Below are 57,671 nucleotides of genomic sequence, written 5' to 3' on the forward strand. Positions count from 1 at the left end.
CAGATCGCGATCGGCCGAGCCGCCGCGCACCCAGCTGCCGATCACCGCGATCGCACGGTCCGGATCGCCCTCGCTGTTGAGGATATCCACCAACAGCGTCTGCTGGCTCGCGTCGAGCGGATGCCGCTGGCGAATCCGGTTCAGGGCATCGAGCACCGCATTGGTATCGTGCAGGTCGGCCGCCAGATCGATGATCTGATTGTCGTATTCGTCGCTCGAGGCCCCGCGCGCTAGGCGCTCGTAGTTGGCCAGCGCCGCCTGCGGCTGGCCGGCCCATATCTGTACCTGAGCGAGCTTGGCGCGCAGCTCGCGGTTGTCCGGATTGCGTTCGACCAATTGCTCAAGCCCGGTAAGCGCTTCTCCGAGCCGGTTCATGGCCAGCGCGATACGGGTATCGCGTTCGAGCCCCGCGTCGTCATCGGGGCGCAGCGCCAAGTATTGTTTCGACCAGTGCTGGGCGCGTTCCATTCGGTTATCGGCCAGCGCCAGCTCGATGCCGATATCCAGAAATGTCGGATCGTCCGGATAGGCTTCGATGAATTCGCCGGCCAGCGCCAGAGCGCCGCCCTGATTCTGCTGGCGTGCCGCGTCGAGCGCGGACAGGGCCGCGTCCCGGCGCCGCTTGGCATCGTCGGTGTTCTCGAAGGCCGCCCGCCATGCCTGGGCACTGCGCTGTGGCTTGTCGGCCGCCAGCCACCAGCGGCCGGCCAGTGCATACCACGAGTAGGCGTGATCTCTATCCTGCGCAGCCAGACGTTCGTAGTCGGTCGCAGCACGCGCAGGCTCACCCAGTTGCAGCCAACGCTCGGCCAGTATCTTGAGTCGTTCGCTGGAAATGACCGGCCGTTCGGTCGACTCTTCTTCCTCTTCCTCCGCCTCGACACCCCCGATTGCGCGCATGCGCGATTCCAGCTCGTCGCGCCGCTCGGCGCGGGCCGGGCCGTCTTCGGGCGCGTTGTTATAAGCCTGCCAGGCCGCCTCGAAGCGCAGCCATCGAATATCGGCGTTCTCGCTGTCCGGCAACGGTTCCAGGGTACGGTTGGCGGCCGCCACCTGCCCCGCCTTGAGCTGCTGCTCGGCGAGATTCAGACGCAGTTCCTGGTCCTCGGGCTTGGCCTTGAGCAGCGCCTGCAGATACGTGATCGAGATGCTGCTCGGATCTTCCTTGCTCTGCGGCTTCTGGCTCAGCGACGCGAATCGGCGCGCGGGGAAAAGCAGAATGAGTGCGATAACCAGAACGCCGGTGATGATCAGCAGCGTCAGTGGCCGCACGAGGCGGCTGCGTTGTTGCGGCTTGTGCCGCTTTGCCTCGGCTTTGTTGTCAGCCACAGTCGATACTCACCGAACCGGAATCCGTGCCCTGGTAGCGCAGCGTCACCGCATCCCCACCGCCGCTGCGCGCCGCACCGGGTGCGCGCACGCTGCAGCCGCTCGTGCCACCGAGTTCCATCTGCAGCGGCACCGCTTCGGATTGCAACCGCAGCTGCACCGAACGTCCGCTCTGCTGCCACTCGGTGACCCGCCCGTTCGCGCGCCGAAGATACGGCGTGGTCGGCTGGCGCTGCTGCAACACAAGCGTGGCGCGCGGCGCACCGGAGAGCGCCACATACCGTCCCTGGGACTGATCGCGCACGCCCACCACGTCGCGCGACGCGTTCATATCCGGCCAGCCCATCGCCGCCGGCAGACGCAGCGTACGCATCTGCGTTGCACCCGTAATCTGCCAGTCGCCATCGAGCGTTCGTGCCACGCCGGCGTCGTACCAGTTACGTGCAATGCCACTGTAGGTGCTGGTATACAGCGGCAGCGTCTGCTGCGTGCCCACGTAGTCGTAGACTTCCTTGAGCGCGTTCAGCGAGGCCGGCCGGCCCGCGGAATAGAAATGGTAATAGATGTCGATCGGCTTGAGCCGCCGCGGGCTGTCGGTGATCTTGTAGGTCTCGATCACGCGCCGGAAACCCCAGTAGGGTCCGGTCATGTCGTTGGTGTAGACGTTTTCGTTGATCTGCGGCGAAAACACCTGCACCTGCGCGCCGATCGGACGCAGCATCGGCGACACCTCCGTCAGGGACGGGTTGTCCCGGGTTACGTGGGTGTCGCCGCCGTTGAGATTGGCCAGCCCGATTCGGTCGGCGATCGCGAGCGCTTTTTCGGGCGGCAGCGAATCGCCGCTCCAGAGAATGATCTTGACCTTCTTGCCCGGCGGGGCGAGATTTTCGTTGATGTATTCGGTCGACCCGGCGACTTCCTTCTCCAGCGAATAACGATAGTTCTTGATCGGCAGGTTGAAATTGAAGCCCGCCGCTGTTTTGCCCTGGCCGGCAAGTTCGCCTTCCTTGAGGCTGAGCCAGTCGAACGGGTGGCTATAGGTATGCGTACCGATCTCCACCCAGGGCAGCCGGAATATCTCGCGCGCTATCGGCTCCAGGGTGCGGGTGAGTTTCGGATACAGGCCGTCGGGTGCGAGTTCGCCTTCGATGACCGACACGGTCGTGGGCACCCGGTAACGACGCAGAATCTCCTTGAGCATGACTTCGCCGGTATACGGACTGCCCGGGAAATCGGCGCGGTTGACGAAGGCATCGCCGTCGATCTCGTTCATCCAGTAACGCGAGCCGTTCTCGGTGGTCGCATCCGGCACCGGCATCTGCGGCAGATCGAGTGCCTGCTGAAGAAACCGGAACGGATCGACGACCCAGCGCGCCTGTTCGGCGACAGCCTGTTGCAGCACCCACGGCGACAGCGCCACACCGCCCCAGTCGCCGGTGAACACCGGCACGAACTGGGTACCGGCACCGTCTTTCATGGTCAGATGCGCGACGGCATTGTCACCCACCACCTTGTAGCCGCTTTCGTTGATCGGCGGCCGGCCCGGCATGCCTTCGAAACCGATTACGTCGTCATGACCGATCACGGCCAGGCCGTCGTCCTTGATCGACGGCACCACCTGCACGCCCATGCGTTGGGCGAGCGTTCCGGACACAGAAAATCCGGGCTCACCGAAAATCGCGACACGCACGCCGTCGTTCATCTGCCGCGCCAACCACTGGCGATATTCGTTGGTCTGGGTCAGACGCGACTGAAACCAGGTCACGATGCCGGCGTAACGGCCGGCGAGCGTGTCGGTCGGCAGCGACGAGTTCACATCGCGGTACACCGCGCCGTAACCCAGATATTCGAGCGGTACCGCCGCGTAGAGATGGGCGTTGGAAAACGCCAGCTCGCCGTGGTCGGCCGCAGACTTGTCGTAGAGCACCAGCACTTTGCGCGGCATCGGTTCGATCGACCCCACGCCGACCTGATCGAGCGCACCGTCGGTCACCCAGGGCACGAAACCGGCGTTGGCGATCTTTCGGGCCGTCGCACGCGCCTGATCACGATCGGCCGGGGCGACGTAGTCGATCGCGATCGCCGGCAGATGAAACGTGTTGCGGACCCGCAGCAACTGCTTGAGCAGGTAATCGCTGTCCTGCGCCGTGACATCGCGATAGATCTGGCTGGCCGGATCCCACGACTTGTACAGTGACTCGGCGGCCACGCCGACGATATCGTCCTGGACCTGGTCGAGCACTTCGAAGCCGCGGTTGAGCAGCAGCTTGATACCCGGAAATTCGCTGCGAATCCGCTTGATGAGCCGCACCAGCGCCTGCTGCTGGACGGCCGCGGACGCATCATCCTTGGCAAACAGGCGGTAGCTGTCGAGCGTATCCAGGAACAGCGCGCGATAGCCCTGCTTCCAGAGCGGTCGAATACGCTGGTTTATGAGGTAGTCGCCCCACTCGGCGCTGGTCAGATCGGCCGCCTGACTGTTCCAGTTGTCGTTGCAGGCCTTCAACGCCGCCGCCGGCACCTGGGCGTCATCGCCCCGCCAGTGCTCGGCCTCGCCCAGGCTGACATAAGCAAAGGCGGTGGTGCCGTATTGCTCAAGCGTGTCGCGTTGACCGGGGGTCATGTGTTCCGCTTCGACGACCGCCCAGTCGAACTGCGCCAGCATATGCACGGGCACGTCGTTGCCGTAGTAGAACGAAACGCTCGGCTGCGGATCACCCGCGGCGTGCGCGGGCATCGTCACGAGAGCGCCGAGGCAAATCGCCAGCGCGAGAACACTCAGGCACCGGAAGAAAAGCAACGGGAGGATCAGCACACAAGTCGCGCGGTCGTATATCGCCTGGAACATGCTAGCGGGACGCCGCCGCGAGAGCCTGCAGGCCGGCGGCCAGCGTCCATTCCGGCTCGAAACCGAGCCATGACTTCAACCGCGATGCATCGCCACAGGAGTGTCGAATATCGTCCGAGCGTCCGTCCACATGCTTCGCCTGCGCGTCGCTGTCCAGCACATCGCGCAACGTATCCAGCAACTCGAGCAGATTGATGGTCGCGCCGGTAGCCACATTGCATACGCCGACGTGATCGCTGAACAACGCGGCCACATTGGCGCGGGCCACGTCTTTCACATAAACGAAATCGCGCGTCTGGCCGCCGTCACCGAACACCGTCGGCGCCTCGTTCTTCGATAGCAGATCGACGAATTTCGAGATCACCCCGGCATACGGTGATGCCGGATCCTGACGTGGACCATAGACGTTGAAATAACGCATCCCGAGCGATTTCACACCATGCAGCGACGCAAAAAGCGCGGCGTATTGCTCGTCGACCTGTTTTTCCAGACCGTAGGGCGACAGCGGAGCCAATCGCGCCGTTTCCGCAAGCGGCAACGACTCCGGATCCCCATAGACCGCGGCGGAAGAGGCATAGACGAATTTCTCGAGGCCCTGCTCTTTGGCTGCCTGCAGCAACGTCACCGGCCCCAGGATATTCTGGCTGGCCGAATGAACCGGATCCTCGACCGACCGAATCACCGACACCTGAGCCGCCAGGTGCAGGCAATGGGTCACGTCGCGCATGGCGACTTCGACAACACGCCGGTCGGTGATGTCACCTTCGATCAATTCCAGGCTGGTCTCGCCCAGTGGCAGATTGGATTCCTTGCCCGACGAGAGATTATCCAGCACTCGCACCTGCGCACCGTCGGCCAGCAGTGCCTCGACGGTATGCGAGCCGATAAAGCCGGCGCCTCCCGTGACCAGCACGCGAGCGCCTGAAGTCTGCGTCATTCCGAATCCCCTGAAACCCGAAAAGCACGAGTTTTCGGCAACGTCGTTGGTCTTATTTTCCCTAGTGACGGATAATTTAACACGTTGCGAGCCAAACTCATTATAAATATTCAGCCGCTTGTTTTAATAACGAAATTTTGCGTTGAAGCTCGCCATAATCGGGATTTCGCGCGCACCAACTGACGCTGTAGGACACGCCACGCCCCATGCGCGGCGCAATACGACATTTATTGTCACTGTTTCGGCACGGTCTCTAAGGCCCGCAATTCCCAGCGGGCGGCGTTAGCGGCCGGCTGCGGATATATCCGCGCCGGTGGCCCAAGTGGCAGCGCCGTAGGCCTGATCGAGTGCTTGCACCGTAATCCGACCGGCGAGCCACGGAGCCGGCAGGCCAAGCATCGGCTTACGCGCTACGCGCCAAGCCGACCTCGGGGTCACAAGCTCAGCCTGTTCGCGTCCACTGTCGCGGCAGCCATCAGCGCCGCTGACGGCGCACACTCAGCGTCAGACGTCGTAATACCCGCGATACCAGTCAACGAAATTTTTCACGCCGTCGTGCACGGTGACTTCGGGGCGATAACCGACCGCATCGAACAGGCCCGTCACATCGGCGCTGGTGGCCTCGATGTCGCCCGCCTGCATCGGCAGGAACTCTTTCTCGGCTTCTATGCCCAGGCATTCCTCGAGCCGCGAAATATAGTCCATCAACGGCACGGGCTTGCCGTTACCGATGTTGTATATGCGCCACGGCGCACAGCTCGTCCCCAGGGTCGGGGCATCGCTCGACCATGCCGGGTCGGGCTCGGCCGGCTTGTAGAGAATACGGACCACGCCTTCGGCGATATCGTCCACATAGGTGAAATCACGCCGGTGCTTGCCGTGGTTGAACACCGGGATCGGCTCGCCGGCGAGCATCTTCTTCGTAAACAGGAACAGCGCCATGTCGGGCCGACCCCACGGCCCGTACACGGTAAAAAACCGCAGGCCGGTCGTGGGCAGTCCGTAAAGATGCGAATAGGAATGCGCCATCAACTCGGTAGCGCGCTTGGAGGCCGCGTAGATCGCGGCCGGATGATCTGCCGTGCCCTGCGGCGAAAACGGCATGTCGGTCGACAAGCCATACGCCGAACTGGTGGACGCATAGACCAGATGGCCAACCCTGTTATGACGACAGCCTTCCAGCACGTTGAGCGTGCCGGTCACGTTGCTGTCGATATAGTCGTGCGGATGGGTCAGCGAGTGACGCACACCGGCCTGGGCCGCCAGATGAACCACGCCATCGAAGCGCTCACGCTCGAACAGCGCCGGCATCGCCTCGCGGTCGGCGATGTTCATGTATACCGAGGTAAATCCGTCACGCTCGGTCAAGCGCGCGAGCCGCGCCTCCTTGAGCGATACATCGTAGTAGGGGTCGAGATTGTCGACCCCGACCACCGTTTCTCCGCGGTCCAGCAACAGATGAGCGACGTGCGACCCGATAAAACCGGCCGCGCCCGTGACAAGTACCTTCATATCGATCCTTACAGCCGACCGTCGGTATCCGACGCCGGGAACGCGTATTTGACATCGTAAACCACGTGCTCGGGCTTGCAGTACGCCCGAATAGCGGCGATGCCCGCCTGCTGGAACTCCCGGTGCCCGACCGCGATGATTGCCGCGTCGTAGGCACCCTGCTCCGGCGTTTCCACCAGCGGCAGGCCGTATTCCCGTTCGACCTCTTCAGCATCGGCCCACGGATCATAAATATCGACTTCGACATCCATGGTCATCAGCTCACGCGCAATATCGACGACACGCGTATTACGAATATCGGGGCAGTTCTCCTTGAACGTGACGCCCATCAACAGCACCCGCGCACCGTTGACCTGCAGGCGCCGCTGCAGCATCAGAAGAACCAGTTCGTGGGTGATATACCGGCCCATGCCATCGTTGATACGGCGCCCGGCCAGAATCATTTCAGGGTGATATCCCACGGACTGTGCCTTGTAGGTGAGATAGTAAGGGTCCACGCCGATGCAATGGCCGCCGACCAGGCCGGGGCGAAACGGCAAGAAGTTCCATTTCGTGCCCGCCGCCTGCAGCACCTCTTCAGTATCGATATGCAGGCGCGAGAATATCTTCGACAGCTCGTTGACCAGCGCGACATTGATATCGCGCTGGATGTTCTCGATCACCTTGGCCGCCTCGGCCACCTTGATGCTCGAGGCGCGGTGAATACCCGCAGGCACGATCTCGCCGTACAGTTCGGCCAGGAAGTCGCCGATTTCAATGGTCGACCCGGCCACCACCTTGGTAATGGTCGCCAGCCGGTGTTCCTTGTCGCCAGGGTTGGCGCGCTCCGGGCTATAACCCAGATAGAAATCCTCGTTGAAGCGCAGACCCGAGATCTCCTCCAGCAGCGGCCGGCACACTTCTTCCGTGGCACCCGGATAGACCGTGGATTCGTAGACAACGATATCGCCGGCTCGCAGGTGCGGGGCCAGCGTCCTGGTTGCCGCAATGACGGGGCCGAAATCCGGCACCCGCGATTCCGTCACCGGCGTCGGCACGGCGACGACATATACGTTGCAAGCCTCGAGCTGCGACGTATCCGACGAGAACCGCAGATGCGACGCGGCAGTCAACTCCTCGGGCGAGACCTCGCGGGTGAAATCGTGCCCGGCATTCAATTCCTCGATACGCCGCTCGTTGATATCGAAGCCAAGCGTTTCTCTAAGTCCGCCGAATGCCACAGCCAGTGGCAAGCCAACATAGCCCAGCCCCATTACCGCAACGCGGGTATCGTCGTTCACCACTGTTCTGCCTCTCGAATCGATTGTCGAAAATCACGGGACGGCGAACCGGGTTATACCCGGCCGCACATCTGTTATGTGTTTGAATAGCGATACCAGTATCGCCGAGGACTGCCCCTACTGAAGCGAAACCACGTTCGGCCGAACGTGCTCATCCGGCACAAATGCTTCGGACTCGTCGGCGTTGCTGATCGCATCGTGATCGTCCGCCGCCGGACTGTACTCCGATACGACCCGTTGCAATAACTGCTTCACGCGCCCGCGGCGCTGGCTTGTGGCGGCAGCGTCCATCTGCTTGAGCAACGGTACCAGTTCATCCCACGGCAGATAGGATTCCTGCGCACAACCGATCTTGGAATGTTCGGTGCACAGCGAGGATTCACAGATCAGCAGCTCCTCATAGAGCTTTTCCCCGGGCCGAAGCCCAGTGAACACAATCTCGATGTCGCCGTCCGGATTATGTTCATCGCGATGCGTGAAGCCAGCAAGATGAATCATTCGCTTGGCCAGATCGAGGATGCGGATCGGCTCGCCCATATCGAGCACGAACACTTCCCCGCCCCGCGCCATCGCACCGGCCTGGATGACCAACTGCGAAGCTTCGGGGATAGTCATGAAGAACCGCGTAATGTCCGGATGGGTCACCGTGATGGGACCACCATCGCCGATCTGTTGGCGAAAATGCGGCACCACCGAACCGGACGACCCGAGCACGTTGCCGAATCGAACCATGGAAAATATACAGCCCGACTCACCCGCCAACGCCGCCTTGGCCGCCATCGCCTGAATCACCAGCTCCGATGCGCGTTTGGTCGCCCCCATCACGTTGGTCGGTCGTACCGCCTTGTCCGTCGAGATCAGGATGAATCTCTCCACGCCGGCCGCCGCGGCCGCTTCCGCTACTCTCCGCGTACCCAGAACATTATTACGCAACCCCGCGCCCACATTCTGCTCGACCAGCGGCACGTGCTTGTAGGCGGCCGCATGGTAAAGCGTCTGGACGTGAAAACGCCGAACAGCCATGGAAACCAGTTCGGCATCCAGCACGCTTCCAAGAATCGCAGTGACGCGCATCTCCGAATTAGCGCCCGCGGCGCTGCGAATTTCGCGTTCTATGTGAAACAGCGAGGATTCATTGACCTCGAACAGAACCAGATGCTCCGGCTCGAGGCACGCAATCTGTCGGCACAGCTCGCTGCCAATCGAACCGCCCGCGCCGGTCACCATCACGGTGCGCCCGGTTATGGACTTCGATAAAAGCGCCTTATCCGGCGCGACCGGATCCCGCCCCAGCAGATCCTCGATTTCGATATCGCGAATATCGCTGATCCGTGCCTTGCCAGACAGAATCTCGTGGAGAGCGGGCACGGTCTTCACCGTAACCGGGAAAGGCTCGAGCCAGTCGATCAGTTCCTTTTTACGACGTCGCGACGCCGACGGCACGGCCAACAAGACGCTGGCAATTCGCCTCGACTCGATGAGCCCAGGCAACTCGTCCGTGGTAAACACGGGGAAGTCCGCCACCATGGCACCCGCCAGGCCCGGCTTGTCGTCGACGAACCCGAGAACGCGACGGCGCCGATCCGGCGCAAGGCTCTGCGCAACCTGCACACCTGCATCACCCGCGCCAAAGATCACCAGCCGTTCCGCATCGCGATCCGACCCGGTGCCCAGGAAATGGCGCGCGGTCAAACGCCCGGCGCCCAGGGCCAATGCCAACAGGAACCCGAAGTTAACGACCACGAGCGGCTGGAAAAGCGGCGCGGATACAAACAGGCCACCAAGCAGCAACAAGCCCACAACCAGCAGCGCCACCTTGGCAATGTTGTATGCCGCCCGGATCGCGATATAGCGAATAACAGCGCTGTATAATCCGATGCGTACCGCACAAATCTGCGTGAGCAAAAGCACCAGGGGCAGTTGCCACCACGGGTCGATGATCGAAGGCAACGAAGTCGAATGCAGCAAGATTGCGACACAAGCCGCAGCAATAATATTCAACGCATCCGTCACAGCCATCAGCAGCCGCTTGACGGGCCTGGGTAACGCGATCAGTTGTTCTCGTAATTTCTTCAATTGGCGCCCAACATATGGCTAGCCCCCGGTTCGAACGACACGCGAACGCCTCCGCCAAGCCCCTCCTCAAGGTCAATGCATTCTAACGCTGTTGAACGTTTATGGGAATCTGCTCGAAAAACTACAGGATAGATCACAAGGCTAGAGAATAACCTGAGCCATGCTTTATCAATGCACTCAAGTCGTGTTCACAGACGCGGATCATGGCCCACAGACACGCCTATCGATCTTAAACCGTCTCTTTTAACGAAGCTTCCCGCATCACGGCTTTAATCGCATCACAGGTGTGACGGATATTTTCATCACTCAGAGTCGGGTGCACCAGGAACATGAGACTCGTCTCCCCCAATTCCCGAGCATTGGCCAAAGCCGTTTCTGGGCGCCAGCCGGTTTGGTCGAATGCTCTCTCTCGATAGACCTCGGAACAGGATCCAGAGAAACAGGGAACTCCCCGATCCACGATCGCGTTGAGCACACGATCCCGGTCCCATCCCTCGGCCAATGCCTCCGGCCTGACGAACACATAGCACTTATAAGCAGCGTGCCCTACTTCGTTGGGCACATGAGGGACACGCAAGGCGGAACACTCCGCAGCTGCTTGCCAGATACAGCGCGCATTCGCCTCGCGCGACTCGTGCCATTCAGGCATCCGCTGCAACTGTATGCGCCCAATAGCTGATTGCATTTCGGTCAATCGCCAATTCGTGCCGAATGACTCATGCAGCCACCGAAACCCCGGAGGATGTTCGCGCGCGTACACCGCGTCCCAACTCTTACCGTGGTCTTTATAGGCCCACATGCGTTTCCACAGGGCACTATCGCTTGTTGTCACCATGCCGCCTTCGCCACCGGTCGTCATGATTTTATCCTGGCAAAACGACCAACAGCCGACGTGACCCAACCCGCCGACCGATCGCCCGCGCCACGTCCCGCCGTGAGCTTGGGCGCAGTCTTCGATGACATAAAGCCCGTGTTTCTGGGCCAAGACGTTGATGGCGTCCATATCACAAGGCCAGCCGGCCAGATGCACGCAGATGATGGCCTTTGTTCGGGACGTCACAGCGGCGGCAACGGTATCGGCTGTAATATTCTGACTGTCGCGGTCTACGTCTGCGAAAACCGGAATAGCACCCGCCGTCACCACCGCCGAGATTGACGCTATAAAAGTTCGTGGAGTAACCACCACTTCGTCGCCGGGGCCTATACCAAGCCCTATCAACGCCAAATCCAGAGCCACAGTCCCATTCGCCACAGCGATGGCATGTCGTGTCCCGGAAAACGCAGCGAACTCCCGCTCGAAAGCGCGACCCTCTTGGCCCGTCCAATAGCTAACGCGACCCGATAAAAGCACACTTCGGGCGGCGTCGGCTTCTTCCTCACTGAAATCTGGCCAAGGGGCAAAAGGGCCATCAAGCATGCGTGCACTCAGTCAAAAAGGGTTTGCCAGATGTAGCGCAAGTCGTCACGAAAGCGCCAGTTACGGATATATTCAAGATTGATCCGAACCTTGTCCGGGTAAATGATCTCGTCATTGTAGCGCTCCGGGCAGTCCTGCTCGGCGAGGATCGCTTCCTCGTCTCGGTAGGCCAGCGTTGCGGGTCCGGTGATGCCCGGGCGCACACTCAGCAGCAACTTTTCGTCGCCTTTCAGCTTGTCGGCATATCCCGGCACATCCGGCCGTGGGCCGACAAAGCTCATGTCGCCCTTGAGCACGTTCCAGAGCTGAGGCAGCTCGTCGAGCTTCGTCCGGCGCAGGAAACGCCCGACGCGCGTGATGCGCGGATCTCCGGCCCGGGTGATCGTGGTGCCCCGTTCCGGCGTGGGCCGCATCGTACGCAACTTGACCACCGTGAAACGCCGTCCGCCGCGCCCTACCCGCTGCTGGGTGAAAAAACCGTTGGCGCCACTGTCCAGCGTCGCGGCCAACCATGCCGCGCCGATGAGCCAGAACGTCAACGTCAGCCCCAAGGCAGCCACAACCATATCGAATCCGCGCTTGCCGACAGCCTGCGTCCGCGACAGGCCGCCAGTCGGCGTGTCTCCTGATCCGGTCACGGCCTCAGAGATAGCCATAGCGGCGCTGCGTGTCACCGACAAGCGTTTCGAGCTGGCGGATAGTGGCGTCGTCGAGCGCTGCACGCCCTTTGCCGATGCTCGTGCTCCGCACGTTCTCGACAACCGCGCGCTGGCGCTCTTTCGGGACGTCCCGGTCCAGAAAGCCCAGAATACGCTCGAGTGCCTGTTCGGGATGCCGTACGAAGTCCTCGTAGCCGATCTCCAGCCAACGCTGTTCCGGCATCCCGGCAAAAGCCGCTGCAGCCGAATCCACGCAGCGCTGCCATTGGATGGCGCAGACCTCTGCCAGCGAATACTCGCGCTGCAACGCCTCCATATCGTCCAGCCGCGGCCCCCAGAAGGCGACGCGCTGCTCGCTGGAGAACAGGCGATACAACCGGCTCCAGATATACCGCCCACCGTAGTAAGGCAAATCCATCGCGGGCACAAAGCGTGCCTTCTCGGCTAGATAACCAATATCCAGCGACGCCTTCCAGCGGCTCATGGCCGACCCCACGGCGTCGACACCGTCCCGGCGGATGAACAGGTACCGCGCCTGCGGCATCACCGCATCCACGAATGGAACGCGTAGCGAGTTGGCACACGTCTTTTCCACGACCACCTCAGCATCGTGGCGCCGCGCTACCCAGTCGAACCGCCGCGCGACATACGCCCGCACTGCCGGTGTAGCACGCTCCACGGGCAAAGCGTCCGAGGGATAACGCACGTTGCGGTGGCGCCAGATGTAATTGATTTCGTCGCAGGGCCATGTCGACACGCCGTCAAGCGCGGTCAACACATCGCGCAGCATGTTGGTGCCGGAACGCGGCGCGCCGATGATGATCAGAGGTTGGTAACGCATCAAAACCTATTCTGCAGCAATATCCACGCCGAGCTCCCGATACAAAGCGAGATGCTGCGCCTGGATAGAACGAATATCGAATTCGGCTTCCGCGAGACGTCGTGCTGCGGCGCCCATGCGTTCACGAAGCGGTTTATCGGCCAGCAAGCGCTCCACCGCCTCCGTCAGCGCATCCACACCTCGGTCAGGCACCAGCAAGCCGGTTTCTTCATGGCGGACCGCCTCACGCACACCAGGCACGTCAAAGGCAACAACGGGCACGCCGCTAGCGGCGGCCTCCATAACTGCGCGCGGCACACCCTCTCTATACGATGGGAACAACATAAGATACGCATTTTGCAGCCGATCCGGAACGTCTGAGACGCGCCCGACATACTCGAACGCCGTTTGTTCATCCAGCCAACTCTGCGGCACCGCATCCGGATGTCCCGGATCTATTTCTCCCGCCCAGACAAACCGCACCTGCGGATACCGCTGGCACATACTTCGCGCCACTGAAGCGAATTCATGTACACCCTTTTGCCAAATGAGGCGGCCCAGCATTATTACCGTCAATCTATTTGCTGCAGGCTGTGGCATAGGTAACACAAACCGCCCCATGTCGACCCCGGATCCTACGACCAGCCGACAATTGCTTTCTGACAACCACCCGCGCTTAAGAAACAAGGCTCGGTCGTCTCGGTTCTGAAAAATCGTTGCATCCGCACGGGGAAGCGCGAGGCCGTATCCCGCCCCTGCCAACCGGGCCACAAATCCACCGCGCACGAACGCATGACCAAGGCCCGTGATGGTGTTAAGTACGACAACACTGCTGCCGAGCGCCCGCCGGGCTGCTAGCGAGCCAAGAATCACCGGCTTAGCATTAAAATGATGCACCACGCATGGTTGCCATTCGCTGTAAATTTTGAGCAGTCGCCTATACGCAATTACATCCGCGGCCACTGATGCCCCACCCCGATTGAACAGCACACGCTCAATGCGAACACCAGCGTCCACCAGAGCTAGACTCTCCTTATCCTCAGATGTCGCTATGACGACACTCCATCCTGAGTCGATGAAATGCTTTATAAGCGAAGCACGTGAACTAGTTAATGCGTAACCCCTATTCGCGACGAAAACGATACAGGGCTCATTAGCAGACCGAATCACGCAGTCACCCTTGCCGTATCCCGCGATACTTTTGCGTGACACTATGGCCTCTCCCATAGCGAAGTGAAAAATACGGAATACTCCAATTCCGGAGCAATTGGGTCCCGGCCGGACACGATTTCTCCAATACACGGCGGCCAGCTACTGACAACACTTGGCCACTTGTTTGGGAATATCATAGTTCTGCCCAACCCTATCGAAGAAAAATATAAAAAGCGTAGTCTACAATTACGGTGCTAGTTAGGCGCTAATAACATTGGCAGATAATTCAGCAAACTGAAAGCAACTCGGCGCCAACGGGTCAAGCTTTACGCACCTCCTGGGCAAGAAGACTTAAATACAGACCCGTGTACTTCTCGACGACGCCCCCCAGCGAATAAAATTTTTCTATTCGACATCGCGCCCGCTGACCCATCGCCCTGCGATCACTCCCTGTCATGGCCAGCATCGATTGCAAACAATTTAGAAAATCCGACGAATCGTTCGCTTTGGCCAAAAGTCCCTCGTCACCAATAATAATCGCACTATCACCGACGTTTGTTGAAACGCAGGGAATACCGGTTGCCATCGCCTCAGCAAGCACATTAGGAAAAGCTTCGGAAAATGAACTCACGCAAAGCAAATCCATCGCGCACATCAACCGTGGAACATCGCTTCTTTCTCCTAAGAAATAGACACGGTCACGAACCGCCTTCGGTAGCAAATTCACTAATTTATCGTTGCCCGAATCAACACCTCGCCCCGCGAGGATCACGTGCACGTCTTTCCTGTCGCCAATGATCTCAGCGACAGCTCGAAGAAATCCCTCATGGTTTTTAACGGGATGATATCGACCGACGTGACCAACAACTAGAGCCGAGTGGGGAATCGACAGCTCATCTCGAACATTAAAGTTATTTGCAGCGGAAGAAAAATGCACAGACATGTCGAACCCATTAGGAATAACAACCCCAGATTCAGGACGAAATCCAAATTTTTCGTGCTGGACATTGGATAACCGAGAATTATAGATAATTGTGGAAACCTCAGGCGACCAATATCGATTTGCACGGATCACCTGTCGCGTAAACAATTTCTCGTCCGCCAAATCATAAAGACTGTGCCGTACGTTCCATACCAGATGCGATTGATCGCGGGTCATTCGCCACGCTATTCGAGCAACAAAATTTCCGTGATACATCCAGCCTTGAATAATATCTGGAGAAAATTCTTGCACGATATCGTAAAGGTCTTTTATAGCAAAAAAACTAGCAATCGGGTGACCCGCACCGAGAGCATCTACCTGAACACCGACTTCCCGAATCTTCTCGCTGAATGCCCCATGGCTCTTTAACGAGACAACCCTGTTATCAAAAGAAGTCGCCAACCCGCCTTTCAATACCCTATACAGGGCCTGCTCTGCGCCGCCTACCGCAAGGCTGCTAATTATATGTAGCACCTTAGGTCTCACGCTAACCATATTTATCCACTTTCTGCGACCGGCCCGCTCCGCTGAAACTCTTCGCTAATAGCCAAATCATCAAATAGGGCCAAACGATATTACGAATAAACCCGGCAGTTACCGCCACGGAATTGCGATACGAATAAAACGCAACCAGAGCCGCAACTACCGCGATAACAGGCGTTAAATTCCACCGACTTCTCTGCATTAACGCGGCCAACGTAATCAGCGAAACGCCCATCACAACCACAAAAAAGAATACGCCAAGCAACCCCGCTCCGGCATAGAACTCACCGATAGAGTTATAAGCCATGCCTGACGCACGTCCCGGAAACAGCGCAGATTGAAAGAGGTCATTAAACTCGCTGCTCGGCGTAGTGTACAAAGTCCTAGGAATGGGCAATACGCTAAGGGGCCCGCGAAATATATGCCCCCCGGTCGTAGTAAAGTTCTTCAGCACAATCTCGTTGAATATATATTGCGTACCTAGAAACTCTGACCCCTTTTGTGCCAATTGGATTAAACCATAGCTCGTAAAAAGATCACCGATTGAAGCGATACCTCCAGCCTTGAACGAAGCGTAAAGGGGCTTCAGCAGCGCCACCGAGAAAATGGCGGCAACGAGGCCAACCGGGGCGAAAAGCGGAAATCTGCGCACCAAAGAAATCTCCGGCCATGACTTGCCATAAAGCAACATCAAGGAGACGCCGGCAAGCGCGATAGAGGATCGATGACCGATAATTAGACTTACAAGCAAAATGCCGACAGCAAACGCTTTCCCTCGCAGCCCAGAGAAAAAGAACCACCATACGCTGACAAGTGATGTGATGGATATGAATGCACTATGCATCCACGTCGCGGAGTCGACGATCTCCCGCTTAGACTCACCAAACAAAAGTCCACTACCATTTTTGTACAGCAATATACTGAAGACAAAAAACCATATAAGCGCTAGCAGCCCACTCATCAGTCTTCGTTCGGCAAATGAGCGCCTGGCGACTTCACGCGAATTTTTCGTTGTCGCTCGGCCCGAAGAATCCCAACAAAGCGCAGCCACGAAAATAGCTAGGATTAAGAAAACAAAAGAAATATAAAGCGTTGGCTGGACCACTCGATCCGGCAGCCCCGCCGAGCCTGGGAGCGTTCCAACCGCAAGTGGCAGCGAAAACAAAATCGCCGAGACTCCACCGATAAGAAACACGTCCATCTTTCGCTTTGCGTAGAGCAAGTAGCTTAACAGCGCACCCGCTGAAACAATGTATATCGCCTGCTCAACCTGGATAGTCATATAGTTCTAGCTCTGAGTCTAAATATCCAGCGGAAACCAAATAGCGGGCTGCAACGAAGCTAACCATGCGCTTATGTCATGGCATCAACGCATCTATGCGAGGTTCAGTTAAAATTTTATTTTTCAGAGAAATCGCAAAACTTCATGTGGCTAAGAGAATTAGTCAAATACTGGGCTCCAGACCTAGTCAAATGATGACGGTCCTTGAAAAAGGACCATTGACCATTGTGAATCGTTGGCTCAGGCTCACCCCAAATCTCAATTGGATTAAGCGCACAGACTCCTTCCGTAGAAGCAATCTCCGTGAAGAACGGCAGGCTCGCTTTTAAGTATTTGTCGTTGGCCAACCGAAGCGTAGCCAAGCCATTACGATAATCGGAGCGGGTCAAAAATAATTGCGGTGCGAGACGTTTAGTCCCCTGTATCTCAGGATGCGCGCCAATAATAATAACTTTACTACCTTGCCTCCGAAATTCGTCAATCGTCGCTTTTATAAACGGCAACCATTTATATAAAGGACTATCTTCGCTAGGCTCCCGCATGTTCGTCACTTGGCCATCGTACAACGCCCAAGCCTGAGAGAAAACAACGTATCGATAATGTTTTTTTTGTGAAAATAGCTCTTTTCTTAACGAATCGCAAGAAATATCTGAAAATTTATCTCGAAATTCCGCGCCCTTTAATAGAACGCACCCGCCACGCGTGATCGTATCGACCCGGCCCAAGGGAACGCCGAGCGCTTTTGAAATCGGTATAACGTACTGCTGGAGAACGGAGTCACCGAAAAACAGTACCTCAGAATCGGCGCCGGCTCGCACATCAATTCCCCGTTTAAAAATGTGTGAAAACTCCGAGTTCCCCTGCTGCGTCACCTCATAGGCAAATTGGTTCAAAACCTTAAACCGGTCTGCAAGACCATTGGTCTTCGCAACCACCGCACCACAAATGGCACTCACTAGAAGTCCGCTGACAAGAGCCACAAGCAAAACTCTACGACGCTGACCCCGGCTTCGAACACCTTCACGAATCGGCTGCTCTAGATACTTGTAAGTAACCCATGACGCGGGAGCCGAAATCAACAAGGTTGACACAAGCAGGACGTAACTATTTATCTCCTCGTCAAAGTACTTAAGAGCAGATATTACCGGCTCATGATAGAGATATAAGGGATAAGAAATGAGCCCAATCAAAACCAAAGGCCGCCAACCCAACATTCTCGCGATCATGCTTCGCTCAGATGTCATAATCAGGGACGCCGCACCAAAGCAAGGCCAGAGCGCGTTAACTCCAGGAAAAACAGAATCCCGGCTTAGCACAAACATTGGAAATATAACTAATCCGACCCCTATAGAAGAGACCACATTCCGCACGAGCGATCTTTCGAGCATATTTCCGGCATAGCCCTTATTAACTATTAGAGCTACTGCGGCACCTATAAGCAGCTCAAACGCCCTGAATTGCGGAAGGAAATAAGTTTCTGTTGGCGACAATGCGTAGTTCGAGATCGCCCACAATAGTGACGCCACTAATATGACTAACGTCGCACAGAGCCGCCAGCGGTATGCCCACTGTGCTGAGACAACCAGCAATAATGGCCACAACAGATAAAATTGCTCTTCTACACCAAGAGACCATAAGTGTATAAGCGGGCGAACCGACTCATCTTGAGCAAAGTAATCAACCCCTTGTGCGTAAAGTAAATTCGCCGCCCCAAAGGACGAAAAAAATACGCTTTTTCCCAAATAATCGAACCCATCCGCACTGTAGAAAAAGAACCCGAAAACCAAAACGGCGATCAGTGTAACAATCAATGCCGGAAATAATCGCGCTACTCTGCGCCTGTAAAAGCTCGCAAAACTAAAAGTGCCAGCGTCGACTTCGGTCGCAACAACACCGGTGATCAGATAGCCGCTTATAACAAAGAAGACATCGACGCCTACATATCCGCCTGAAAAGCAATCGAATCCCGAATGGAATAAGACTACGGCTAGCACCGCAACACCGCGTAATCCATCTATGTCAGCGCGATAGGTCATGGGAGTCGAAATAGCCATGCTAGCTCGGCATCTAATTTAAAGTGTAATTCGCGGATACTTGACGCTGATAATCGCGAGATAGCGATTACACGAGAGCTTAACGCAGCGTCTCTTTCGTATTCGAGAGCTTTTTCCCTGCACTCATGCAACGTGATCATTACTGAGCGCGGATTTCGCGAATTCGCTACGAGTAGTTATCTATCTCGCGCCGCAGTGTTTCGGGCACGGGATCACGCGGAACTTCTTTAACGTTTAACGTCGCGAAGTAACGGTATAGCCCGAACGACCCGATACCGAGTCGCGCCTTCACCGTCCTCAGTAGCGAGACTGCCCAACGCTGCTGAGCAGCGCTACGCAAAAAGGACCGGACGACTTTACTTTTATGCACTTTGTTTGAATTAACTCGGGGAAAGTCCTCCCGGTAGTCATCTGAAATATTTAGAAAAGACAGAATTTGCTTATAAATTGCTTTGGTATCCTCGACAATCGATTCATGTGAAATGACCAGCACATTACTCGGACCAAATAATTGCTGGTATCGAGCTATATATTTTTCCTGCTGAACCAATTCCCCGTACATCAAACGCCATTCTTCATTTTCTTCAATCGTACATCCGGAATCTCTCGGCCTCCTTCTTTTCCTCAACGCCCAAGCCGTGGACAGGTCAACTTCAGTCTCTACTTGGCTAAACAACAATTGCGAGTGTAGCGACGCAACGAAATCGGCTTTATTTCGGGTCATTGCTATAATTTTTGCGTCAGGATTAAAACGATATATAGCTTCCCGAGCATGATTCGAATATAAATACCATACGGAGGCCTCGCCAATGCTCATTCCGGGGTTGGCGTGCCTGAATATCTTTAAATAGTGAGTTTCTTCTACAATCTTTCTATTTGTGGCTGACGGGTGAAGAAAAAAATGGGGCTCCTTAGGGGTTGCTAAGAAAATATCGGGATGCGCGGACAGATAACTGGCCAGCGCTGTCGTGCCGCATTTAGGCGCGCCTACTATAAAGAAATTCGGTTTATTCATGCTTGCGTCAATTTGCGAAATGCAGAACTCTCAAAGCCGAGCCTCTGATGGACTAAGCGCCAGAGCACAATGTTCCATACGACCATGCCTATCGCGGTCGCCGAAGCTGCGCCGATAGGGCCAAATTTTGGAATAAATATCACATTAAGTATAACGTTAGTCGTAGCTCCAGCCGCAAATCCTTTCAGTGTGTCCCTCTCGTGGCCAGTCATATTGAGAAGTAAACCAACCGACCCAAACGCGGCATTTATAAGTTGTCCCGCAGAAAGAACTATCAGTACCGGATACCCCTGCACGAAAGCCGGCCCAAACAAGAGCTTCAAAAGCCAGGGGCCGAGCACGAAAAACGCTAGCACTACCGGCACCGCAAAAGCTAACGTGACACGCGCACTTAAAGTGATCACGTACTGTAGCGATTTTAAGTCGCCCGCGTTATATAGCCGTGAAAAATACGGAGCGACAACAAGATTCGCCGCACCCAATCCAAAGCTCGCTAGCGTGCCGGCCTGAGCTGATGCTTTGTAAACACCGACGTCATCGGAAGAAGATAGCAATCCAAGCATCACTAAATCGGTGTTCTTATTTATTACCTGTAACCCCGACAATAGAGCTAGCGGCAAAATCGCCGCCATCCATAGCCGATGCTCGAATACGGCCTTTGGTTTTACGCGAACGGACAGCGGCGTGTAACGAGCTAAAAGCCAGATGCCGAGCATAAAAGCACAAGTGGCCGCCGATACATGGAGAATCATCACCATCTGCGGCGAAATCTTGTGGGTCCATAAAAGCATGATCGCCACAATAAACGACAGCAAAAGCCCGGGCACAGCGACAAACTCAGGCAGTTGGCCTTGCACAGTGTGGCGAAGGCCCCGAAGTGCAGCACCACGGAGCATGCCCAGAGCCAGGATAGGCACGAGAATTAATGCCCAAGCAAACGTTCCGCTTTCCTGAGGCGAAAACAACAACCCCCACAACCCCTTCGTTGCAAATAAAAGAGCCGTTATAACGAGCGATGAAATGGCAACGGTAACCGAACTCCAAATCCACACACCCCTGAGACGTGACCAGTCTTGGCGGGCCTGAAATTTCGCTGTTTCCCGCACGACCAGAGTCGGAAAACCAAACTGCACCGGGATAGCAAGCAATGAGGCTATGGCCAATACATACGCATAGACACCGTAGCCGCTGGGCCCGAGAACACGCGCGATAACTACCGTCGTGCCGAGCATCAAAAACAAGTTTGCGACCTTAATTGCAACACTACCTACGCCGCCCCGGACGAGTTGTGCGCGCAGCGCATCACCAGACACCATTGCTCGGCAAAGCGAGAGCCACCGCCTAAAAGGTCTGATCATAAGAGTACGGTCATCAGTAACAGCCAAGACAGTGCAGCATGCGAAATTATACAAAACGAACAGACAGCTTCCGCGGGCACAATAGTTACCGCAAAACCCAACCTAGCGCGACGCTGTTATAATCATCCCGCATCTCTTGCCAATTTCGTGATCCACCAACGAGGCTGAGTACGGCCACGATCTTCCTCGCGCACTTTATCTCTGCAACTCTCCACTAGTATCGCCTACAACGAACAAATATCGGCTACTCGCCGGACATGCGGGGACGAGGGAAGTCAAATATTGTCTTTGCGCTTCCAAGCTTTATGGCCTATGTAGAGCACAAGAAATATGTCGCACGTAAAGAACCTTAGCTAACCGGCATCCTCTCTCGCCGCGCGATTATGCTTGTGATAAAGATTGGTGGTTAGTGGAGTAATAGTGCTTTCTTAGTCACAGATAATCCGGTCGGCGCTGTCAAGACTTATACTCATAGTGATAGTAGTTATAGCCGCCTGCATATTCCGTATGGGATTGTTTGAACGCATTTACCACGACGCCAGTTATTTTGTGATTCTGTCGTGAAAAGCGCTTAACCGTCTCCTGCAATTCTGCGATGGGGTGCGCGCCTGCTCGAACGACTAAAAATGTCGAAATATTAGGAACACTAGCCGCAATTACTGCGGCATCGGTCACAGCCAGTATTGGCGGCGCATCCACTATGACCAAATCGAATTCCTGCTGGAGTTCCGACATAAGCGTTGCAAACGAACTTCGCATGAGCAGTGATGACGGCTTCGGCGGTATCGGCCCGGTTGTCAGCACGCAAGCAGAGGTCCCATCGATCTCGCGTAACGCGTCGCGCCACGACACTTCGCCGGCCAGCACCTGCGACAGGCCAGGATCCCGATCCTGCCCACCGACGAACTCGTGCAGGCGCCCGCGGCGCATATCCGCATCGACCATTACGACCTTTTTATCTGTATCGGCGATAAGGTACGCAAGATTGGCACTAACGAAGGACTTGCCCACGCCGGGGCTTGGCCCGGTTATGAGAATTACGTTGCTGCTCGAATCCATTTGTGAAAAATAGAGGCTGGTGCGAAGGCTACTTAGAGCTTCAACCGCGACCTCATCGCCATGATCGCGTGCAAGCACTGGCGCTGTTTCGCCTTTCCGTTGGGCGCGACGCGAAAATCTCGCCAGCCAGCTACTGAAGGGGATCACCGAATAAACAGGTATGCCCAGTTTACTTTCGATTTCGCTGGGATCGTTGATACCACGTTTGAGCGCAGCCCGAAGTAATACTAATGAACACCCAAATATGCCCCCCAGAATTATTGAAAGTAGCAATGTTACCAACGTCTTCGGACTCACTGACCGCACAGGCTTCACGGCTTTATCGATGATGCGCACATTGCCCACAGTTCCAGCCTTCGCTATACGGAGCTGTTGCGCGCGATTCAACAGCGCAACATATAGTTCGGTATTTACTTGCAAATCACGCTGCAGACCGAGCATTTTCTTTTGCGCATCCGGCAGCTTGCCGACCTGTTTATCCAGATCCCCTCGCTGCGCGTTCAGTTGCGCCATCTGATCTTTGGCAGCCTCAAGCGCCGGATGCTTTGCAGTATAAGTCTGCTGTAGCTCAGCGATCTTCATCTTAAGTTGAGATCGTTGGTCTTCTAGATTGACCGCTTGATTGAGCAAGGACTGGCCTTCTGCATCCAGGTTGATAGCGTTGTTATTCTTTTCCCGGTAGTTCGCAAGATTAGTCTCGGCCGTCTGAACGTCGGTTTTAAGCTCAGGAAGCTGATCGTCCAAGAATTCCAGGCTTTTTTCCGCTTCTTCGGACTTCGCTTCCACGTTCTGACGCAGATAGTTTTCTGCAATAGAGTTTACAATTCGAGTTATCAGATCACGGTCTTCACCCTCGAGACTGATTTTTATGACTCCAGTGTCATCGCCCTGCTCGGACACCGATACGCTTTGTTGCAGATTTTCCACTGTCGACAACCATGCCGACTTGACCAACTCGAAGTCTGTGGGCGGATCGGTCACAAAAGCATCAGCTAGAAACAACTGGACCGGCGCACCGTCTGCTGTTTTACCCTTAGCGAGCTTTCCAACTTCACCGCGCAGAACCTGCTTCCCTTTTGGGCCGAACAACACGAACGCGCCGCCGCCGAGTGCGCGCAACACGAACCCTTTGCCGTCCAACGACGCGGGTACAGACATCTGGCTAACAGAAAGGCTTGTCGGTCGCCATGCGTAGCTCGATAGCCAAACGCCAGAGTCCAATGGCACTGCTTTCGTCGCCGGCGGGCCCGGTTTGCGTCGGCTCGCGATACCCCAACCAACCACTGGAAAATACACGGGCTCCACTGTTGTGGCCAAGCCAAGCTTTTCTACCGTTTCGCCCAATACTGAACGTGATTTGATGATTGGTATTTCGGACTGCGCGGGACTGCTGCTCTTGCCCGTGAGCTGCTGCAAATCCGATGTGACGCCGCTAAGAGGCGACGAACCTTCTTGCTGGATTTGTAGCAACGCATCCACTTGGTATGTCGGGTGCACTACTACCAAGTAGAAAACCGCGAAAACCAAGGCAACAAAAACCACCAGCGCAATTTTCCATTTCCCCCCCCACAAAATCGCCCATAGTCTCGCCAAATCAATTTCGTCGTCTTCTATTCCGATCGGCGCTCGAGGACCCGCCGCCGTGTCGGCGGCATATTGCTGCGATTCATTCATCAATTCTTTACCGGAACCTAGTTGTTAGATGCGCGATCGTAGAGCAGGAAGCTCTGGAACAAGATATCTAGCGACGGAGTTATTTGCGCCAGTGCGCGGTTGAAGTTCACAAGGCTGGCCGGTGCAGCAAAGACTACGTCGCGAGGCTCGAGTTGAAACTGGTTCGCTAGCAGCAGGCCACCCACTGAACTTGCGTCTAGCTTGTATACATTAGGGCGCACGATGGTCTTCACCCCACCGTCGCTGGCAGGGGCGCTGTCAACAAATCCGCGCACAACGTAGATAGCACTCGTATCCGCCGTCCCGAGGCTTACTCCGCCTGCATCTGCAATGGCGTCGTTGAGCGACATACCGCCCGTCGAGTATGGAAGCGCGAGTTGCTGGCTGAACTCGCCCACCATGAAAATGCGATTAGCACTGTCATCTACTAGCAAACGGTCTCCAGACTGCAGCGGCACCGGGCGGCCAGTTGCGTAAATCTGGTTCAAATCGAGGGGCGTGGATTCACCATCGCGAATGAGCACCACGTTCTGCACCCCTATACCCTGGTTGTCGCTATTTGCACTTCTCTGCAAAGCAAATGTGTCGCACTGATCAAGAGCCTGCAGAACCGTCAACGACACATCGGTAATTGGTACGGTGCAGGGTTTCTGGATATCGCCGGAAATGTATACCCGCTGGCTGCGATACTGGGCGACGCGCACGTCGACCTGGGGGTCGCGAATATAGCTGGACAGTCTGCGACTGATCTCTCGGCGTAGTTGCTTTAGCGTCAGTCCTTGCGCTTTCATTTCGCCTGCGTAGGGAAAATAGATCGTTCCGTCGGCGCTGACCAACTGACCTGACGCAGAATTCGCACCTCCACCGCCCCCTGTTCCAGTGGGGTTATTCAAATCTGGCTGACCAAACACGATGATCTGCAACACATCGCCCACGCCAACTTTGTAGGCAATCGATTCGGTAAGGCCCGACGAAATTTTTTCTTGGGCCGCACCCAGCGTCCGTGACGCACGCTCTCTTTGTTGCTGACGGATCAGCGCTGGTGTGACCTGCACCACTCGCGGCTCGTAATCGATGGGCTCCTGCGACAATTGTTCGCCGTAGGTAGCGCGGTCATCGTTACTACCGAAGTCGTACCATGCATCATTGCTAATCGACCCTGAGCTATACCCAGGCAACGCGCAACCCGATAGCGCACCAACCAGGATTAACGCACTGAAGGTTGCCAAACGGTGGAAAGTGCCACCAAAAAATTCAGTCGCTTGCGCCAGTGTTCCCTTATACATCGCTCAGCCACCCAATATTATTTATGTACGCAACATTGTTGCATTAGCACAGCAAATCTATTCAATTAACCCTGCCCTTACGTATTCAAATGCTCGCAATAACCCTATATTCTGGCCGTTTACAGGACGGCGCAGTTTACCCGCTCGCCGTGCAACTCGCATAGCCACTCGCTTGTAGCCGCCAGAGCAACGGCATTACGACGAACATTTTTTAGCGAACCGCTGTTCTGGAAGGTGACCGCGGCGCGAGCTTGGCCGCCCAGTCCGATACGTACTCGGCCAACGCCACGAACACTTCCTCGAAAAACTCTTCGGAGTGTCTGAACGGATCCGGCACGTCCTTTTTGTCGTCCCAATGACTGACCAGGAAAACCCGCCCCCGACTTTCGGGGAACCGATCCGCGAGCCAGTTCTTCTGGCCTTCTTCCATGACCAGCACCAGTTCGTGCTCTCGCAGAATCTGGCTGGTGATCTGACGACCGCGATGATCTTGCAGATCGAGCCGCTGGCGGATGGCGATATTCGCGGCGGCTTCGGGCATCTCGCCGCCAACGACTGCGCCGATGCCGGCCGACGAGACATTCACACCCGGCAGATCGCGGCGAAGCAGTCCCTCGGCGTAGGGGCTCCTGCAGATATTGCCGGTACAGACACAAAGCACACTTTTTACGTTCATAAGGCGACCTGGAAATCTGTCTGTTCGATAGCCTGCAACAACGGCGCTTCGGCGGACGGAATACACGTTGCGATGCCCGACTCTGCGAGCCGTGCCTCGATCCCACGCGACAGCGAGATACTCGGCGCGCTCAGCAAAATCGAAGCACTGCGGTAATGCCTTGGCATTACGACAGCATGACATAACCCAAATACGGAAACTCTAACCAATTCCGGGAAATTCATCGCCTTTGCAGTCTCGAACGGTCGGTGAAAAATCAGCGTACGGCTGCCTCGCCTCGGACGTTGCCCAACTGGTCCACGACACGAATACGGCTGTAGTTGCCGGCCGGGGGACGGATCGCGACACATGAGGCGATCAGTGCCTGGCTGACGGCCGCGTCCAGACGCGGCGCCTTCCATTCCATGCTGAGGGTCAGCGTGTTGCCCTGGACCTTAGTCTTGCTGCGGTCGAGCTTGATGCTATAGCCGCCGGTCGGGCGCTGGCCCATCTCCACGATGATGATGCCGCCGTTCACGGCCATGGATGGCTTGAATTCGCTAATGCTGCGGTAGTCGAGCCAGTCTTCGAATACGCTGCTATCGGCGAAATAATGGGCGTCGGAATCCTGGGACGAAGTACCGCAATACTGGCTTTCACCGACGACGCGCGCCCCGCTGCTGCCGCGAAACGGATTGATGCTGCACGCTGCGAGCAAACCGAGCACGATGAAGATCGTAGCTAATCTCAACATTGACGACGTATCCCAAGCCGTTGATCCACTGCCGAATTGGCGGCGCAAGCCTAGCATGACGTACCGGAGCCGTATATTAACGTCGACCGCCAGCCATCACGTGCAAAAGGCTCCCGCATTTCCGCCTGTAATAATTGCGCAACCTGCTGCGCGTCCTGCGTGCTCAAGCGCGGCCCGCATCCCTGGCGAGGCTGTCGTGAATATAGTCGTGTTCGACCAGATAGGCGATGAGCTGGTCCACGCATTCGGCGATCGAGCATTCGCCGGTTTTGACATGAATTTCGGGGTTCTCGGGCGCTTCGTACGGTGCGCTGATGCCGGTGAAGTTGGGGATGCTGCCCGCCCGCGCCTTCTTGTACAGCCCCTTGGGATCCCGGTCTTCGCAGACATCGAGGGGCGCATCGACAAACACTTCGAGAAAATCGTTGGCGCCCCGCTCGGAGAGCATGCGGGCCATCTCGCGATCCTGCCGGTAGGGCGAAATGAACGCAGTGAGATTGATGATGCCGGCATCGCGAAACAGTTTGGCGACCTCGCCGATACGGCGAATGTTCTCGATGCGATCTTCCGGGCGAAACGCGAGATCGCGGTTCAGGCCGCTGCGAACGTTATCGCCATCCAGACGGTAGGTCCGGCAACCCATCCGGTGTAGCGACTCCTCGAGCGCGACCGAGAGTGTGGACTTGCCGGAGCCGGACAACCCGGTAAACCAGATCGTGAAGCCCTTGTGGCGGTTCATGGCTTCACGCTGCTGGCGCTCGACCGTGCCCTCGTGCCAGACAATGTTCGTGCTTTTGGTGTCGCTCATTCGGTGACTCTTCAATAGGATGAATCGGTCGGCGCTCGTGACTCGCTGCGCGAATACTAACCCAATCGCGCGCTCAACTGGCTTAACGTGTCGGCCGCATTATGACGAAGCGCGACGTGACAAAAGCGCGAGATCTCGGTGGCCTGCGGATTGATCTCGACGGTTGCCCATCCACCGCGCCAGGCTTCGCGAACGGGTGCGGCAATATAAGGAAAGACCGCACTCGTGCCTATGACCATGACGAGATCGAACCCGTCCGCGAGCGCACGCTCATAGCGAGAGACCGCCCTGGACGGCAGCATTTCACCGAACAACACCACTTCCGGGCGCACGAGTCCACCGCATTGCTCGCAGCGCGGCGGACCGTCGGTAAAGCCGCCGTAGTGTTCGACCACGAACGCGTGATGACACTGCGTACATTTCATACGATGAATATCGCCATGCATTTCGATGACATCGCGACTGCCCGCGGCGCGATGAAAGCCGTCCACGTTCTGGGTCAGCACACAGAAACGCTCGAAGCGGGCCGCCAGCCGGGCCAGTACCCGATGCCCTGCGTTGGGTTCGGCACCGCGGCAGGCTTTTTCGATCTGTGCGATATATTTCCAGGTCACCGCGGGATCGCGATGAAAGGTGTCGATCGACAACGCGTCCTCGATCGCCAGGCCATCTTCGGTCACGTCCCGGTCGTAGAGACCGCCTATGCCGCGGTAGGTGGGCAGGCCTGAATCCGCCGACATGCCGGCGCCCGTAATGACCAGCACACGTTGCGCCTGTGACAGCATCGTGGCGGCGCGGTTGATGGCGTCGGTATCGGGGCGCGCCAGAGAAAGACTGTCGAGCAGAGAACGCATGGATCGTCGCGGGAGTTCAGGGGAATACGAAACCGCATTCTGCCTAATCGTGCCGCGCCGGCCAATCGAAGATCCATGTATGGCCTCGCGAAGCGACCGTACTGGCCTTTCTTCAACGCATACCCCATGGGGTCGCCGTGCTGCTGTACACGCAGCCGGAACAATATAGGTCAAGGCGCGATGCGTGGCGCAACACCAAATCACGACAACGGATGGATCGGCTCACGTTCGGCCGTCCGAATCATTCAACGCAGGAGCTTTCATTGAGCACGGTCCGCAATCTGGTCATCATTCTGGGCGATCAGCTCGACGGGAATCTGTCCGCGCTGGATGATTTCGACAGCGCTCGCGACCTCGTATGGATGGCCGAGAACGAAACCGAGGCGACCCACGTCTGGTGCCACAAGAAACGGCTCGTGCTGTTCTTCTCGGCCATGCGTCACTATCGAGATGCACTGCGGACACGCGGTCTCGAAGTCGATTATCACGCCCTCGAAGAAGACAGACGCCACGATAGCGGCGGGGACTTCGGCGAGATACTCGCGGCAGCCATCAATCGACACCACCCGCAGCGGCTCGTGATGACCGAGTGCGGCGATGAGCGCGTGCGCGCGATGCTGCAGGCCACCGCGGATCGCCACGAACTGGCGCTCCAGATCCGTCCCGATCGGCATTTCTATTGCGATCTGCCAGATTTCGATGACTGGGCCGCCGGCCGCGATCGCCTGGTGCTCGAGCATTTCTACCGCACCATGCGCCGCCAACACGACGTGCTGATGGAGGGCGATCAGCCGGTCGGCGGCGCATGGAACTTCGACAAGGACAATCGTGAACGCTTCGGGCGCGACGGGCCTGGCGAACTTCCGGCAGTACGCGCATTCCGACCGGATTCGATTACTGACGACGTGATTGCGCTGGTGGACGCGCGTTATGGCGATCATCCCGGCGATACCGCGGGTTTCGATCTACCGGTAACACACGCCGACGCGCGCCTGGCGCTGCGCGATTTCGTGACGCACAGGCTGGCCCGTTTCGGCTCCTATCAGGATGCGCTTGCGAGCGGCGTGCGCTTCGCCTACCACTCGCGGCTGTCGGCCGCACTCAATCTGCACCTGATCAGCCCTGGTGAATGCGTAGATGCCGCAGTGACCGCCTTCGAGGCGGGCGATGCGCCCATCAACAGCGTCGAGGGGTTCGTGCGCCAGACCCTGGGCTGGCGCGAGTTCGTGCGCGGCGTGTACTGGCGCGAAATGCCGGGTTATATCGAACGCAATGCCCTGGGCGCCGAGTTGCCCGTGCCCAGGGCCTTCTGGGACGGCGACACGGACATGGCCTGCGTGGCCGATGCCATGGCAAACGTGCTCGATAACGGCTACGCGCATCATATCCAGCGCTTGATGGTGCTCGGTCTCTTTGCCCTCGTCGCCGGCGTGCATCCGCGCGCGTTTCACGACTGGCACATGGCCATGTATCTCGACGCCATTGATTGGGTGAGCCTGCCCAATGCGCTCGGCATGAGTCAGTTCGGCGACGGTGGACTGTTGGGCACCAAGCCCTACTGCGCGTCGGGTAATTACATCCACAAGATGAGCAATCATTGCCGCAGCTGTCGCTTCGATTACCGCAAGGCTACCGGCGAAGACGCCTGCCCGATCACCACACTGTATTGGGATTTCCTCGACCGACACCTCGACATGCTCACGAAGAATCACCGTATGGGCTTTCAGCTGAAGAACCTGGAGAAGAAACGCGCGGACACCGATCTCATCGATGCGATACGCGCCCGGGCGGATACGTTACGTGGTCGCATTGAGGCGCAGGAGCGCATTTGAAAACGCCGAGATGCCCGAGCCCTATCCAATCGAATCTCTTGATCATGTACGAAACTCAGCAGGCTTCAACCTGGCGCAACGAGCGGGTAGCTCAAGAACAAAGCATTCCACACGCAAAACCGCCAAGGCGCAGAAATGAAGCACGACTTTCGATGGTGCGCTGTTTTATCTTCTTCGCGTCTTTGCGCCTTTGCGCCTTTGCGTGAAACGGTTTTGGCTTCGACGCTTGAGTCAGAACTAATACAAAAAACGAACTGAGCTTGGTACACAGGCAAGCCGAATCCTGACAATTCCATGAACACATCGGCTGCATGCGGCAAACCGTCTGAGGGCTGCGTAGTGACATACGTCGGATTAGCGCGCAGCACGTAATCTGTCGCTCGAATGGATCGGGGGCTCGTCTATCGGATTACGGTGCGAGCCCCTGATCCGACCCGCGTAATTGGTCCGGTGAGGCAAGCGGTTTTCCAGGACACTTCGGCGGCTATGCCATGTCCCGCGAACCGCGATGGCATCTGCAGCCTGCCTTCGGCCAGAACATCTCTTGCTGCTTCACTACAGTGGTAGTAACGTTCCTACATTCAGGGCATTGAGATCGACACCATGAGAATAAGCTCTTTCACAAGCCGCGAATTCAACCGTGATACCGGCAAAGCCAAGAAGGCCGCAATAAGAGGTCCGGTATTCATTACAAACCGGGGTCGCCCGGCATACGTTCTGCTCGCTTTCGAAGAGTATCAGCGGATCACCGACCGACACGAGAACATTGTTGAGCTACTGTCGATGCCCGACTCTGCCGACATCGAGTTCGAGCCAACGCCGATAAGCGATCGTCTTTACGAACCCGCTGATCTCGACTGATGTATATCCTCGACACAAACGTCGTATCGGAAGCACGCAGAGCCGCCAGCGGCAAGGCCGATATTCGCGTCACGTCCTGGCTGCGTGGTGTTGCGGTAAATTCGCTGTTTCTGTCCGCCATTGTCGTTCTGGAGCTCGAACTCGGCGTATGCCGCATCGAGCGGCGCGACACCGTCCAAGGCGCTGCATTGAGAAGCTGGCTCGATGATCAAGTGCTAAAGACTTTTGCCGACCGTATTCTCGTGGTCGATTCGGCCGTCGCACGTGAATGCGCTCGACTACATGTGCCCGATCCGCGTGCCGACCGCGATGCATTGATCGCCGCGACCGCGATCGTTCATGGCATGACAGTGGTGACCCGCAATACCGCTAATTTCGAACCGACTGGTGTGGCGTTGATCAATCCATGGCAGCACCGCGAGTAGCCTATCCACCGGATACACAACCGGCACCCATCGTCCGGTCTGCAACCAAACACCAGAAGATACGCGTACCGTACGTTCCTGCATTTTTATTCTGGACGCTGGGTATGGGCGGATCGGTAAGGCAGAACGAATACTCATGAAAAACCGCGTCATCGTCTGGTTTCGCCGCGATCTGCGCCTGGCGGACAATCCCGCGCTTCGTGCCGCGATCGACGGCGATTTCGATTCGATCGTCCCTGTTTTCATCCAGGCACCCGATGAACTCGGCGCGTGGGCGCCGGGTGGTGCACAACGGGTATGGCAGCATTTTTCCCTGGACGCACTGAGCACACAGCTCGAGAACCTCGGATCGCGCCTGATCATTCGGCACGGCCCGACACAGCAGGCGCTGGATACGTTGATCGAGGAAAGCGGCGCGACCGCGGTGTACTGGAACCGGCTTTACGATCCGCTCACGATCGAGCGCGACAAGGCGATCAAGACCCATCTCGAGCAGCGCGGTATCGAGACCGCGAGCTTCAAGGCGGCGCTGCTGCATGAGCCGTGGACGGTGAAAACCGGCCAGGGCGGGCCCTACAAGGTATTCACGCCCTTCTGGAAAGCGGTGAAGGACCGCGGCAGCGAGGCCCCGCTACCGATGCCCGACAGGCTACCCGAGGTCTGGTCGCGCATCGGCTCCGAAGCGGTCGCCGATCTCGATCTGCTGCCATCGATCCCGTGGGATACGGATATCCGCGCCACATGGGCGCCGGGTGAAGACGGCGCGCACGAGCGCCTCGAAACCTTCCTCGAGTCGGCAATCGATAAATACGCCGATGATCGGGACCGGCCCGCGATCGCGGGGACGTCGTATCTGTCGCCACATCTGCACTGGGGCGAGATCGGGCCGCGGCAGATCATGCATCGGCTCGCGGAGTGGCTCGACGATCAGGACAGCCAGGCGGTACACGATCACGCCACCACCTTTCGTAGTGAACTGGGCTGGCGCGAATTCGCGCACCACGTGCTCTATCACTTCCCCGACACCCCGGACGCACCGCTCGACAAGCGTTTCGAACAGTTTCCCTGGTCACAGGACGACGAGGCACTCGAACTCTGGCAACGCGGACAGACCGGCATCCCCATGGTCGACGCCGGCATGCGTGAGCTCTGGGCGACGGGTTACATGCACAACCGCCTGCGCATGACCGTGGCCTCGTTTCTGACCAAGAACCTGCGTGTCGCATGGCAGCATGGCGAACGCTGGTTCTGGGACACGCTGGTGGATGCCGACCTGGCCAACAACACGCTCGGCTGGCAATGGGCGGCCGGCTGCGGGGCGGATGCCGCGCCCTTCTTCCGCATCTTCAACCCGGCGCGCCAGGGCGAACGCTTCGATGCAAGCGGTGATTATGTACGGCACTGGGTGCCCGAGATCGCAACGCTCGGCAACAAGCATATCCATCGTCCCTGGGAAGCCCCGGCCGCTGTGCTGGACAAGGCTGGCGTCGAACTCGGCAGGACTTATCCACGACCTCTCGTAGACCTGAAGGAATCACGCCGGGAGGCGCTGTCGGCGTTTGACGAGATCAAGCGTTAGCGACAGCGCCACCGCCGCCGTTACCATATCCTGCGCAAAAAAAAGGCTCCCTCAGGAGCCTCCAATCGCGTTTCCCGTCGTTTTTATTTTTCTCTCCGTGGAACGGAGTACTGCGGGAAGCTGATTCGGTGTCGATCGCGGTGTTGTTCGTCTGCCTCCGAAAGCCTACGCCTGTTGATCTTCCCCCCGATCGGCGTGCCGGATTCTTGGCCGGCGTCGATGCTTATGCATCTCGCACATTCCTTTTTACATGGCAACCCGAACAACGTCAATTATCTATCGCTGCGAAACCGAGTTTCGTTTTCAGCGCCGGTTTTCATCCGCTATCGAAGACACGAACCCTTAGACTTTCAGCAGCGTGTTCCTGTAATAAGCCAGTTCGGCGAGCGAATCGCGGATATCGTCCATCGCCAGATGACTCGATTGTTTGCTGTAGCCGCCGGCCACTTCCGGCGCCCAGCGACGTGCGAGTTCCTTGAGCGTGCTCACATCGATATGGCGATAATGAAAGAACGCCTCCAGGCCCTGCATGTAGCGCGCCAGGAAACGCCGATCCTGACAGATGCTGTTGCCGCACATCGGTGACACGCCAGCCGGCAGGTATTCGGCGAGAAAATCGAGCGTGAGCCGTTGCGCTTCCTGTTCGTCGACATCGCTCGCGCGTACCCGCTCCACCAGGCCCGAGCCGTTGTGCTGGCGGGTATTCCATTCGTCCATCGCCGCCAGCCGCTCATCGCTTTGATGAACAGCCAGCACCGGCCCCTCGGCCAGCACCTGCAGGTTCTTGTCGGTGACGAGTGTGGCGATCTCGATGATGCGGTCGGTATCCGGATCCAGACCGGTCATCTCGAGGTCGATCCAGATCAGGTTCTCTTCGGAGTAGCTCATGGTTTGCTTCAGGCGGGCAAAAATCCATTGTGAGGCCGAGCCCTTGATAGCGCAAAGCGCGGGCCAGTGGAACGACAAAAGCGCCATGTTAATGTGATGATTCAACTTCGAAAGTCAGGCAACCACCATGTCCGATCTTGCTGAACGCCACTGCGCACCCTGCGAAAAAGGCACTCAACCGATGACGGGCGATCCCGTGGCCCAACGTCTGGGCGAACTCTCGAGCCACTGGCAAAACGCCGACGACGAGAAGATCGTCGGGACGTTCAAGTTCAAGAACTATTACCAGACCCAGGCATTCGTCAATGCGGTCGCCTATATCGCCCACGGTGAAGACCACCATCCGGATATCACCTTCGGCTACAACCAGTGCACGATCGAGCTGACGACCCACGCGATCGACGGTCTGTCGGACAACGATTTCATCAGCGCGGCCAAGATTGATCGGCTGCTCGATTGAAGCAGGCTCTCCGCCGCGCGATCCGGGCGGCATGGTGTCGGCTTAGGCCGCAGGCCGTAAGCCGACGTTGCCATTAGCCGCCACGATGGCTTGCCGCCGAACACATGCCGTTTGAAAGGCGCTAAGGTCGGAGATGACCCTTTCGCGCTGCTCGCTACGCCAATGCGCTATCGCCGGATATACCAGAACGGCGGCTGCTATTTCTTCACGGTGGTGACAGCTGGCCGCCAGCCCGTTCTCACCTGCCCTGCATCCATCCCGTTACTCAAAAACGCGTTTCGCACGGTACGGGGCAACCATCCTTTCATACTCGATGCCATCGTGATCCTGCCGGACCACCTGCATTGCCTGTAGACCCGCCCGCAAACGATGCCGATTTTTCAAAGCGGTGGCGGCTGATCAAGACGCACTTTTCCAAGCATTCAGCAATCAATGGGCAGTGCTGGCAACGCCGGTTCTGGGAGCACTGTATTCGAGACGATACGGACTTTCAGCAGCATCTCGCCTACATCCACTACAACCCCGTCAAGCATGGCCTTGTTGCGCGGGCGAGTGAATGGCCCTATTCGAGTTTTCACCGCTATGTGCGGCAAGGCGTCTATTCGGCGGAATGGGGACGTAGCGAACCCGATATCGCACATTCTGTGGGTCGCGAGTGATTGTGCTTGGCATTGGGTTCAAAGTGATGCAATGGTCGCGGGGCTGCGTTCCTCGTCGGATTACGCTGCGCTAATCCGCCCTACCGACACTACGAGGACGTTTTCGTAGGTTGGATTAGGCCGAAGGCCGTAATCCAACATCTGCGGGCCGCATGGCAATTCGATCCTCCGTTACATTACACGTGGCGCCGGCCGAAGATCGACGGGATCAAGCTTGCGTAAGCCGGCTTTGGTTCGCGAGTGATCGAGCTTGCCTTGGGGTCGGAGTGACATAATCACCGCCGGGGCTGCGTCCCTTGTCGGATTACGCTGTGCTAATCCGCCCGACGGGTGACCACAGCGCCGAAGCTTTCATGGGTTGAGTCAGGCGTAGGTCGGCTTAGGCCGCAGGCCGTAAGCCGACATCCGGGGTTCGGCACGGCATATCCAAATGCTATGACTTATATCGGCCGCCGGCCCGAAAACGCCTGGCTCAAGGTGCCGGCATCGACGTATTCGAGCTCGCCTCCGACCGGCACGCCGTGGGCAATACGCGAAACCCCGGCGTTGTGCTGGCGCGCCAGGTCGGCGACGTACTGGGCCGTCGCCTCGCCTTCCACGGTAGCGCCCGTTGCCAGAATGACTTCGGTGACGAGGCCGCGCGACAGTCGCTCGCGCAGGATATCCAGCCCGAGTTCGGCAGGCCCGATACCATCGATGGGCGACAAGCGCCCGAGCAGCACGAAATAGCGCCCGCGGAAATCGGTGTTCTGCTCGATCGCCATGACGTCGGCCGGGCTTTCCACCACGCAGACCAGGGCCGGATCGCGCCGCTCGTTGGCGCAGATATCGCACAGCTCGTTCTCGGTGAACATCCGGCAGTCGCGACAGTGCTGAATACAGGCCAGTGCCTGTTCCAGGCTGCGGGCCAGATAACGCCCGCCCTCGCGCTCGCGCTGCAGCACATGGAAGGCCATGCGCTGCGCGCTTTTGGCGCCAACGCCGGGCAGCACCCGCAAGGCATCTATGAGGCCGGTGAGCGCCGGTGAAAACGCCATCAGCTATTGAACAAGCCGGTGCACGATCTGCGCACCGGCGCGGCAATCGTAAAATGCTTTGCGCCCATCGCTCAGAACGGCAGATTCATGCCCGGCGGCAGGTCCATGCCCCCCGTGAGTTCCGACATCCGTTCCTTGGTCGTGGCACTCACGCGCTGCACGGCATCGTTCATCGCGGCCGCGATGAGGTCTTCCGCGAATTCCGGATCTTCCTCGAAGACGCTGGGATCGATCGATACCTTGCGCACTTCGTGCTTGCCGGTCATTACGACCTTCACCAGGCCGGCTCCGGATTCGCCGGTGACTTCCATCTTGGCGAGTTCTTCCTGCGCCTCCTGCATCTTGCCCTGCATCGCCTGGGCCTGCTGCATGATCTTGCCTATGGAACCTTTCATTGCTCTTCTCGCTGTTGCACCGCCGCTGACGGACGATTGGGCTTGATGGTTTCGGCGCGCACCGTGGCGCCGAGCCGGTCCCGCAGTTGGCGGACGACCGGGTCATTTTCTATCGAGGCGACAGCATCGCGCTGACGCGCCTGTGCATCCTGTTCGATGCGCTGCGCGGGGGTGTCGGTTGCCTCCTCCACATACTCGATGACCAACTGCGGCGCCTCCGCGGGCGCCCAGTAGGCAGCCAGCGCGCCTTGAAGTGATTCGCGCGCGGAAGGTGTGGCCAGAAATTCGTTCACGCGCGCCAGCGCGAGCACGATGCGGCCATCGTCCATATGCTGGCACAGGCCGTTGTTGGCCAGCTGCGCCGCGAAGCCGGCCAAGCCGAGCCGTGGCACCAACGCCGACCAGTCTTCGGGGTGGTCGCCGCTCTGCGTGGCTGGCGGCGGCGAAGGCTGCGTGTCGCTATCGGCTTGTGGTGCGGGCTTCTGCGGCGGCGTAACGTCCGCCGCGTGCCCGTTGACCGGCCTGCTGGCGGACTCGTCACCCGGCACGGAGGCAATCTGCTCTGCGTTCGCCGTATTGCCTGTGGCTGCTTGCTCCAACGCCCCCTCTACCGGCGCGCTTCGGCGGGTTTCATCATCCTGCTCCGGGCTCGGCGTTTTTGCCTGCGGCGCGGGCTCGACTGCTGCGGCCGTATCCGTAGTCGGCATCGGCGGGCGCTGGGGTTCGTTCGGAGCCGGCGATTCGGCCGCCTGCCTTGTCGGCGGCCGCGCGCTATCCGAACGCGGCTTCGACAACTGCGCCCTGACCTGTGCCGCGGCCTGTTTTGCCGTTTGCGCCGGGCTGCCGGACGAAGACGGCGCCGCGCCGCCGTCGCCTTGCGACGCTTGCGGCGGCATATCCTGCGAGGCGCTCGGCACGAACGCCAGCATGCGCAAAACACTCATCTTGACGCCGACCAGCGGGTCCGGCGCGAACGCGAGATCGCGTATGCCGGCAAGCGCGATATCGTAGAACAGTTGCACTGCGCTCGGCTCGGCGCGCGTGGCCGCATCCCGCCACGGTTCGGCCGCCTCGTCCACGACCTCGCCGACAATCTGAATCGTGGCGATATGCTGCCAGGCGGTCGCCAGCGCTTCCAGCAGATAACGCATGTCGATGCCCTGGGCATAGAGTGCGGCGAGTGCATCGAGTGCGCGCGGCGCGTCCGGGGCGATGATCGCGTCTACGAGGTCGGCGACCCGCGCATGCCCGATCGTGCCCAGCATATCCCGGACTTCGTCGGCCGCCAGCGCGCCACCGCCGAAGGCAATCGCCTGATCGAGCAGGGACAGGCCGTCACGCATGCTGCCGTCGGCCGCGCGCGCGATTTCTTCGAGTGCATCGTCGCTCGCCTGCAGCGACTCGGCGTCGACGATATGACGCAGTTGGCCGGCGATCTCGGTGACCGGCAGACGCTTGAGCGGAAATTGCAGGCACCGCGAAAGGATGGTGACCGGAATCTTCTCCGGCTCGGTCGTCGCCAGCAGGAACTGCACGCGCGGCGGCGGCTCTTCCAGCGTCTTCAACAAGGCATTGAAGGAATGCTTGGAGAGCATGTGCACCTCATCGATGAGATACACCTTGGTGCGTCCGCGCGTGGGCGCGTACTGCACGTTATCCATCAGATCGCGGGTGTCATCGACGCCGGTGCGCGATGCCGCGTCCACTTCGATGAGATCGACGAATCGGCCTTCGTCAATCTCGCGGCAGGTCGCACAGCCTTGGTCGCCCTGGCAGGGATGGGCGCTGACCCCGTTATCGCAGTTCAGGCACTTGGCGATGATCCGCGCCAGCGTGGTCTTGCCAACCCCGCGGGTGCCGGAAAACAGCAGCGCATGGTGCAGCTTCTGATTCTCCAGCGCATGCGAGAGCGCACGCACGACGTGCTTCTGACCGACCAGTTCGTCGAAGCGGCGCGGCCGCCACGTCCGCGCGAGCGCCTGAAAGCTCATGCGGTTTGCGGGCCGGTCGGACATGTTGGAAAAACTGGGCTGGTCATGATCCGCCTGATTCGCGTGATGGGACTGCGCGCGTCGCGTATCGCCAGACTATCGCGTCGGTGCCTGCAACTTTCAAGCAAGCCGGCGTTGATGGTCGCCTGCGCACCGTCCATGCGCAACTGTGTCGCGCAACCGTTATCAAACGGTTCGGACATTTCCTAAAGGTGGCGGCCCGCGCCAGCGACACCCCGGCGCCCGAGTCCGCCGCTACCGTTGCTCCCTTCCGGGCCTGGCGGGGTTTGCGGCATATCGTCGCGGGGGCACCGACGCGGGCCACCATTGCTGCTGGCTGGTCGATTAGGGTTCGACTCAGCCGTATTGGCGGAGAGAGAGGGATTCGAACCCTCGGTACGGGGTTACCGCACACACGCTTTCCAGGCGTGCTCCTTCGACCGCTCGGACATCTCTCCTTCAAAACGGGTTCAAATTGTAACTTATGCAGCAGCCCTTGCGGGCTGCCGAGAGAGGGATTGCTACGCGACACTCGCGTGTCGCTTGTCCTGCGGACTCACATGAAGCATGTTCGCGTCAGCCGCAATGCGGCTGGTCGAACCCTCGGTACGGCCTAGTTAATGGTCAGGCCGCACACACGCTTTCCAGGCGTGCTCCTTCGACCGCTCGGACATCTCTCCTTCAAAAACGGATTCAAATTGTAACTTACGCAGCAGCCCTTGCGGGCTGCCGAGAGAGGGATTGCTACGCGACACTCGCGTGTCGCTTGTCCTGCGGACTCACATGAAGCATGTTCGCGTCAGCCGCAATGCGGCTGGTCGAACCCTCGGTACGAGCTGATCAATGATCAGACCGCACACACTTGTATGAGCGTCTACTTCGACCGCTCGGGCATCTCTCCCAGTAATCGAGCGCGAATTGTAACGTATTCAGTGGCTCTTTCGGGCCGTCGCAGGCCGGAAATTCCTGAGCCATGCCGAATCCGCCGGTGAGTTATGGCAATTCAGTAACGTAGGTCGGCTTAGGCCCTGGCCGTAAGCCGACGGAACGCAGGATATCTGCCGTGGATATCGACGATCTTGCGCTCTATACAATTGGTTAGCCAGCCGACCGGCTGTCGGGTTACGCCTGCGGCTAACCCGACCTACGCAAGACGTCGGCATCGATAGGCCATAGACGTTATAGCCGATAGACCCGCGTTTCAGTGGCTTGTCATCGCCGGCGGCGTGACCAGGCAGCGGGCCGCTGGGTCCTCTTCGTCGATTCCGGCGGGCGCCTGCTCGTACGTGCCCACTGGCCCGCTGGCCACATCGGGAATCCGCAAACTCGGGTCGGGCGCTGGCACATCCAACCCCGCCGGGCTCTTCAGCGGCGGAAAGGTCTTGGCGTCCATATAGGACTGGGGCTTGAGGCAGTCCGGCGTGGCGCTACAGGCCGAGAGCAACAGCGCCGATATCGCCAGCATCAGATAAACCGTTTTCTTCACTATGGCTCCCGTACATTCTTGAATAGCAGGCAATCGCGCAGTGGGCCGCCCATGGCGGGCCTGCGCGACCCCACCATCCTGGCGACCTGCCAGGAGCCGCATCCTACCACCTGACGGCACACGCTGACCCGGCTTTCGAGCAGCGACCCGACAAGAGTCGGCAATCCCGGCTTGAGACTCTATTCGTCCTCGTCGACGAAATTATCCCAGTAACGACCCAGCTGACGCTCGTTGGTGATGCCGTAGAGGGTGTAGCGGCGTTGCAGCTTGGCGCCGCCGTCTCGCGTGAGCGGACGCCATGCGACACTCGCATAGTCGCGACTCGACTTGGTGAAGAACAGGTCCAACGGCATGCTGATGTAGATGCCCTTGTCGAAGCTGCCCTCGCCATAGTCGTTGCCAGCATCGGTAAAGGTAGCGTATGCCCCGAGGCGCACGCCCGACTCGAACTGGCGCGAGAAATCCAGGGTCGTACCAAGGTCGCCGGCCAGGTATCGACCGACGCTGATCGCCGCGCGCACGTCCTGGAAGCCGGTATCGACATAGGCCGTGACATTGCCGACCCAGGTTTCATAGTCGCGCAGACCGAAACGGGTGTCGAAATCACGCTGCTTGACGTAATTGGCATCGAACCCCAGCGCGACCGGGCTGTTGAACGGCCGGTACATCAATTCGCCGCCCGCACCGGCATACATCTGCTCCAGATAGCCGGCGTAGGCCATGCCGAACCAGTTGTCCGACAGCCGCGCGGTCCGCGTGTACTGCAGATTCTCGAGGCCGAGATCGGTTTCCTGGAGATAATTACCGATATAGGTGCGCACCCGTGGCAGCTTGGAATCGGCAATGTAATTGTAGTTGTCGAAGTTATCGAGCAGCGTATAGGTCAGCTTCCCGGACAACCAGCCATGATCGTCGGTTCTGTACTCCGCGCTCGCGCGGGCAAGGATCTGGTAGAGATAGCCGTCGGGACCGCCGTAGTTCTGCTTGAGCTCCGGGCCGAGATTCCAGGAAAAACGGTCCTTGGGCGCCTCGTACAACGTCTGTTCGCTGTCCCGATCAATACGCTGTCGCGACGCGGCCACGGACTCAACGCCGAGACGATAGTCATCGTCGCTGAAGGTTTCGGACGGCTCGAGCAGCAATGGCTTCTGGGGCAACGGATCGCGCGGCAGTTCGTCTTCGCGCATTGCCATTCCGCGCACCTTCCAGCGGTAGCGGAACGTGTCGATGCCACCATCTACCGAGTTGTGCAGGATACGGTTCGCGCGCAGCTCGGCCTCCGGGGTGGCGCGATATCGCGTGGATACGCCTTCCACGACGAGCTCCGACCCTTTTTTACTGATACGTGTGGCGGAGACGCCCGCATTGCTGCTCAGCTGCGCCGCGACCGCCTTCCAGTCATTGGTGGCGTTGTCGTCGGTCGGCTTCGGCACCACCGGCGCCGGGTCGCTCTTGGGCTGGTTCACGGTTGCGAGATTCAGGCTGAGCGTGCCGCCGATCATGGCGGTATTGCCTCTCTCCCACGCCGCCGACAGGGTCAGATTATCGCTGACCCGCAGGCGCGCGCCGATATTGATGGGCGAATCCTGATCCTGCGCATTGTCCAGCGGCTCGTTGTCGTAATCGTGGCCATCGTATTCGAGCTGCAGGGTCAGAGGTTTGTATGGCGTCTGGTACTGGACGCCGCCAAAGAGATTGGCTGGACCGGTGAAAAACTGCTTGAAATTGAATTTCCCGCCACCGTCGGCCGTGCGCCCCACCCGGTCTTCGAAACGGTCCCCGAAAACACGCAACGGGTTGTCGATATCGCCACGCGAGCCGAGATAACCCCAGCCGATACCGACGCTGAAGTCCAGATCGTACCAGCGCTTGTTGGCCACGAAATATTCGCTGCCAAACAGTCCGGTTCCGCCCAGATCACGAAAGCCCAGAGCGACGGCCGGCAATAGACGGCTTTCGTTGAGCAGTTTCAGCTTCAGTCGCACGCCTTTGTCCAGCGTTGCACGATCTTCATCGGACGCCTGGTACTGCCGATTGCCGATCGACGTATAGCGAAAGCCGGCCTCCATCCACGAAAACGGCTGAAGACTGAATCCGTAATTGGTGTAGGGATCGATCCGCGCCAGGTTGAAGGAGAAGTCCCCCACCGGAGCCATGCGCGCGGTCGGCGTCTGCAGCAGGCCGACGCCGCCGAAGTCACTCTGAAAAACAGGCAGCGTGCCGGTATGTTCTTCTGCAAGGGCGCTGCTGCCTGCCAATACGGGAACAAGCACAACGCAACTGGTGGCAAGAAGGCGATTCAAGCGACGGCGCGAACAAGCCATTACTTCGCACCTCCGCGGATCGGCAATTCACGACAATTCACGCCGGGGGCACTATGTGCTATCACCCGCGCGATGGTGTCGCGAATCCAGAGCAGGCCGTCGCCTTTCAGCGGCAATGCCGCCACGACCCGCGCGCCCGGCTGCAGGCGTGTATCGGCGAAATTCCATGCCGCCACACCGTAGCGATCGACACTGCCATCCGGATTGACCACTGCGACCTGATCAGAAGGCCCTGCGTCCACCGGATGCGGTTTGCGGGTCACATCAGACAGCATGAGGCCGGATTTCCATGCGAGTCGCTCGACTCCGTTACTGTCCCAGACCTCGACCCATGCGGGGACTTCACAGGCGCCGATCACGGCCAGCGACGACACTGGCGGATTCCTGTTGGGATGAACCAGAAGCCAGGACGGCGACCAGGTGCCCGGCTCGCGAGCGGTATGCATATCATCAAGGGCTGTCTGCCACTGAGCCAGGGCTGCACGGTATTTCTTGTAGCGGCCGTTATCGAGCCGCCAGTCCAGCGAATCCAGCTCTCGAGACAGATCCTGTCTGCGGGCCTGCTGATTGGCGTCAGTCGTCTTTGCGCGAATATAGCTATACGGCCAGGCGATAGTATCCACATCAGGAAAGGCCAGCCATATATCGAGCAACGATACGCGCTCGTTGGCCACCTGGGTGTTGTCGTCGGCGATCGCAACATTGCCCGAAAACATCGCGACAATCATCAAGACAGGCATAAACCTGGCGATCAGATGCCTTCTCCGATCGCCGCATGACGGTTCACTGTCGGTTCTCTTCCCCATGATCGCGCATCCACCCTGATTACCGTACAGCCCGTTCACCACCAGGGTCGGGCGACGCGCCATTCATACAGGGGCGAGCCCGGCCACGCTACCACCTCGGCTGCCCAGACCCGGTGATTTTCCGGATCACGCCACAACACGGAGGCGGTCTGCTTGCCCCGCTCCCATGACAGCGTTTCCACACAACGCTCGAGCGCACGCGTAGTCAGCGGGAGCTTCTTCTCCACCGTACCGGGCGCGCACACCAGATCAGCACTCGCACGCCCGCTGTCGGTCTCACCGTCGGCGTTGGTCCAACTCCGGGTTACCGTGTAATGCACCGGCGCATTGATTTCACCCGACCAGGGCGTTTTCTTGTCGCCCGCCGCATAGCCGCTTATCCGCGTCATGTGCAACTCGGGCACCAGGCCCCCGCTCGATTCCAGATAGCCGTCTCTCAGCACCACCGTCTCGCGCCGGCTCGTCTGCCAGAACGTCAGCCCCTGGGAGATATTGGACAGAATGAGCAAGCCACCGCGGCCACCGATGCCGAAATCAATCGACGCGTAGGAAACATCCCGGGCTCTATCGGACACGTCGGCGCGACCCGGCAGGAAACTGGAAAGCGTGGATACCAGCGGGTTGGCACTGTTGGTCGAGCAACCCGCGAGCCCGACACCCAGAAAACAAACACCGAGCACACAAAGAAAGACCGCCCTAAGGCGGTCTTTCAGAGTGCCGATGAAGGCACAGGTTCTCATCTGGCGAATGCCGGATCGATCAATTGGTACCGGTCGTACCCGTGGTGCCAGTCGTACCCGTGGTGCCGGTGGTGCCCGTGGCGCCATCGCCCAGATCAACACTGTGGTTGTCATCGCCGCTGTTGGCCACGGCAAACGCAGTACCGATCAGAACAGCCGCGCTCACGCCAGCCGCAACGCCATAGGCGGTATTCTGCGCGTTATCCGAACCAGCGGCGCCGCCGGTCGCCATCGTGTCGCTATCGCTGCTGGCGCCGCCCTGGGCAAAAGCCGCGGGGGAGGACAGTGCGAACAGAGCAACGCTGGCAGCAGCAAGAATCTTTTTCATAATGGTGTACCTCCCAAAAAACTTACGAGCAAAAACTACTCGGGCCTTAACTTACTTCGTTATCGACAAAAACACAAGCGAATCAACCCTCATGCATCAAATTTAATTCCCGCACATTTCATCGGAACCATCCTTGTCTATAGCCCAATCCGAGTAGCCACCCAAGGCGTATTACCGAGTACCCGTGGTTCCGGTCGTACCCGTGGTTCCCGTAGTTCCGGTGCCACCGGCATCGACGCTGTCGTTGTCGTCATCACCGCTGTTCGCCAGCGCAAAAGCACCACCGATGACAGCCGCGGCCCCGACGCCTGCCAGCACCATATTAGTGGAGACAGCCGCTTTATCGCCTGCTGCACCGCCCGACTGAACGTTCGATGCCGGCGCGCTCGATTCGGCACTACGCTGCGCGAAGCTTGCCGGCGCCACAAGAAATACGGCCGCGGCAACAGCGATTGTCAAAGCTTTCATGACGGGCGACCTGTCAGGTGGTTTGCACGCGAGTCGAGCCTACGAAAGTCATTTGACAAGCGCAAGTCAGTCCCCGACAGCGCGCACTGAACTGTTGCATGGCTGCTCAAACCAGAGAAAGCCCCGCCAAGGCGTCACGCACCGGCTCGTGAAAATGATCTGCCAGCGGCGTCATCGGCAACCGAATACCCGGACCGATGAGCCCCATTTGATTGAGCGCCCATTTGACCGGAATCGGGTTCGGCTCGAGGAATAGCGTGGTATGCAGCGGCTGCAGCTGGGCATCGAGGGTTTCGGCGCGCTGGCGATCACCGGCTATGGCAGCTGCACACATCTCGTGCATCAGCTTCGGCGCGACATTGGCAGTTACCGAGATATCGCCCTTGCAGCCGACGAGCATCGATTCCATTGCGGTCCCGTCGTCACCCGAGAAGATCGCCATACCGTCGCCGATCTCCTTGATGAGCATGTGCATCCGTTCGACCGAGCCCTTGGCTTCCTTGAGTGCGACGATGTTCTCGATCTCGGCCAGCCGCGCCACCGTTTCCGGCAGCATGTCGACGCCGGTGCGGCTGGGCACGTTGTAGAGCACCTGCGGAATATCCACGGCCATCGCGATGGCATGAAAATGCCGATACAGGCCTTCCTGGGTCGGTTTGTTGTAGTACGGCGTGACCAGCAGGCAGGCATCGGCGCCCGCGCGCTGGGCATGCCGGGTCAGGCGGATCGCTTCGTCCGTGGCGTTGCCGCCGGTGCCGGCAATGACGGGCACACGCTTGTCGACCAGTTCCACCGCGCGCTCGATGACTTCGTCATGCTCGCGAAAGCCCAGCGTGGCGGACTCGCCGGTGGTGCCAACCGCGACGATACCGTCCGTACCCTCGGCGATATGCCAGTCGATGAGTTTTTCCAGGCTGTCCCAGTCGACACTGCCATCGGCGTGCATGGGGGTGACGATCGCCACCATGCTGCCACCCAGTTCCAGATTGCCTTGTGCCACGATATCTCCTCAACGCTGACAACAGCCAAATAGCCCGGCGATTGTACCCGCGTGAAGCAGCCTCTTGTAGTGCTAACATAACCGGCTTTTCCGCTTACCGAATTTATTCAGGATCAAGCCGCGCCCATGCCGGAAATCAAGAAATATCTATCGATCGTGGCACTCGGCGAAAACCGCGACAAACTCGCCCGCGATCTCGTCGGCGCGATTGCGCGTCGCGGCTGTGAAGTCAACGAGTGCCGAATCACGCCGCTGGGCGACCATTTTTCGGCGGCGATGCTGCTGGCCGGCAACTGGAGCGCGATGGGCAAGATGGAGAGCGCGCTGCCCGGGCTGGCGGAACACCTCGGCCTGGCGATCCAGTTTCAGCACGCGCGGCCCGCAGAGCCGCAGACCGATTTCCGGCCCTATGCGGCGGAAGTCGTGGCCCCGCAGCAGCCGCGCCTGCTCGGCGAACTGTTGGATTTCTTCACCGAGCAGGAAACCAACGTCGTCGAAGTCAGCTCGCAGGCCTATGATTCCGGACTGACGGGCGCGGCCATGTGTACTCTGCACATGGCGCTGCAGGTGCCGGTCAATCATCATCCCCAGACCCTGCGGGATGCATTCATGGATGTCTGCGACGACCTGCACGCGGACGGCCTGCTCGACCCGATCAAGACATAGAGAGTTTCTGTTGATGAGCTTAGATATCCAGGATCAGGCGCCCGCCTTCAAGGCGCCGGCCACCGGCGACAAGCAGCTGCGTCTGGCCGATTTCTCCGGCCGCACCCTCGTGCTCTATTTCTACCCGCGCGACAACACGCCGGGCTGTACCCAGGAAGGCGAAGCGTTTCGCGATCTGTACGCACAGTTCCAGCAGGCGGGCGCGGAAATCGTGGGCGTGTCGCGCGATTCGATTCGCAAGCACGAAAATTTTCGCGCCAAGTACGACTTCCCCTTCGACCTGATCAGCGATGCCGACGAGAAGATCTGCGTGGCCTACGACGTGCTCAAGGAAAAGAGCATGTACGGGCGCACGCACATCGGCATCGAACGCAGTACCTTCGTTATCGACGGTGACGGCGTCATCCGTCATGTGTGGCGCGGCGTGAAAGTCGCCGAGCACGCCGACGAAGTACTGGCGGCGGTACGCGCGCTCTAAAGCAAGACACCGACCGCAACCCGCCCCGACCCAGCTTTCATTATCCGACCGGGATCCAGCCGATGTCGCAACGCGTTTTTGTTCTCGACACCAACGTGCTCATGCACGATCCGACCGCCCTGTTCCGGTTCCAGGAACATGACATTTTCGTGCCGATGGTGGTTCTGGAAGAGTTGGACGCCGGCAAGAAAGGCGTCTCCGAAGTGGCCCGCAACGTGCGTCAGGTCAGCCGCTTCATCGACGGCCTGATGGCCGGCAAGAGTCACGAGGAAATCGAAGCCGGGCTGCCGCTGGACCAGGGCATCGAGTTCGTTTCCAACGGCGTGAACAAGGGCGAGACCCCGCACGCCATCGGCCGGCTCTACTTCGAAACCCGACCCGCCCAGGGCAGCCTGCCGGCCATGCTGCCGGGCAACAAGGCCGATAATTCGATCCTGCTGTCGGCGCTGTCGCTGCGAAACATCTTCTCCCAGTCCGAGATCGTGCTGGTGTCCAAGGACATCAACCTGCGCATCAAGGCGTCGGTGATCGGCATCGAAGCCGAGGACTACACCAACGACAAGGTGCTCGAAGACCTCGACCTGCTCTACACCGGCCACGGCGAACTGCCGGAGGATTTCTGGGATACCCACGGCCAGACCATGGAGTCGTGGCAGGACGGCGGGCGAGCCTTCTATCGCCTCACCGGCCCGGAAGTGGCCAACTGGCATCTCAATGAACTGCTGCACTTCGAGCGCGAGAACGATGTCGAGCTGATCACCCGCGAGATCGAAGACGACACCAGCGTGCTCGAACTCGCTCAGGATTACCGCGAGGGCAAGCAGTCGGTCTGGGGCGTGCATGCGCGCAACCGCGAGCAGAACTTCGCACTCAACCTGCTCATGGACCCGGACGTCGACATGGTCACCCTGCTGGGCGCCGCGGGCACGGGCAAGACCCTGCTCACGCTCGCCGCCGCACTCGCCCAGACGCTGGACGAGTCGCGCTACCGCGAAATCATCATGACCCGCGTAACCGTTCCGGTCGGCGACGACATAGGGTTTCTCCCAGGGACCGAGGAAGAGAAGATGACGCCCTGGATGGGAGCGCTCATGGACAACCTGGAAGTGCTCACCGGCAACGGCGCCGGCTCCGACTGGGAGCGCGCCGCCACCAACGAGCTGTTGTCCAAGCGCATCAAGATCCGTTCGGTGAACTTCATGCGCGGGCGCACCTTCCTGGAGCGCTTCGTGATTCTCGACGAGGCCCAGAACCTCACGCCCAAGCAGATGAAGACACTCATCACGCGCGCCGGCCCCGGCACCAAGTTCGTCTGCCTCGGCAATCTGGCGCAAATCGATACGCCCTATCTCACCGAGACCACGTCCGGTCTGACCAACGTGGTCGATCGTTTCCGCAACTGGCGCCACGCCGGCCACGTCACCCTGGCCCGCGGCGAACGCTCGCGTCTGGCCGACTATGCCTCTGATAAGCTCTAGAGTAATCGTCAATACCCGGCGCGGAGCAGGCCCGATATGGCCGTCACCGCCGCCCGTCGACGCCGGCGCTGCTCGCCGCAGATAACGCACGAGGAACTGCCATGGCCGATTCCGCAATCGCCACCCCCCATCCCGCCGACAACGCCGAACACGTGCTCTCAGCACGGGTCGACAAGGCGGCGCTGATCGAAAAGCTGACTGCCGAACTGCCGGCGGAAACGGTCCTGCACGCGCACGAGGATCTGACCCCGTTCGAATGCGACGGCCTGGCCGCCTATCGGCAAGTGCCCATGATCGCGATCCTGCCCGACTCGATCGAGCAGGTGCAGACCGCCCTGCGTATCTGCCATGCCAACGACGTGCCGGTGGTGGCACGCGGCGCCGGCACCGGCCTGTCGGGCGGCGCGCTGCCGCTCGACAACGGCGTGCTGCTGTCGCTGGCCAAGTTCAAGAAGATCGTCGATATCGATCCGCAGAACCGGCGCGCTACCGTCCAGCCGGGCGTACGCAATCTCGCGATCTCGGAAGCGGTGGATCACCTGGGGCTTTACTACGCGCCGGACCCGTCATCCCAGATCGCCTGCTCGATCGGCGGCAACGTGGCCGAGAATTCCGGCGGCGTGCACTGCCTTAAATACGGCCTGACCACGCACAACATCCTGCAGATCGAGATCGTGACCATCGAGGGCGAGCGCCTGACCATCGGCAGCCACGCCCTCGATACCCCCGGCTACGACCTGCTCGCGCTGATGACCGGTTCCGAAGGCCTGCTCGGCGTGATCGTCGAGGTGGTGGTCAAGCTGCTGCCCAAGCCCGAACTGGCGCGTGTGGCCATGGTGGCCTTCGACGACGTACGCAAGGCGGGCAACGCCGTTGCCGCCATCATCCAGGCCGGCATTGTGCCCGCCGGGCTGGAAATGCTCGACAGCCCGGCCATTATTGCCACAGAGGAATTCGTGCACGCCGGCTATCCCACAGACGCCGCAGCCATCCTGCTGTGTGAGGTCGACGGCACCGAGGCCGAAGTGGAAGAACATATCGCCGACGTGCGCGAGGTCATGGAACGCGAAGGCGCCGTGGACATCCGCATCTCCCGCGACGCCGCCGAACGCGCCCTGTTCTGGGCCGGTCGCAAGGCGGCCTTCCCGGCCATGGGCCGTATCTCGCCGGATTATTACTGCATGGATGGCACCATTCCACGCAAGGCACTGGCCGACGTGCTGATCGGCATCAGCGAACTGTCGGAAAAATACGGCCAGTGCGTGGCCAACGTCTTTCATGCGGGCGACGGCAACCTGCATCCGCTGATTCTCTACGACGCGAACAAGGAAGGTGAGCTGGAAGCCACCGAAGCCTTCGGTGGCGCGATCTGCGAGCTGTGTCTGGAACACGGCGGCACGATTACCGGCGAGCACGGCGTCGGCATGGAGAAGATCGACCAGATGTGCGTGCAGTTTCCTGAACCCGAGCTCATCCAGTTCCATGCCGTGAAGGCCGCCTTCGACGCCAAGAGCCTGCTCAACCCCGGCAAGGCCGTGCCCACGCTGCACCGCTGTGCCGAGTTCGGCGCCATGCATGTCCATAACGGCGATCTGCCCTTCCCCGATCTGGAGCGACTGTGACCTCGACCGCCGACCTGACCAACGAACTGACCGGGGCCGTCGCGCAGGCGTTCAATGACCAGACCCCGCTGCTGATCAGCGCCGGCGGCAGCAAGTCGTTTCTGGGTGAGCGCAGCGATGGCGAACTGCTGGACGTGACCGGTCATCGCGGCATCGTCAGCTACGAGCCGGGCGAGCTGGTGATGACCGCACGTGCTGGCACCCCACTGGCCGAAATCGAAGCCGCCCTCGCCGACAAGAACCAGATGCTCGCCTTCGAGCCGCCCCACTATGGCGACAATGCCACCCTCGGCGGCACGATTGCTGCCGGCGTATCCGGCCCGGCGCGCCCGTTCACCGGCTCGGCGCGTGATTTCGTGCTCGGTACGCGCATCATCAACGGGCGCGGCGAGGCGCTGCGCTTCGGCGGCGAGGTGATGAAGAACGTCGCCGGCTACGACCTTTCCCGGCTGATGGCAGGCGCGTTCGGCACGCTGGGCGTGCTGCTCGACGTCAGCCTCAAGGTGCTGCCGCTGCCGCGCGAACAGGTGACGCTGATGTTTGAAAAAGACGCCGACGGTGCGCTGGCGCATTTCAGCGAATGTCTGCTCAAGCCCTGGCCGATCACCGCCGCCTACTGGGAAGCCGGCCGCAGCTATCTACGCCTGGCCGGGGCCGCGACATCGGTCGAATCCGCGTCGAAGACACTCGGCGGCGAACGACTCGACGACGACAAGGCGTTCTGGCAGGCGATCCGCGAACACAAGAGCGCGTTTTTCCAGGACGAGCGCCCGCTCTGGCGGCTGTCGGTGGCACCGGCCACGCCGACGCTCGATATCGAAGGCGATTGCGTGGTCGACTGGGGCGGCGCGCAGCGCTGGCTGCTTTCCAACGCCGACGCCGCCACGATTCGCGAGCGCGCCAATGAACTCGGCGGCCATGCCACGTGCTACCGCGGCGATGCCAGCCCGCGTTTTCATCCGCTGCCCGATGCCATGCTGGCGGTCCACAAACGCGTCAAGCAATCTCTGGACCCGGCCGGCATTCTAAATCGCGGCCGTCTTTATTCCGATTTCTAGTTCGACTGGTTACCGAGTGCTTCCATGAAGACATCCATTATTCCGCAACTGCGCGATACGCCGGACGGCCACGAAGCCGATCGCATCCTGCGCGCCTGTACCCATTGCGGTTTCTGCACCGCAACCTGCCCGACTTACCAGCTGCTGGGCGACGAACGCGACAGCCCCCGAGGCCGGATCTATCTGATCAAGCAGGTACTGGAAGGCGAAACGCCGACCCAGAAGACCCAGATGCATCTGGATCGCTGCCTGACCTGCCGCGCCTGCGAAACCACCTGCCCGTCGGGGGTGGAATACGCCAAGCTCGCCGATATCGGCCGCGATCTGGTCGAACAGCAGGTCGAGCGTCCGTTTCACGAGCGCGCCATCCGCTGGCTGCTGCGCCACGTGGTCGCCTACCGTAGTCGTTTCGCGTTCTTCTTTAATCTTGGCCATGCATTCAAGCCGCTGCTGATCGGCCCGCTGGCGCCGCTCAAGCAGAAGATGCCGCCCCGTCAGCACCGGATCGACTGGCCGGCGAACGAAGACACCCAGCGCACCATGCTCGTGCTGGACGGCTGCGTGCAGCCGGTGGCCACGCCCAACACCAACGCCCACGCCGCGCGTATTCTGGGCCAACTGGGCGTGCGCCTGATTGCGCCGAAAGCCAGCGGCTGCTGCGGCGCGCTCAGCCAGCATCTGGCCCATCGCGACGAAGCACTGGATTTCGCGCGCGCGAATATCGACGCTTGGTGGCCGCATATCGAAGCCGGCGCCGAGGCGATCGTGATGACGGCGAGCGGCTGTGGCGCATCGGTCGCCGAGTACGGCCATATGCTGCGCAATGACGCCGACTACGCCGACAAGGCGGCGCGTGTGTCCGAGCTCACGCGCGATCTGAGCGATGTCCTGGCCTCGGAAGACCTGAGCCGCCTGGGTGATCTCGGCCAGGGCCGCAAGGTGGCCTATCACCCGCCCTGTACGCTGCAGAACACACCGAAGCTGCGGGACCACGTGGCCGACATACTCACCGGTGCCGGCTATGAATTGACCCATGTCCGCGACCGGCATCTGTGCTGCGGTTCAGCGGGCACTTATTCCATCCTGCAGCCGACGATGGCCAACCAACTGCGCGCCAACAAGCTCGAGTCGCTGGCAGCCGGTAAGCCGGATGTGATCGTGACCGCCAACATCGGCTGCCAGCTGCATCTGGATTCAGCCTCCGGGGTGCCGGTTCGGCACTGGATCGAGTTGCTTGAAGCGCCGGCCGCTACGGCCTGATGCCCGGCCTGGCGAATGTCGGCTTACGGCCTTCGGCCTAAGCCGACCTACAAGACACGGAATGGTCTCTGCCAGTTGGTTGACGCAGCGTGACCCGACTGAAGAATGGGATGCAGTCTTCCCGGGCGCCGGAGGTGGCGCCCTTTGATGATCTGCGGCCTGCAAGACTGAATCTTCCATAGCGCAGCTGCGCTTGGAGCGTCCATCCGACGATACGCCACCTCGCGGAAAAGCCCCTACTCAGTAGGTCAACCCGGCGCCTTTCTCCGCGGCCGGCGCCGCCCGCCGCGGCCAGGCCTTGAGCACCGCATGCACGACCGTTGCCAGCGGAATGGCGAAGAACACGCCCCAGAAGCCCCAGATGCCGCCAAAGAACAGCACCGCGGTGATGATTGCGACCGGATGCAGGTTGACCGCCTCGGAGAACAGGATCGGCACCAGCACATTGCCATCGAGCATCTGCAATATCGTGTAGGCGATCAGCGCATACAGTGTCTGCGCCTCCATGCCCCATTGCGCATAGGCCACCAGCACGACGGGCAGGGTCATGCCGAACGCGCCGATATACGGCACCAACACCGAGAAACCCACCAGCGCCGACAGCAGCATTGCGTATTTCAGACCCAGCAGCGAAAACACGAGATAGGCCGCAACCCAGACGATGGCGATTTCCATCGCCTTGCCGCGCACATAGTTACCGAGCTGGGCATTGACCTCATCCCACACGCTTTGCACCAAGCCGCCGTTGCGCGGCACGAAACCGGCCAGCCAGGTCAGGATCTGGCGTTTGTCGCGCAGCATGAAGAACACCATCAGCGGCACCAGAATCAGATACACGCACAGATAGAGCAGGCCCATGCCGACCACGAGCGAGCGGCTGAGCAGGGACTGCCGAATGGAGGCGACGTCGACCGTGGTGCTGTTGACCACCGCGTCGATATGGTCCTGGGTGATCATTGCCGGGTATCGATCGGGCAGGGACGCGATCCAGTCCTGGATGTTGGTGATCAGACTGGGCAGCTCCTGCAGGATCTGGCCGGCCTGGCGGGTGAGCATGGGCAGCAGCGCAAAACTGACCAGCACCACGCTGATCAGCAGTGCAGTGGATACCAGCGCCGCGCCCACCCAGCGCGGCACCCGCACCCGTTCGAGCCAGAGCACGGGCCCATCGAGCAGATACGCCACCACGACCGAAGCCAGCACCGGCGTGAGCAGCGCGCCGAACACCATCACCAGCACGAGCCCGCTGAGCAGGATCAGCGCCAGCGCGACCACCTGCGGATCGGAAAAATGCCGCGAGAACCAATCGCGCACAACGTTCACGGGCGGAGCCCCGCGAACCGTCGACGGGGGATGGCGCCCAAGGCTGGGCCGTATTGCCAGACGGATGTCGGCACAATGTCTCCTTGGTCTAAAAAAATTGGAGCGCGATGTATCGTGGTGTCACCTGCTCATGGCGCTCAGTTTAATCGAATGAACAAAACACGCTAACCTGCGGTCTGATAAACGGGAACTGGGGCACGCCGCAACAGGCGCCGCGTTGGTCATCGCTGCCGGTCCCCCACCCCGCCCACTGGAATCAAACGTGTCGTGATCACTCGTGCCCTAGTCTTCCGTTCGCTGTTCGCAGCGCTGGCCTGTCTGGTCTCGGTCAGTACATTCGCGGCCGCCAACGACTACCAGCTGCCCACGATCGGCCAGCCCGCGGATGCCTATCTATCGCCCGCCGAGGAAGACAAGCTCGGGCGCCAGGTGGTGTCGCAGCTGCTCAGCCACAATCTGATCATCGAAGACGTGGAACTGCGCGAATATCTGAACGCGGTTGGCGCCCGCCTGGCGCAGCACACCTCGCACGCGGCCGACGCGTTTCACTTCTATGTGATCGACAGCGGCCAGATCAACGCGTTTGCCCTGCCCGGCGGATACATCGGCGTGAACGCGGGGCTGATCACCGAAACCGACAACGAAAGCGAGCTCGCCGGCGTGATGGGGCATGAAATGGCCCATGTGACCCAGCGCCACATCGCGCGCCAGATCGAAGCCACCTCCGGAATGGGCTGGGCCACGGCGGCCGCGGTCATCGTGGCCGCCATCGCCGGCGGCGGCGACCCGGACGCGATTTCCGCAGCGGTGGCCGCGGGCGTATCCAATCTCGGCCAGCAGCAGACCAACTACACCCGGGCGCACGAATTCGAGGCCGACCGTGTCGGCATCCGCACCATGGCCACCTCCGGCTTCAACCCCGACGCCATGGCCAGCTTCTTCGAGAAACTGCAGAAACGCTCCCAGCTCTACGGCACACAGCTTCCCGAGATCCTGCTATCGCATCCGGTGAGCAACACCCGCATGGCCGAGGCCGAGGCCCGCGCCCGCGACTATCCGTCGCCCAAGATCGACGAAAGCGCGGCGTATCCGCTCATGAAGGAACGCGCGCGGGTGCTGGCCAACCGCCAGCTCAGCGACCTCAGCCGCTACTATCAGCAGCGGCGTGGCGCCACCGACAAGCCCACGCCCGCGCTCGACTACGGCTATGCGCTGGTACTCACGCAACTGGGCCAGAACGACGCGGCCATCGCCCTGCTCGCGCCGCTGGCCACCGCAGCGCCCGACCAGCTGGCCTACAAGCTGGCGCTGGCCAACGCCTATTCACAATCCGGCAAGACCGGCGACGCCCGCAACATGCTCCTGTCGATCCAGAAGCAGTTTCCGCACAGCGCCGCGGCAAAACTCGACTACGCGCGCCTGCTGATCCAGAGCGACGAGCCCAAGGCCGCCCGCCAGTTCCTGCTCGGCGAGCATGCCCTGATCGACCAATCCTCGGATGCGCAGCAGATGCTCGCGCAGGCCGCGAGTCAGGACAAGAACCTGGGCGAGGCCTACTACCGACAGGCGCGCTATTTTCAGCTGCGCGGCGCCTATCCGCAGGCCATCAACCAACTGCGCGCTGCGCTTCAGACCGCACAGCTGAACGCTTTCGACAAGGCCCGCCTGCGGGCCCTGCTACAGCAGATGGTACAAAGCTGTCACGCGGCGTGGTCCCCGCAGGAATGCCGCAGGCAGGTCGAGGACGATACGCGTTACTAGCGACCCCTGCGCGGCCCTACAGACAACTTGTCGCGCTTCCGACCAATGGTTCAGCACGAATGAGCCGTGGCCGGCGTGCACGCCTCGGCTTCTTACAAAAGACCAGTAATCTGCTCTGCGCCGTAGCGCTCATTCACGTCCAATCTCCAGGCTTCGGCTGATTGGACTCGATATTGCTGCGCTACCCGATATCGGCGGATGATCGAACCGACGACACGACAGAGTCGCATCGCTGTTGCGCTCTGTAGCCTGCCAGCCAACCCACCGACCCACGTCACTGACGCGCGGCCGACGACGTGCCTGACTGTCGTTACGCAATACGCGCCGCTCGGGTGGGTGCCGGTTCGCCGGGGCGTACGTCGCGCACCGGCACGATGGTATTCCACTGCCGACAACTCGGGCACTGCCAGTGCAGATAACGCCCGGAAAAGCCGCATTGTCCGCAATGATAGGTCGGCTGGCGTTCGATGATCTGGCCCAGGGATTGGCGCAGACTGTCCAGCGGGCCGGTCAGATTGCTACGCGTCTGCGACCAGGTCAGATCGAGCAGGTGATAGAAGCCGATCCAGTTCGGATCTCCTTGAAGATACTCGGAGATATGGGCGATCGCCTCGTCGCTCTTCTTCTGCCGATGCAGCAGACGGGCATAGGCGACGTGCGGGTGCGCACCGTCGTATAACGGCATCAGCTCACGCAGAAAATCGGCGTAGCCGCGTGGGTCCTCGATCGCGTCGAAACAGCGCCGCATCGGCTCGATGATCTCGCTGCTGAAATCGATGTCCTGACGCAGGACCTGGCGATAGATCCGGATCGCCCCGCGATGATCGCCGCCGTGCTCCGCCATCAAGCCGCCGATCAGGCTGGTGCGTGCGCAGTCGCGAAATGAATGCCGTGCGGATTTGAGAAAACGATGAGCCTGATCGATCGCCTGATTGCCGCGCGCCTGTTCCGCCAGCTCGCAGAAGTACTGCGCGATCACCGGCCGCAGCGAGGTGCCGCGCACGGTCTCCAGGCGCCGAGTAGTGTCGATGGCCTGCTCCCAGTCGCGCCCCTGTTCGTAGATGGCCACGAGGCCAGACAAGGACCGCTCCAGAAACAGGTTCTGGTCGGCCAGTTCACGAAACAGGTTTTCGGCGCGGTCGAGCACACCGGCACGCAGATAATCCTGGGCGAGTTCATAACGCGCCTGATTACGATGAACGGCCTTGAGATTAGGGCGCGCCACCAGATTCTGGTGCATGCGCAGCGCACGATCCACCTCGCCCTGACGACGAAACAGATTGCCGAGTGCCAGGTGTGTTTCCGCGGTGTCGTTGTCGACCTCCAGCAGCCGCACGAACGTGGCGATCGCGCGATCGGCGTCGTCGTTGACGAGTTGGCTTATGCCGCGCAGATAGTCCGCGTTGACCGGCGGCGTGGGTTCATCTTCACCGGTGGCGCGGCCCCGCGCATACCAACCGGAGGCGGCCGCCAGCGGCAGCAGCGCCAGAAAAACCCACCAGATGCCATCAAGCATCGTGGATTGGCATGCTCCGCAGGTTGGAGATTTCTGCTTCCGCGTCCTTGAGCCGTCGACGCGCGCTCGACAGTCTGCCGCGCAGACGCGCGATACGCGCCATGCAGGCCAGTCCGGCAATAAGCAGACCGAGGACAAAAACGATGACCAGCAGCACAACCAGCGGGGCCTGAGTGTTCGTGAACAGCAGGTCGATATTCACCGGTTCGAAATTGAAGAAGCCGAAGGCGATACCCACGACCAATCCCAGGATCACGATAAGGTTACGTATCAGGCGTAGCATTGAAATCCCGTTTTCTGGCCGATGCCGGCTACCTTAGCAGCCTCTGTGATCAGCGTCCGTCGACTTTTATGAGTTGCTGATGTTGACGCGCTCGCGCAACTCCTTGCCGGGCTTGAAGTGCGGCACGAACTTGCGCGGGATATCCACCGACTCGCCGGTTTTCGGATTACGTCCGCGGCGCGCTGGCCGATGATGCACCGAAAAACTGCCGAACCCGCGAATTTCGACCCGGCCGCCCTCGGCCAGTTCGCCAATCACGTCGTCAAGCAACAATTTGACAGCCAACTCCACGTCACGATGCGACATATGCGCCTGACGCTGAACCAGCCGTTCGATCAGCTCCGATTTAGTCATTCAGCGCTCTCTCCCTAGAAACGCCGCCCCCGATACGCACCGGCTGGTGCGCCCCACTGACCTTTAGGCTAGTTAAAACACAGGGCGCACGCAAGCGCCCTGTGCTCTGTACTGCCGTGTTATTCGACTAATTATTACGATCGCTGGCGTCGATCTGCTCTTTAAGCAGCTCGCCGAGGCTGGTCGTACCGGTCGAGGCATCGGTATCCGCGTAGTCGCGCATGGCCTGCTGCTCGTCCTTCTCGTCCTTGGCTCGAATCGACAGGCTGATCGTGCGGTTGCGACGATCCACGCCCACG

At 59.5% G+C, this 57,671-nt stretch carries 49 protein-coding genes, 2 tRNA genes, 1 other RNA gene and 1 pseudogene (2 of these 53 cut by a window edge); 13 read left to right on the forward strand and 40 right to left on the reverse strand.

Going from position 1 to position 57,671, the window contains the following annotated elements:
- The 21 genes from ACFOSU_RS17550 to ACFOSU_RS17650 all read right to left on the reverse strand — a co-directional run.
- Nucleotides 1–1,329, reverse strand: partial view of a tetratricopeptide repeat protein gene (locus tag ACFOSU_RS17550; RefSeq protein ID WP_380691220.1) — the 5' portion only. Its footprint begins 2,367 nt before the window's first position; 1,329 of the gene's 3,696 nt are visible here — the first part of the coding sequence; it begins with the start codon at nt 1,327–1,329; its stop codon lies beyond the left edge, outside the window.
- Entirely contained in the window at nt 1,322–4,066 is a 2,745-nt protein-coding gene (locus ACFOSU_RS17555) for a bifunctional glycoside hydrolase 114/ polysaccharide deacetylase family protein (protein WP_380691377.1), read from the reverse strand. The genes ACFOSU_RS17550 and ACFOSU_RS17555 overlap by 8 nt, the downstream gene beginning before the upstream one ends.
- 112 nt (nt 4,067–4,178) lie before the next feature.
- Entirely contained in the window at nt 4,179–5,114 is a 936-nt protein-coding gene (locus ACFOSU_RS17560) for an NAD-dependent epimerase/dehydratase family protein (protein ID WP_380691221.1), read from the reverse strand.
- Nucleotides 5,115–5,618: 504 nt separating this feature from the next.
- A complete protein-coding gene (locus ACFOSU_RS17565; RefSeq protein WP_380691222.1) occupies nt 5,619–6,626 on the reverse strand; it encodes an NAD-dependent epimerase in 1,008 nt (335 codons plus the stop codon).
- 8 nt (nt 6,627–6,634) lie between these two features.
- Nucleotides 6,635–7,879, reverse strand: coding sequence for a nucleotide sugar dehydrogenase (locus ACFOSU_RS17570; protein ID WP_380691378.1), 1,245 nt, complete (start codon nt 7,877–7,879; stop codon nt 6,635–6,637).
- Between the two features lie 144 nt (nt 7,880–8,023).
- Entirely contained in the window at nt 8,024–9,982 is a 1,959-nt protein-coding gene (locus tag ACFOSU_RS17575) for a polysaccharide biosynthesis protein (RefSeq protein ID WP_380691223.1), read from the reverse strand.
- Between the two features lie 229 nt (nt 9,983–10,211).
- Entirely contained in the window at nt 10,212–11,399 is a 1,188-nt protein-coding gene (locus ACFOSU_RS17580) for a DegT/DnrJ/EryC1/StrS family aminotransferase (RefSeq protein WP_380691224.1), read from the reverse strand.
- Nucleotides 11,400–11,407: 8 nt separating this feature from the next.
- On the reverse strand, nt 11,408–12,055 hold the full coding sequence (locus ACFOSU_RS17585; protein ID WP_380691225.1) for a sugar transferase: 648 nt from the start codon (nt 12,053–12,055) through the stop codon (nt 11,408–11,410).
- Entirely contained in the window at nt 12,042–12,899 is an 858-nt protein-coding gene (locus ACFOSU_RS17590; protein ID WP_380691226.1) for a sulfotransferase family protein, read from the reverse strand. Before ACFOSU_RS17590 ends, ACFOSU_RS17585 begins: the two co-directional genes overlap by 14 nt.
- Before the next feature lie 6 nt (nt 12,900–12,905).
- Nucleotides 12,906–14,090 (reverse strand): glycosyltransferase family 4 protein, encoded by a 1,185-nt coding sequence (locus tag ACFOSU_RS17595; protein ID WP_380691227.1) that lies wholly within the window; start codon nt 14,088–14,090, stop codon nt 12,906–12,908.
- Nucleotides 14,091–14,349: 259 nt separating this feature from the next.
- A complete protein-coding gene (locus tag ACFOSU_RS17600; protein WP_380691228.1) occupies nt 14,350–15,486 on the reverse strand; it encodes a glycosyltransferase in 1,137 nt (378 codons plus the stop codon).
- A gap of 13 nt (nt 15,487–15,499) precedes the next feature.
- On the reverse strand, nt 15,500–16,777 hold the full coding sequence (locus ACFOSU_RS17605) for a hypothetical protein (RefSeq protein ID WP_380691229.1): 1,278 nt from the start codon (nt 16,775–16,777) through the stop codon (nt 15,500–15,502).
- A gap of 116 nt (nt 16,778–16,893) precedes the next feature.
- Nucleotides 16,894–18,831 carry an acyltransferase family protein gene (locus ACFOSU_RS17610; RefSeq protein WP_380691230.1) on the reverse strand — a complete coding sequence of 646 codons (1,938 nt, stop codon included), beginning with the start codon at nt 18,829–18,831 and terminating at the stop codon, nt 16,894–16,896.
- 166 nt (nt 18,832–18,997) lie between these two features.
- Entirely contained in the window at nt 18,998–19,846 is an 849-nt protein-coding gene (locus tag ACFOSU_RS17615; protein ID WP_380691231.1) for a sulfotransferase family protein, read from the reverse strand.
- Nucleotides 19,843–21,159 carry a flippase gene (locus ACFOSU_RS17620; protein ID WP_380691232.1) on the reverse strand — a complete coding sequence of 439 codons (1,317 nt, stop codon included), beginning with the start codon at nt 21,157–21,159 and terminating at the stop codon, nt 19,843–19,845. Before ACFOSU_RS17620 ends, ACFOSU_RS17615 begins: the two co-directional genes overlap by 4 nt.
- A gap of 501 nt (nt 21,160–21,660) precedes the next feature.
- A complete protein-coding gene (locus ACFOSU_RS17625; protein ID WP_380691233.1) occupies nt 21,661–23,937 on the reverse strand; it encodes a polysaccharide biosynthesis tyrosine autokinase in 2,277 nt (758 codons plus the stop codon).
- Between the two features lie 17 nt (nt 23,938–23,954).
- On the reverse strand, nt 23,955–25,223 hold the full coding sequence (locus tag ACFOSU_RS17630; RefSeq protein WP_380691234.1) for a polysaccharide biosynthesis/export family protein: 1,269 nt from the start codon (nt 25,221–25,223) through the stop codon (nt 23,955–23,957).
- Nucleotides 25,224–25,434: 211 nt separating this feature from the next.
- Complete coding sequence (locus tag ACFOSU_RS17635; RefSeq protein ID WP_380691235.1) at nt 25,435–25,899, reverse strand: low molecular weight protein-tyrosine-phosphatase; 465 nt, start codon at nt 25,897–25,899, stop codon at nt 25,435–25,437.
- Between the two features lie 256 nt (nt 25,900–26,155).
- Nucleotides 26,156–26,632: a protease complex subunit PrcB family protein gene (locus ACFOSU_RS17640; protein WP_380691236.1), complete on the reverse strand. Its 477-nt coding sequence runs from the start codon at nt 26,630–26,632 to the stop codon at nt 26,156–26,158.
- Between the two features lie 163 nt (nt 26,633–26,795).
- Nucleotides 26,796–27,440 (reverse strand): adenylyl-sulfate kinase, encoded by a 645-nt coding sequence (gene cysC, locus ACFOSU_RS17645; RefSeq protein WP_380691237.1) that lies wholly within the window; start codon nt 27,438–27,440, stop codon nt 26,796–26,798.
- A 56-nt stretch (nt 27,441–27,496) separates the two neighbouring features.
- On the reverse strand, nt 27,497–28,294 hold the full coding sequence (locus ACFOSU_RS17650; protein WP_380691238.1) for an SIR2 family NAD-dependent protein deacylase: 798 nt from the start codon (nt 28,292–28,294) through the stop codon (nt 27,497–27,499).
- A 263-nt stretch (nt 28,295–28,557) separates the two neighbouring features.
- Between ACFOSU_RS17650 and ACFOSU_RS17655 the strand changes: the two genes are divergently transcribed.
- From ACFOSU_RS17655 to ACFOSU_RS17670, 4 genes are all read left to right on the forward strand, one after another.
- Nucleotides 28,558–30,126: a cryptochrome/photolyase family protein gene (locus ACFOSU_RS17655; protein ID WP_380691239.1), complete on the forward strand. Its 1,569-nt coding sequence runs from the start codon at nt 28,558–28,560 to the stop codon at nt 30,124–30,126.
- Between the two features lie 603 nt (nt 30,127–30,729).
- Complete coding sequence (locus ACFOSU_RS17660) at nt 30,730–30,987, forward strand: type II toxin-antitoxin system Phd/YefM family antitoxin (RefSeq protein ID WP_380691240.1); 258 nt, start codon at nt 30,730–30,732, stop codon at nt 30,985–30,987.
- On the forward strand, nt 30,987–31,412 hold the full coding sequence (locus ACFOSU_RS17665) for a type II toxin-antitoxin system VapC family toxin (RefSeq protein WP_380691241.1): 426 nt from the start codon (nt 30,987–30,989) through the stop codon (nt 31,410–31,412). The genes ACFOSU_RS17660 and ACFOSU_RS17665 overlap by 1 nt, the downstream gene beginning before the upstream one ends.
- Before the next feature lie 136 nt (nt 31,413–31,548).
- Entirely contained in the window at nt 31,549–32,991 is a 1,443-nt protein-coding gene (locus ACFOSU_RS17670) for a cryptochrome/photolyase family protein (RefSeq protein ID WP_380691242.1), read from the forward strand.
- Between the two features lie 342 nt (nt 32,992–33,333).
- Here ACFOSU_RS17670 and orn read toward each other — a convergent pair whose 3' ends face one another.
- Nucleotides 33,334–33,879: an oligoribonuclease gene (gene orn, locus ACFOSU_RS17675; RefSeq protein ID WP_380691243.1), complete on the reverse strand. Its 546-nt coding sequence runs from the start codon at nt 33,877–33,879 to the stop codon at nt 33,334–33,336.
- Nucleotides 33,880–34,006: 127 nt separating this feature from the next.
- Here orn and ACFOSU_RS17680 point away from each other — a divergent pair, with 127 nt between their 5' ends.
- Together ACFOSU_RS17680 and ACFOSU_RS17685 are read left to right on the forward strand one after the other, a co-directional pair.
- Nucleotides 34,007–34,339 carry a 4a-hydroxytetrahydrobiopterin dehydratase gene (locus tag ACFOSU_RS17680; protein WP_380691244.1) on the forward strand — a complete coding sequence of 111 codons (333 nt, stop codon included), beginning with the start codon at nt 34,007–34,009 and terminating at the stop codon, nt 34,337–34,339.
- 162 nt (nt 34,340–34,501) lie between these two features.
- Nucleotides 34,502–34,998 (forward strand): annotated as a pseudogene (locus ACFOSU_RS17685) (REP-associated tyrosine transposase).
- A 440-nt stretch (nt 34,999–35,438) separates the two neighbouring features.
- Here ACFOSU_RS17685 and recR read toward each other — a convergent pair.
- The 13 genes from recR to dapA all read right to left on the reverse strand — a co-directional run bounded on the left by recR (nt 35,439) and on the right by dapA (nt 45,540).
- Nucleotides 35,439–36,035 carry a recombination mediator RecR gene (recR, locus tag ACFOSU_RS17690; RefSeq protein WP_380691245.1) on the reverse strand — a complete coding sequence of 199 codons (597 nt, stop codon included), beginning with the start codon at nt 36,033–36,035 and terminating at the stop codon, nt 35,439–35,441.
- A 71-nt stretch (nt 36,036–36,106) separates the two neighbouring features.
- Complete coding sequence (locus ACFOSU_RS17695; protein WP_380691246.1) at nt 36,107–36,430, reverse strand: YbaB/EbfC family nucleoid-associated protein; 324 nt, start codon at nt 36,428–36,430, stop codon at nt 36,107–36,109.
- The gene (gene dnaX, locus ACFOSU_RS17700) at nt 36,427–38,421 is read right to left on the reverse strand and encodes a DNA polymerase III subunit gamma/tau (protein ID WP_380691247.1); all 1,995 of its coding nucleotides are present in this window, start codon (nt 38,419–38,421) and stop codon (nt 36,427–36,429) included. The genes ACFOSU_RS17695 and dnaX overlap by 4 nt, the downstream gene beginning before the upstream one ends.
- 220 nt (nt 38,422–38,641) lie before the next feature.
- Nucleotides 38,642–38,738: signal recognition particle sRNA small type (gene ffs, locus ACFOSU_RS17705), an RNA gene on the reverse strand.
- Between the two features lie 50 nt (nt 38,739–38,788).
- Nucleotides 38,789–38,879: transfer RNA gene (locus tag ACFOSU_RS17710), tRNA-Ser, on the reverse strand.
- A 46-nt stretch (nt 38,880–38,925) separates the two neighbouring features.
- Nucleotides 38,926–39,101: transfer RNA gene (locus ACFOSU_RS17715), tRNA-Ser, on the reverse strand.
- A gap of 521 nt (nt 39,102–39,622) precedes the next feature.
- Nucleotides 39,623–39,907, reverse strand: coding sequence for a hypothetical protein (locus ACFOSU_RS17720; protein ID WP_380691248.1), 285 nt, complete (start codon nt 39,905–39,907; stop codon nt 39,623–39,625).
- Nucleotides 39,908–40,086: 179 nt separating this feature from the next.
- A complete protein-coding gene (locus ACFOSU_RS17725) occupies nt 40,087–42,231 on the reverse strand; it encodes a YjbH domain-containing protein (RefSeq protein ID WP_380691249.1) in 2,145 nt (714 codons plus the stop codon).
- Nucleotides 42,231–43,100, reverse strand: a complete 870-nt coding sequence (locus tag ACFOSU_RS17730; RefSeq protein ID WP_380691250.1) for a hypothetical protein — start codon at nt 43,098–43,100, stop codon at nt 42,231–42,233. The genes ACFOSU_RS17725 and ACFOSU_RS17730 overlap by 1 nt, the downstream gene beginning before the upstream one ends.
- A complete protein-coding gene (locus ACFOSU_RS17735; protein WP_380691251.1) occupies nt 43,073–43,777 on the reverse strand; it encodes a hypothetical protein in 705 nt (234 codons plus the stop codon). The genes ACFOSU_RS17730 and ACFOSU_RS17735 overlap by 28 nt, the downstream gene beginning before the upstream one ends.
- Nucleotides 43,778–43,796: 19 nt before the next feature.
- Nucleotides 43,797–44,105 (reverse strand): hypothetical protein, encoded by a 309-nt coding sequence (locus tag ACFOSU_RS17740; protein ID WP_380691252.1) that lies wholly within the window; start codon nt 44,103–44,105, stop codon nt 43,797–43,799.
- A 171-nt stretch (nt 44,106–44,276) separates the two neighbouring features.
- Nucleotides 44,277–44,573, reverse strand: a complete 297-nt coding sequence (locus ACFOSU_RS17745) for a hypothetical protein (RefSeq protein WP_380691253.1) — start codon at nt 44,571–44,573, stop codon at nt 44,277–44,279.
- Nucleotides 44,574–44,679: 106 nt separating this feature from the next.
- On the reverse strand, nt 44,680–45,540 hold the full coding sequence (gene dapA, locus ACFOSU_RS17750; RefSeq protein WP_380691379.1) for a 4-hydroxy-tetrahydrodipicolinate synthase: 861 nt from the start codon (nt 45,538–45,540) through the stop codon (nt 44,680–44,682).
- Nucleotides 45,541–45,699: 159 nt separating this feature from the next.
- Between dapA and ACFOSU_RS17755 the strand changes: the two genes are divergently transcribed.
- From ACFOSU_RS17755 to glcF, 6 genes are all read left to right on the forward strand, one after another.
- Entirely contained in the window at nt 45,700–46,239 is a 540-nt protein-coding gene (locus ACFOSU_RS17755; protein WP_380691254.1) for a glycine cleavage system protein R, read from the forward strand.
- 13 nt (nt 46,240–46,252) lie between these two features.
- On the forward strand, nt 46,253–46,717 hold the full coding sequence (locus ACFOSU_RS17760; protein ID WP_380691255.1) for a peroxiredoxin: 465 nt from the start codon (nt 46,253–46,255) through the stop codon (nt 46,715–46,717).
- 62 nt (nt 46,718–46,779) lie between these two features.
- The gene (locus ACFOSU_RS17765) at nt 46,780–48,195 is read left to right on the forward strand and encodes a PhoH family protein (RefSeq protein WP_380691256.1); all 1,416 of its coding nucleotides are present in this window, start codon (nt 46,780–46,782) and stop codon (nt 48,193–48,195) included.
- A 101-nt stretch (nt 48,196–48,296) separates the two neighbouring features.
- Complete coding sequence (locus ACFOSU_RS17770) at nt 48,297–49,817, forward strand: FAD-linked oxidase C-terminal domain-containing protein (protein WP_380691257.1); 1,521 nt, start codon at nt 48,297–48,299, stop codon at nt 49,815–49,817.
- The gene (glcE, locus tag ACFOSU_RS17775) at nt 49,814–50,875 is read left to right on the forward strand and encodes a glycolate oxidase subunit GlcE (protein WP_380691258.1); all 1,062 of its coding nucleotides are present in this window, start codon (nt 49,814–49,816) and stop codon (nt 50,873–50,875) included. Before ACFOSU_RS17770 ends, glcE begins: the two co-directional genes overlap by 4 nt.
- A gap of 24 nt (nt 50,876–50,899) precedes the next feature.
- On the forward strand, nt 50,900–52,135 hold the full coding sequence (gene glcF, locus ACFOSU_RS17780; protein ID WP_380691259.1) for a glycolate oxidase subunit GlcF: 1,236 nt from the start codon (nt 50,900–50,902) through the stop codon (nt 52,133–52,135).
- Nucleotides 52,136–52,375: 240 nt separating this feature from the next.
- On the opposite strand, the gene ACFOSU_RS17785 is transcribed toward glcF, so the two are convergent.
- Nucleotides 52,376–53,458, reverse strand: a complete 1,083-nt coding sequence (locus tag ACFOSU_RS17785; protein WP_380691260.1) for an AI-2E family transporter — start codon at nt 53,456–53,458, stop codon at nt 52,376–52,378.
- Between the two features lie 267 nt (nt 53,459–53,725).
- On the opposite strand from ACFOSU_RS17785, the gene ACFOSU_RS17790 reads away from it, so the two are divergent.
- On the forward strand, nt 53,726–55,219 hold the full coding sequence (locus ACFOSU_RS17790; protein ID WP_380691261.1) for a M48 family metalloprotease: 1,494 nt from the start codon (nt 53,726–53,728) through the stop codon (nt 55,217–55,219).
- Between the two features lie 310 nt (nt 55,220–55,529).
- On the opposite strand, the gene lapB is transcribed toward ACFOSU_RS17790, so the two are convergent.
- The 4 genes from lapB to rpsA all read right to left on the reverse strand — a co-directional run.
- Entirely contained in the window at nt 55,530–56,735 is a 1,206-nt protein-coding gene (gene lapB, locus ACFOSU_RS17795; protein ID WP_380691262.1) for a lipopolysaccharide assembly protein LapB, read from the reverse strand.
- Nucleotides 56,728–57,018 carry a lipopolysaccharide assembly protein LapA domain-containing protein gene (locus tag ACFOSU_RS17800; protein WP_380691263.1) on the reverse strand — a complete coding sequence of 97 codons (291 nt, stop codon included), beginning with the start codon at nt 57,016–57,018 and terminating at the stop codon, nt 56,728–56,730. The genes lapB and ACFOSU_RS17800 overlap by 8 nt, the downstream gene beginning before the upstream one ends.
- Nucleotides 57,019–57,084: 66 nt before the next feature.
- On the reverse strand, nt 57,085–57,372 hold the full coding sequence (locus tag ACFOSU_RS17805; RefSeq protein WP_380691264.1) for an integration host factor subunit beta: 288 nt from the start codon (nt 57,370–57,372) through the stop codon (nt 57,085–57,087).
- A 127-nt stretch (nt 57,373–57,499) separates the two neighbouring features.
- Nucleotides 57,500–57,671: the 3' portion of a 30S ribosomal protein S1 gene (gene rpsA / locus ACFOSU_RS17810; RefSeq protein ID WP_380691265.1), read on the reverse strand. Its footprint extends 1,514 nt past the window's final position; only the last 172 of its 1,686 coding nucleotides appear in the window; its start codon lies off the right edge, out of view — the gene reads right to left on this strand; its stop codon occupies nt 57,500–57,502.

Origin of the sequence: Salinisphaera aquimarina, assembly GCF_042643355.1 — a bacterium.
In the GTDB taxonomy this organism is placed as follows: domain Bacteria; phylum Pseudomonadota; class Gammaproteobacteria; order Nevskiales; family Salinisphaeraceae; genus Salinisphaera; species Salinisphaera aquimarina.

What these genes read in the sequence shown, in the direction of transcription:
- ACFOSU_RS17735 (WP_380691251.1), bottom strand. Translation starts at nt 43,777, where the DNA reads ATGAGAACCTGTGCCTTCATCGGCACTCTGAAAGACCGCCTTAGGGCG.
- ACFOSU_RS17635 (WP_380691235.1), bottom strand. Translation starts at nt 25,899, where the DNA reads ATGAACGTAAAAAGTGTGCTTTGTGTCTGTACCGGCAATATCTGCAGG.
- ACFOSU_RS17670 (WP_380691242.1), top strand. Translation starts at nt 31,549, where the DNA reads ATGAAAAACCGCGTCATCGTCTGGTTTCGCCGCGATCTGCGCCTGGCG.
- ACFOSU_RS17605 (WP_380691229.1), bottom strand. Translation starts at nt 16,777, where the DNA reads ATGACTATCCAGGTTGAGCAGGCGATATACATTGTTTCAGCGGGTGCG.
- glcF (WP_380691259.1), top strand. Translation starts at nt 50,900, where the DNA reads ATGAAGACATCCATTATTCCGCAACTGCGCGATACGCCGGACGGCCAC.
- ACFOSU_RS17585 (WP_380691225.1), bottom strand. Translation starts at nt 12,055, where the DNA reads ATGGCTATCTCTGAGGCCGTGACCGGATCAGGAGACACGCCGACTGGC.
- ACFOSU_RS17740 (WP_380691252.1), bottom strand. Translation starts at nt 44,105, where the DNA reads ATGAAAAAGATTCTTGCTGCTGCCAGCGTTGCTCTGTTCGCACTGTCC.
- ACFOSU_RS17610 (WP_380691230.1), bottom strand. Translation starts at nt 18,831, where the DNA reads ATGGCTATTTCGACTCCCATGACCTATCGCGCTGACATAGATGGATTA.
- ACFOSU_RS17615 (WP_380691231.1), bottom strand. Translation starts at nt 19,846, where the DNA reads ATGAATAAACCGAATTTCTTTATAGTAGGCGCGCCTAAATGCGGCACG.
- ACFOSU_RS17745 (WP_380691253.1), bottom strand. Translation starts at nt 44,573, where the DNA reads ATGAAAGCTTTGACAATCGCTGTTGCCGCGGCCGTATTTCTTGTGGCG.
- ACFOSU_RS17640 (WP_380691236.1), bottom strand. Translation starts at nt 26,632, where the DNA reads ATGTTGAGATTAGCTACGATCTTCATCGTGCTCGGTTTGCTCGCAGCG.
- ACFOSU_RS17625 (WP_380691233.1), bottom strand. Translation starts at nt 23,937, where the DNA reads ATGAATGAATCGCAGCAATATGCCGCCGACACGGCGGCGGGTCCTCGA.
- ACFOSU_RS17800 (WP_380691263.1), bottom strand. Translation starts at nt 57,018, where the DNA reads ATGCTACGCCTGATACGTAACCTTATCGTGATCCTGGGATTGGTCGTG.
- ACFOSU_RS17565 (WP_380691222.1), bottom strand. Translation starts at nt 6,626, where the DNA reads ATGAAGGTACTTGTCACGGGCGCGGCCGGTTTTATCGGGTCGCACGTC.
- ACFOSU_RS17660 (WP_380691240.1), top strand. Translation starts at nt 30,730, where the DNA reads ATGAGAATAAGCTCTTTCACAAGCCGCGAATTCAACCGTGATACCGGC.
- recR (WP_380691245.1), bottom strand. Translation starts at nt 36,035, where the DNA reads ATGGCGTTTTCACCGGCGCTCACCGGCCTCATAGATGCCTTGCGGGTG.
- ACFOSU_RS17555 (WP_380691377.1), bottom strand. Translation starts at nt 4,066, where the DNA reads ATGCCCGCGCACGCCGCGGGTGATCCGCAGCCGAGCGTTTCGTTCTAC.
- ACFOSU_RS17725 (WP_380691249.1), bottom strand. Translation starts at nt 42,231, where the DNA reads ATGGCTTGTTCGCGCCGTCGCTTGAATCGCCTTCTTGCCACCAGTTGC.
- ACFOSU_RS17730 (WP_380691250.1), bottom strand. Translation starts at nt 43,100, where the DNA reads ATGGCGCGTCGCCCGACCCTGGTGGTGAACGGGCTGTACGGTAATCAG.
- dnaX (WP_380691247.1), bottom strand. Translation starts at nt 38,421, where the DNA reads ATGAGCTTTCAGGCGCTCGCGCGGACGTGGCGGCCGCGCCGCTTCGAC.
- ACFOSU_RS17570 (WP_380691378.1), bottom strand. Translation starts at nt 7,879, where the DNA reads ATGGGGCTGGGCTATGTTGGCTTGCCACTGGCTGTGGCATTCGGCGGA.
- ACFOSU_RS17755 (WP_380691254.1), top strand. Translation starts at nt 45,700, where the DNA reads ATGCCGGAAATCAAGAAATATCTATCGATCGTGGCACTCGGCGAAAAC.
- ACFOSU_RS17680 (WP_380691244.1), top strand. Translation starts at nt 34,007, where the DNA reads ATGTCCGATCTTGCTGAACGCCACTGCGCACCCTGCGAAAAAGGCACT.
- cysC (WP_380691237.1), bottom strand. Translation starts at nt 27,440, where the DNA reads ATGAGCGACACCAAAAGCACGAACATTGTCTGGCACGAGGGCACGGTC.
- ACFOSU_RS17590 (WP_380691226.1), bottom strand. Translation starts at nt 12,899, where the DNA reads ATGCGTTACCAACCTCTGATCATCATCGGCGCGCCGCGTTCCGGCACC.
- lapB (WP_380691262.1), bottom strand. Translation starts at nt 56,735, where the DNA reads ATGCTTGATGGCATCTGGTGGGTTTTTCTGGCGCTGCTGCCGCTGGCG.
- orn (WP_380691243.1), bottom strand. Translation starts at nt 33,879, where the DNA reads ATGAGCTACTCCGAAGAGAACCTGATCTGGATCGACCTCGAGATGACC.
- ACFOSU_RS17630 (WP_380691234.1), bottom strand. Translation starts at nt 25,223, where the DNA reads ATGTATAAGGGAACACTGGCGCAAGCGACTGAATTTTTTGGTGGCACT.
- ACFOSU_RS17580 (WP_380691224.1), bottom strand. Translation starts at nt 11,399, where the DNA reads ATGCTTGATGGCCCTTTTGCCCCTTGGCCAGATTTCAGTGAGGAAGAA.
- ACFOSU_RS17695 (WP_380691246.1), bottom strand. Translation starts at nt 36,430, where the DNA reads ATGAAAGGTTCCATAGGCAAGATCATGCAGCAGGCCCAGGCGATGCAG.
- ACFOSU_RS17760 (WP_380691255.1), top strand. Translation starts at nt 46,253, where the DNA reads ATGAGCTTAGATATCCAGGATCAGGCGCCCGCCTTCAAGGCGCCGGCC.
- dapA (WP_380691379.1), bottom strand. Translation starts at nt 45,540, where the DNA reads ATGGTGGCGATCGTCACCCCCATGCACGCCGATGGCAGTGTCGACTGG.
- ACFOSU_RS17650 (WP_380691238.1), bottom strand. Translation starts at nt 28,294, where the DNA reads ATGCGTTCTCTGCTCGACAGTCTTTCTCTGGCGCGCCCCGATACCGAC.
- ACFOSU_RS17765 (WP_380691256.1), top strand. Translation starts at nt 46,780, where the DNA reads ATGTCGCAACGCGTTTTTGTTCTCGACACCAACGTGCTCATGCACGAT.
- ACFOSU_RS17560 (WP_380691221.1), bottom strand. Translation starts at nt 5,114, where the DNA reads ATGACGCAGACTTCAGGCGCTCGCGTGCTGGTCACGGGAGGCGCCGGC.
- ACFOSU_RS17665 (WP_380691241.1), top strand. Translation starts at nt 30,987, where the DNA reads ATGTATATCCTCGACACAAACGTCGTATCGGAAGCACGCAGAGCCGCC.
- ACFOSU_RS17805 (WP_380691264.1), bottom strand. Translation starts at nt 57,372, where the DNA reads ATGACTAAATCGGAGCTGATCGAACGGCTGGTTCAGCGTCAGGCGCAT.
- ACFOSU_RS17770 (WP_380691257.1), top strand. Translation starts at nt 48,297, where the DNA reads ATGGCCGATTCCGCAATCGCCACCCCCCATCCCGCCGACAACGCCGAA.